Source organism: Thermomonas sp. XSG (assembly GCF_014678725.1).
Taxonomy (GTDB): Bacteria; Pseudomonadota; Gammaproteobacteria; order Xanthomonadales; family Xanthomonadaceae; genus Thermomonas.
On sequence record NZ_CP061497.1, the window covers coordinates 1,242,571 to 1,297,610 of the forward strand.

52 protein-coding genes (2 of these 52 only partly in view) are annotated in these 55,040 nt (G+C 69.7%); 16 read left to right on the plus strand and 36 right to left on the minus strand.

Going from position 1 to position 55,040, the window contains the following annotated elements; translation table 11 throughout:
* A protein-coding gene (locus tag ICG51_RS05870) for a P-II family nitrogen regulator (RefSeq protein WP_190282382.1) crosses the window boundary here: on the minus strand, positions 1-179 show its 5' portion. It extends 160 nt beyond the left edge of the window; 179 of the gene's 339 nt are visible here — the first part of the coding sequence; it begins with the start codon at positions 177-179; the stop codon falls past the left edge of the window.
* A 173-nt stretch (positions 180-352) separates the two neighbouring features.
* Here ICG51_RS05870 and ICG51_RS05875 point away from each other — a divergent pair, with 173 nt between their 5' ends.
* Together ICG51_RS05875 and ICG51_RS05880 are read left to right on the plus strand one after the other, a co-directional pair.
* Positions 353-619, plus strand: a complete 267-nt coding sequence (locus ICG51_RS05875; RefSeq protein WP_190282383.1) for an accessory factor UbiK family protein — start codon at positions 353-355, stop codon at positions 617-619.
* Positions 620-630: 11 nt separating this feature from the next.
* Entirely contained in the window at positions 631-2,148 is a 1,518-nt protein-coding gene (locus ICG51_RS05880; RefSeq protein WP_190282058.1) for a YifB family Mg chelatase-like AAA ATPase, read from the plus strand.
* Between the two features lie 9 nt (positions 2,149-2,157).
* Here the strand turns inward: ICG51_RS05880 and ICG51_RS05885 are convergent, their stop codons facing one another.
* Positions 2,158-3,450 carry a putative peptide maturation dehydrogenase gene (locus ICG51_RS05885; RefSeq protein ID WP_190282059.1) on the minus strand — a complete coding sequence of 431 codons (1,293 nt, stop codon included), beginning with the start codon at positions 3,448-3,450 and terminating at the stop codon, positions 2,158-2,160.
* A 29-nt stretch (positions 3,451-3,479) separates the two neighbouring features.
* Here ICG51_RS05885 and ICG51_RS05890 point away from each other — a divergent pair, with 29 nt between their 5' ends.
* Positions 3,480-3,782 (plus strand): NHLP-related RiPP peptide, encoded by a 303-nt coding sequence (locus tag ICG51_RS05890; protein WP_190282060.1) that lies wholly within the window; start codon positions 3,480-3,482, stop codon positions 3,780-3,782.
* 221 nt (positions 3,783-4,003) lie between these two features.
* Here the strand turns inward: ICG51_RS05890 and ICG51_RS05895 are convergent, their stop codons facing one another.
* The 4 genes from ICG51_RS05895 to aceB form a co-directional block, all read right to left on the minus strand.
* A complete protein-coding gene (locus ICG51_RS05895) occupies positions 4,004-6,505 on the minus strand; it encodes a putative peptide modification system cyclase (protein WP_190282061.1) in 2,502 nt (833 codons plus the stop codon).
* Positions 6,506-6,512: 7 nt separating this feature from the next.
* Positions 6,513-7,502: a GGDEF domain-containing protein gene (locus ICG51_RS14440; RefSeq protein ID WP_304940999.1), complete on the minus strand. Its 990-nt coding sequence runs from the start codon at positions 7,500-7,502 to the stop codon at positions 6,513-6,515.
* A 171-nt stretch (positions 7,503-7,673) separates the two neighbouring features.
* Positions 7,674-8,975, minus strand: coding sequence for an isocitrate lyase (gene aceA, locus ICG51_RS05905; RefSeq protein ID WP_190282063.1), 1,302 nt, complete (start codon positions 8,973-8,975; stop codon positions 7,674-7,676).
* Between the two features lie 49 nt (positions 8,976-9,024).
* Positions 9,025-10,641, minus strand: a complete 1,617-nt coding sequence (gene aceB / locus ICG51_RS05910) for a malate synthase A (RefSeq protein WP_190282064.1) — start codon at positions 10,639-10,641, stop codon at positions 9,025-9,027.
* A 111-nt stretch (positions 10,642-10,752) separates the two neighbouring features.
* Here aceB and ICG51_RS05915 point away from each other — a divergent pair, with 111 nt between their 5' ends.
* Positions 10,753-11,721: a LysR family transcriptional regulator gene (locus ICG51_RS05915; RefSeq protein ID WP_190282065.1), complete on the plus strand. Its 969-nt coding sequence runs from the start codon at positions 10,753-10,755 to the stop codon at positions 11,719-11,721.
* 84 nt (positions 11,722-11,805) lie between these two features.
* Here ICG51_RS05915 and ICG51_RS05920 read toward each other — a convergent pair whose 3' ends face one another.
* Both ICG51_RS05920 and ICG51_RS05925 read right to left on the minus strand, forming a co-directional pair.
* The gene (locus ICG51_RS05920; RefSeq protein ID WP_190282066.1) at positions 11,806-12,558 is read right to left on the minus strand and encodes a hypothetical protein; all 753 of its coding nucleotides are present in this window, start codon (positions 12,556-12,558) and stop codon (positions 11,806-11,808) included.
* A 186-nt stretch (positions 12,559-12,744) separates the two neighbouring features.
* Positions 12,745-14,691 (minus strand): isoaspartyl peptidase/L-asparaginase, encoded by a 1,947-nt coding sequence (locus ICG51_RS05925; RefSeq protein WP_190282067.1) that lies wholly within the window; start codon positions 14,689-14,691, stop codon positions 12,745-12,747.
* A gap of 70 nt (positions 14,692-14,761) precedes the next feature.
* Here ICG51_RS05925 and ICG51_RS05930 point away from each other — a divergent pair, with 70 nt between their 5' ends.
* The 3 genes from ICG51_RS05930 (at position 14,762) to ICG51_RS05940 (ending at position 19,688) form a co-directional block, all read left to right on the plus strand.
* The gene (locus ICG51_RS05930; RefSeq protein WP_223809567.1) at positions 14,762-15,355 is read left to right on the plus strand and encodes a sigma-70 family RNA polymerase sigma factor; all 594 of its coding nucleotides are present in this window, start codon (positions 14,762-14,764) and stop codon (positions 15,353-15,355) included.
* Between the two features lie 3 nt (positions 15,356-15,358).
* Positions 15,359-16,408 carry a FecR domain-containing protein gene (locus ICG51_RS05935; RefSeq protein ID WP_190282069.1) on the plus strand — a complete coding sequence of 350 codons (1,050 nt, stop codon included), beginning with the start codon at positions 15,359-15,361 and terminating at the stop codon, positions 16,406-16,408.
* Positions 16,409-16,604: 196 nt separating this feature from the next.
* Complete coding sequence (locus ICG51_RS05940; RefSeq protein WP_190282070.1) at positions 16,605-19,688, plus strand: TonB-dependent receptor; 3,084 nt, start codon at positions 16,605-16,607, stop codon at positions 19,686-19,688.
* A 61-nt stretch (positions 19,689-19,749) separates the two neighbouring features.
* Here ICG51_RS05940 and ICG51_RS05945 read toward each other — a convergent pair whose 3' ends face one another.
* The 8 genes from ICG51_RS05945 to arfB all read right to left on the minus strand — a co-directional run bounded on the left by ICG51_RS05945 (position 19,750) and on the right by arfB (position 29,295).
* On the minus strand, positions 19,750-20,718 hold the full coding sequence (locus ICG51_RS05945) for a hypothetical protein (protein ID WP_190282071.1): 969 nt from the start codon (positions 20,716-20,718) through the stop codon (positions 19,750-19,752).
* Positions 20,715-23,114 carry an LTA synthase family protein gene (locus ICG51_RS05950; RefSeq protein WP_190282072.1) on the minus strand — a complete coding sequence of 800 codons (2,400 nt, stop codon included), beginning with the start codon at positions 23,112-23,114 and terminating at the stop codon, positions 20,715-20,717. The genes ICG51_RS05945 and ICG51_RS05950 overlap by 4 nt, the downstream gene beginning before the upstream one ends.
* Positions 23,114-24,400 (minus strand): YaiO family outer membrane beta-barrel protein, encoded by a 1,287-nt coding sequence (locus tag ICG51_RS05955; RefSeq protein WP_190282073.1) that lies wholly within the window; start codon positions 24,398-24,400, stop codon positions 23,114-23,116. Before ICG51_RS05955 ends, ICG51_RS05950 begins: the two co-directional genes overlap by 1 nt.
* A gap of 30 nt (positions 24,401-24,430) precedes the next feature.
* Positions 24,431-25,912, minus strand: coding sequence for a glycosyltransferase (locus ICG51_RS05960; protein ID WP_223809536.1), 1,482 nt, complete (start codon positions 25,910-25,912; stop codon positions 24,431-24,433).
* Positions 25,909-26,967: a HEAT repeat domain-containing protein gene (locus ICG51_RS05965; protein WP_190282074.1), complete on the minus strand. Its 1,059-nt coding sequence runs from the start codon at positions 26,965-26,967 to the stop codon at positions 25,909-25,911. Before ICG51_RS05965 ends, ICG51_RS05960 begins: the two co-directional genes overlap by 4 nt.
* A gap of 46 nt (positions 26,968-27,013) precedes the next feature.
* Positions 27,014-27,994 carry a tetratricopeptide repeat protein gene (locus ICG51_RS05970; protein ID WP_190282075.1) on the minus strand — a complete coding sequence of 327 codons (981 nt, stop codon included), beginning with the start codon at positions 27,992-27,994 and terminating at the stop codon, positions 27,014-27,016.
* 243 nt (positions 27,995-28,237) lie between these two features.
* Positions 28,238-28,831, minus strand: coding sequence for a lysophospholipid acyltransferase family protein (locus tag ICG51_RS05975; protein ID WP_190282385.1), 594 nt, complete (start codon positions 28,829-28,831; stop codon positions 28,238-28,240).
* 50 nt (positions 28,832-28,881) lie between these two features.
* Complete coding sequence (gene arfB, locus ICG51_RS05980) at positions 28,882-29,295, minus strand: alternative ribosome rescue aminoacyl-tRNA hydrolase ArfB (RefSeq protein ID WP_190282076.1); 414 nt, start codon at positions 29,293-29,295, stop codon at positions 28,882-28,884.
* Positions 29,296-29,420: 125 nt separating this feature from the next.
* Between arfB and ICG51_RS05985 the strand changes: the two genes are divergently transcribed.
* Positions 29,421-29,930 (plus strand): DUF2059 domain-containing protein, encoded by a 510-nt coding sequence (locus ICG51_RS05985; protein WP_190282077.1) that lies wholly within the window; start codon positions 29,421-29,423, stop codon positions 29,928-29,930.
* A 39-nt stretch (positions 29,931-29,969) separates the two neighbouring features.
* Here ICG51_RS05985 and ICG51_RS05990 read toward each other — a convergent pair whose 3' ends face one another.
* A complete protein-coding gene (locus tag ICG51_RS05990) occupies positions 29,970-30,677 on the minus strand; it encodes a pseudouridine synthase (RefSeq protein ID WP_190282078.1) in 708 nt (235 codons plus the stop codon).
* Positions 30,678-31,068: 391 nt separating this feature from the next.
* Here ICG51_RS05990 and ICG51_RS05995 point away from each other — a divergent pair, with 391 nt between their 5' ends.
* Complete coding sequence (locus ICG51_RS05995; protein ID WP_190282079.1) at positions 31,069-31,278, plus strand: hypothetical protein; 210 nt, start codon at positions 31,069-31,071, stop codon at positions 31,276-31,278.
* A 68-nt stretch (positions 31,279-31,346) separates the two neighbouring features.
* Here ICG51_RS05995 and ICG51_RS06000 read toward each other — a convergent pair whose 3' ends face one another.
* From ICG51_RS06000 to oleC, 7 genes are all read right to left on the minus strand, one after another.
* Entirely contained in the window at positions 31,347-32,681 is a 1,335-nt protein-coding gene (locus ICG51_RS06000) for a ferric reductase-like transmembrane domain-containing protein (protein ID WP_190282080.1), read from the minus strand.
* A gap of 81 nt (positions 32,682-32,762) precedes the next feature.
* The gene (locus tag ICG51_RS06005; protein ID WP_190282081.1) at positions 32,763-33,713 is read right to left on the minus strand and encodes a cation diffusion facilitator family transporter; all 951 of its coding nucleotides are present in this window, start codon (positions 33,711-33,713) and stop codon (positions 32,763-32,765) included.
* A 129-nt stretch (positions 33,714-33,842) separates the two neighbouring features.
* Positions 33,843-35,495 (minus strand): ubiquinone biosynthesis regulatory protein kinase UbiB, encoded by a 1,653-nt coding sequence (gene ubiB / locus ICG51_RS06010; protein ID WP_190282082.1) that lies wholly within the window; start codon positions 35,493-35,495, stop codon positions 33,843-33,845.
* A complete protein-coding gene (locus ICG51_RS06015) occupies positions 35,492-36,130 on the minus strand; it encodes an SCP2 sterol-binding domain-containing protein (protein WP_190282083.1) in 639 nt (212 codons plus the stop codon). Before ICG51_RS06015 ends, ubiB begins: the two co-directional genes overlap by 4 nt.
* A gap of 55 nt (positions 36,131-36,185) precedes the next feature.
* Complete coding sequence (locus ICG51_RS06020; protein ID WP_190282084.1) at positions 36,186-36,341, minus strand: DUF1328 domain-containing protein; 156 nt, start codon at positions 36,339-36,341, stop codon at positions 36,186-36,188.
* Between the two features lie 133 nt (positions 36,342-36,474).
* On the minus strand, positions 36,475-37,470 hold the full coding sequence (gene oleD, locus ICG51_RS06025; RefSeq protein ID WP_190282085.1) for a 2-alkyl-3-oxoalkanoate reductase: 996 nt from the start codon (positions 37,468-37,470) through the stop codon (positions 36,475-36,477).
* A complete protein-coding gene (gene oleC / locus ICG51_RS06030) occupies positions 37,467-39,119 on the minus strand; it encodes an olefin beta-lactone synthetase (protein ID WP_190282086.1) in 1,653 nt (550 codons plus the stop codon). Before oleC ends, oleD begins: the two co-directional genes overlap by 4 nt.
* A 95-nt stretch (positions 39,120-39,214) precedes the next feature.
* Here oleC and ICG51_RS06035 point away from each other — a divergent pair, with 95 nt between their 5' ends.
* Both ICG51_RS06035 and ICG51_RS06040 read left to right on the plus strand, forming a co-directional pair.
* Positions 39,215-39,640, plus strand: coding sequence for a YkgJ family cysteine cluster protein (locus ICG51_RS06035; RefSeq protein WP_190282087.1), 426 nt, complete (start codon positions 39,215-39,217; stop codon positions 39,638-39,640).
* Positions 39,641-39,718: 78 nt separating this feature from the next.
* Positions 39,719-40,456 (plus strand): glucose 1-dehydrogenase, encoded by a 738-nt coding sequence (locus ICG51_RS06040; RefSeq protein WP_190282088.1) that lies wholly within the window; start codon positions 39,719-39,721, stop codon positions 40,454-40,456.
* A 128-nt stretch (positions 40,457-40,584) separates the two neighbouring features.
* Here the strand turns inward: ICG51_RS06040 and ICG51_RS06045 are convergent, their stop codons facing one another.
* The 7 genes from ICG51_RS06045 to ICG51_RS06075 all read right to left on the minus strand — a co-directional run bounded on the left by ICG51_RS06045 (position 40,585) and on the right by ICG51_RS06075 (position 48,176).
* Positions 40,585-41,490 carry an alpha/beta fold hydrolase gene (locus ICG51_RS06045; protein ID WP_190282089.1) on the minus strand — a complete coding sequence of 302 codons (906 nt, stop codon included), beginning with the start codon at positions 41,488-41,490 and terminating at the stop codon, positions 40,585-40,587.
* Between the two features lie 27 nt (positions 41,491-41,517).
* Entirely contained in the window at positions 41,518-42,066 is a 549-nt protein-coding gene (locus ICG51_RS06050) for a class I SAM-dependent methyltransferase (RefSeq protein ID WP_223809537.1), read from the minus strand.
* Positions 42,067-42,233: 167 nt separating this feature from the next.
* Entirely contained in the window at positions 42,234-42,935 is a 702-nt protein-coding gene (locus ICG51_RS06055) for a hypothetical protein (protein WP_190282091.1), read from the minus strand.
* A 159-nt stretch (positions 42,936-43,094) separates the two neighbouring features.
* Positions 43,095-43,517, minus strand: coding sequence for a hypothetical protein (locus ICG51_RS06060; RefSeq protein ID WP_190282092.1), 423 nt, complete (start codon positions 43,515-43,517; stop codon positions 43,095-43,097).
* A gap of 282 nt (positions 43,518-43,799) precedes the next feature.
* Complete coding sequence (locus ICG51_RS06065; protein ID WP_190282093.1) at positions 43,800-44,816, minus strand: 3-oxoacyl-ACP synthase III; 1,017 nt, start codon at positions 44,814-44,816, stop codon at positions 43,800-43,802.
* Between the two features lie 123 nt (positions 44,817-44,939).
* The gene (locus tag ICG51_RS06070) at positions 44,940-45,254 is read right to left on the minus strand and encodes a DUF4156 domain-containing protein (RefSeq protein WP_223809538.1); all 315 of its coding nucleotides are present in this window, start codon (positions 45,252-45,254) and stop codon (positions 44,940-44,942) included.
* Between the two features lie 78 nt (positions 45,255-45,332).
* Complete coding sequence (locus tag ICG51_RS06075; RefSeq protein ID WP_190282094.1) at positions 45,333-48,176, minus strand: pitrilysin family protein; 2,844 nt, start codon at positions 48,174-48,176, stop codon at positions 45,333-45,335.
* A gap of 98 nt (positions 48,177-48,274) precedes the next feature.
* Here ICG51_RS06075 and ICG51_RS06080 point away from each other — a divergent pair, with 98 nt between their 5' ends.
* From ICG51_RS06080 to ICG51_RS06090, 3 genes are all read left to right on the plus strand, one after another.
* Entirely contained in the window at positions 48,275-49,006 is a 732-nt protein-coding gene (locus ICG51_RS06080; RefSeq protein ID WP_190282095.1) for an SDR family oxidoreductase, read from the plus strand.
* Between the two features lie 56 nt (positions 49,007-49,062).
* Positions 49,063-49,539, plus strand: a complete 477-nt coding sequence (locus ICG51_RS06085) for a tRNA (cytidine(34)-2'-O)-methyltransferase (RefSeq protein ID WP_190282096.1) — start codon at positions 49,063-49,065, stop codon at positions 49,537-49,539.
* Between the two features lie 157 nt (positions 49,540-49,696).
* Entirely contained in the window at positions 49,697-50,254 is a 558-nt protein-coding gene (locus tag ICG51_RS06090) for a diffusible signal factor-reguated Ax21 faimly protein (protein ID WP_190282097.1), read from the plus strand.
* 84 nt (positions 50,255-50,338) lie between these two features.
* Here the strand turns inward: ICG51_RS06090 and ICG51_RS06095 are convergent, their stop codons facing one another.
* The 5 genes from ICG51_RS06095 to ICG51_RS06115 form a co-directional block, all read right to left on the minus strand.
* Positions 50,339-51,367 carry an NAD(P)H-dependent glycerol-3-phosphate dehydrogenase gene (locus ICG51_RS06095; protein ID WP_190282098.1) on the minus strand — a complete coding sequence of 343 codons (1,029 nt, stop codon included), beginning with the start codon at positions 51,365-51,367 and terminating at the stop codon, positions 50,339-50,341.
* A gap of 10 nt (positions 51,368-51,377) precedes the next feature.
* A complete protein-coding gene (gene secB, locus ICG51_RS06100; protein WP_190282099.1) occupies positions 51,378-51,902 on the minus strand; it encodes a protein-export chaperone SecB in 525 nt (174 codons plus the stop codon).
* A gap of 115 nt (positions 51,903-52,017) precedes the next feature.
* Positions 52,018-52,452, minus strand: a complete 435-nt coding sequence (locus ICG51_RS06105; protein WP_190282100.1) for a rhodanese-like domain-containing protein — start codon at positions 52,450-52,452, stop codon at positions 52,018-52,020.
* 49 nt (positions 52,453-52,501) lie between these two features.
* The gene (locus ICG51_RS06110; protein ID WP_190282101.1) at positions 52,502-52,918 is read right to left on the minus strand and encodes a hypothetical protein; all 417 of its coding nucleotides are present in this window, start codon (positions 52,916-52,918) and stop codon (positions 52,502-52,504) included.
* Between the two features lie 66 nt (positions 52,919-52,984).
* Complete coding sequence (locus tag ICG51_RS06115) at positions 52,985-53,455, minus strand: YiiD C-terminal domain-containing protein (RefSeq protein WP_190282102.1); 471 nt, start codon at positions 53,453-53,455, stop codon at positions 52,985-52,987.
* Positions 53,456-53,500: 45 nt separating this feature from the next.
* Here ICG51_RS06115 and ICG51_RS06120 point away from each other — a divergent pair, with 45 nt between their 5' ends.
* Complete coding sequence (locus tag ICG51_RS06120) at positions 53,501-54,280, plus strand: uroporphyrinogen-III synthase (RefSeq protein WP_190282103.1); 780 nt, start codon at positions 53,501-53,503, stop codon at positions 54,278-54,280.
* Positions 54,281-54,290: 10 nt separating this feature from the next.
* Positions 54,291-55,040: the 5' portion of a uroporphyrinogen-III C-methyltransferase gene (locus ICG51_RS06125; protein WP_190282104.1), read on the plus strand. Its footprint extends 228 nt past the window's final position; only the first 750 of its 978 coding nucleotides appear in the window; the start codon lies at positions 54,291-54,293; its stop codon lies beyond the right edge, outside the window.

Consider the following 55,040-nt stretch of genomic DNA (forward strand, 5'->3'; position numbering starts at 1 on the left):
TTGATCTTTGGCAGGAAGTCCACCACGTACTCGGCGCCGCGATACAGCTCGGTATGCCCCTTCTGGCGGCCGAAACCCTTCACCTCGGTGGCGGTGATGCCGGCCACGCCGACCTCGGCCAGCGCCTCGCGCACATCGTCCAGCTTGAACGGCTTGATCACCGCCATCACCATTTTCATCATCGACTCTCCTGCATGATGTGGTGAGCATATCGCGGGCGATGCGGGCATACTGCACCGGCAGGATCGGACTTTCCCCACCCTGCGCCGGGTTCCGCGCCGACGGCGCCCGCACCCGCCTCCGCGCATGCTGCAGGCACCCGCAGGAGGCCCTTCCGATGACATCCGCACGCATGATCGACCTGGCCCAACTCGACGAACTCGCCCGCCGCCTCAGCAGCCTGGTACCGCCGGGCCTGCGCGACAGCCGCGAGGAGCTGCAGCAGAACTTCAAGTCGGTGCTGCAGGCCGGTTTGGGCAAGCTGGACCTGGTCACCCGCGAAGAGTTCGACGTGCAGCGCGCGGTGCTGGCGCGCACGCGCGACAAGCTGGAAGCGCTGGAGCGCCAGCTGGCCGAACTGGCCGAAGCTGGCAAGTCCGACGACACCCCGCGCCACTGAGGCCCGCCACCATGAGTCTTGCGATCGTGCACAGCCGTGCGCGGGTGGGCGTGCGTGCGCCGGAGGTCCGGGTGGAGGTGCATCTGGCCGGCGGATTGCCGTCCATGTCCATCGTCGGCCTGCCGGAAGCGGCGGTGCGCGAGGCCAAGGATCGGGTGCGCGCGGCGATCCAGTGCGGGCAGTTCGAGTTCCCCGCCCGCCGCATCACCGTCAACCTCGCCCCCGCAGACCTGCCGAAGGACGGTGGCCGCTATGACCTTGCCATCGCCCTGGGCATCCTGGCCGCCAGCGGCCAATTGTCGGTCGAAGCACTGGATGGCTGGGAATTCATCGCCGAGCTGGCGCTGACCGGCGAGCTGCGGCCCGTGGATGGCGCGCTGGCCGCGGCCCTCGCCACCGGAGCCAGCGGGCGGCGCCTGCTGGTGGCGCCCGGTAACGGCGAGGAAGCCGCGTTGGCGGCAGCCAGCGTGGAGGTCCGCACCGCGCGCACCCTGCTGGAAGTATGCGCGGCGCTGGACGGGCGCAAGACGTTGCCGCTGGCCTGCCCGCGCAGCTGCACGGAAGCACCGATGCCGGACCTGGCCGACGTGCGCGGGCAGGCGCAGGCGCGGCGCGCGCTGGAGATCGCGGCGGCCGGCGCCCACCACCTGTTGCTGGTGGGTCCGCCCGGCAGCGGCAAGACCCTGCTGGCGTCGCGACTGGGCGGCATCCTGCCGGAGCCCGTCGATGCCGAGGCACTCGAAGCCGCCAGCATCGCATCCGCCAGCGGCCGCGGACTGGACCTTGCGCGCTGGCGGCAGCGGCCGTTCCGCGCCCCGCACCACACCGCCAGCGCAGCGGCGCTGGTCGGTGGCGGCAGCGACCCACGGCCCGGAGAAATCTCGCTGGCCCATCACGGCACCCTGTTCCTCGATGAGCTGCCCGAATGGAGCCGGCACGCGCTGGAGGTCCTGCGCGAACCGCTGGAGTCCGGCAGCGTGAGCATTTCGCGCGCCGCCAGGCAGTGCGAATTCCCGGCGCGTTTCCAGCTGGTGGCAGCGATGAATCCGTGTCCGTGCGGCTGGGCCGGCGATCCGTCCGGACGCTGCCTGTGCAGCGACGAGGCGATCCGCCGCTACCGCGGCCGCATTTCCGGGCCGCTGCTGGAGCGCATCGACCTGCATATCGAGGTGCCGCGGATACCGCCCACCGCGCTGCGCACCGACGGTCCGCCAGGCGAAGCCAGCGCCCTGGTGCGCGCGCGCGTGATTGCGGCACGCGCCCGCCAGTACGACCGCTGCGGGCAGGCCAACGCCCGCCTCGACCAGGCCCAGACCAATGCGTTCTGCCGACTGTCGCCGCGCGATACCGCCCTGCTGGAGCGCGCCGTCGACGGTCTGCAATTGTCCGCGCGCTCGCTGCACCGGATCCTGCGCGTGGCCCGCACCATCGCCGACCTGGCCGGCAGCGAGGCCATCGAAACACCGCACCTCTCGGAAGCGATTGGCTACCGCAAGCTGGAGCGCGGGCGTGACCGGGCCGCGGCGTGAGGTCTCTTTCTAGCGTGGCCAGGCACGCCGGTTGGGATCCAACTCGTACGTTTCCATCCGGTCGGCACGGGGTCCGATTCCGCAAACCGCCAACGGACTTTCGGACCAGGGCTCCAAGCCAAACGCGCGCTCGATGTCGACTTCGTTGATCGCGGCGGTCACGAAGCTGCCCAGCCCGGCTTCCGTGGCGCTCAGCAACAACGTCTGCGAGAGATGACCGACGTCGAGAATGCAGACCCGATAGGCCTTCGGGTGGCGGCGGTACTTCCAGAAATTCCGATAAAAGCGCGGCGCGAGCACGCAGAGGGCATGGGCTTCCGCGAAATATTGCTGTCCGCCAACGGCTATCCACGCCAGATAGTCGAGCGCCGTTTTCCCCCGCGCGGCGGGATGCCTCCCCGCATCCGCGAGGATCCGCGCGTCGTCCATCGGCAAGGACTGCAGCGCGTGGCGGGCAGGCAGATAGTGGTAAAGCCCGGGCGCTAGACCATCGACCCGGCGGGCGAGGAGGTAGCATTCGGTGGGATGGAGGGCACCGCCCGAGGGACTGGTGCGCTTGAGGACATCGAAGTCGTCCGCGCCCCGGACGCGCCCGCGCTCCGCGAAGGTCCGCTTAAGGACCTGTGCCAGGCCCGTCAATGGCAGCATCCGCCCGACGTCGAAATTGCGGCAACTGGTACGCGCATCCAAAAGTTCGTCATAGGCAGCGCGAGGGGCGGATGGCAGGACGGTGATCGCGCCGCCGTCGGCGCGCTCATGCAGCATGGGCGGCGGCACACCATAGGCACGACGCAGGCCTTCGGCATTGTGCAGGCCGGCATCTTCAACCTCGCCCGCGGCATCGATGCCGCTCCAGCGCGAGGCATGATGGTAATCCGCGGCAGCCCCATGCCAGTGCAGGGCACGCACGCGCTCGTCTTCCCTGCGCCAGTGCGCCCATGCTGCGGTGCTGCCCACCAGCAGTCCCGCGCGAAGCAGGCGCCGCACGCGCGCCGCGCCGTGGCGCATCCTTAAGGGCGCTGCACTCACCCAATCGCTGGGACTGGTTTCGCCGAGCAGCGCGACTTCCGCTGCGTCCACCTCCACCTCGGCCTGCAGCGCTGGCGCATGCGCAAGCCACCGCATGTGGCTGAGGACCCCGGTATCCCCGGATAACAGCGCCGACAAGTCGAAACGGGTCTCCTCACGGGACTCGAGTCGTAGCAGCGCACATCGCCTGATACGCATGGGTTCATCCAGCAAAAAATCCGATCTTGCCGCTTGCTGCCGGGCAGCGACAAGGGTAGCGTCGCCGACACGCATGTCCGACCACCACAGGGGATACCACCACGATGGCCACCAAGAAGGGCGCCAAGCCCGCGCCGCTCGACCCGAAAGTCACCAGGAAGCTGCTGGACAAGCTCGCCACTGACAACGATTTCCGCCGCCTGTTCAAGAAGGATGCCCATGCGGCCCTGCAGCAGGTCGGATACAAGGTGGAAGCAGGTGCAAATTCCGCGGGCGCGTGCATGCAACTGGCGCCGACCGACCGGATCGCGCCCAAGGCCAAGATCGCCCGCGACCGCGCAAAGCTCGAAAGCGCGCTGAACGTGCCGGTCAGCTTCCTCTGTGCGAAGGAATTCAGCGCGGACTGAGGCGCCTCGCAGCCGATCGACGACGGCCGGGGCGCATGCAAAGCGCCCCGGCTTCGGTCGGATGTCCGACTCCGGATCGCCGGAGGACGGTGCAATACGACTGAAGGCGCTGCGCTTCGACGCTATCCGATGCAGCGCGCCGTGCGGATGCCTGTCAAGGCGCTAACGGCGGTGCGACTGCGGGTCACCGATTCGCCGCGGCTGCGTGCGCGACATCACGTTCAGGGCGTCTTCGTTGCCGCCTGCTGCCGGGACCGTGCGACTTCCGCCGAGATCGACACGTTGAAGAACCGCAGCACGTCGGAGGTGGTGCTTTCGGCGAAGACGCGCCCGCGGTGTGTGGTGAGCCAGTCCGCCTGGGCATTGGCGACATCCTGCTCCCGGGCCGCTCGCGCTGCCCGCATGAGCGCCCAGTGCGTCGCCACCAAGGCGGTGTCCTGGCGCACCAGCGGCTCAAGCCGCGCCATCGCCAGGCGGGGCTGACCGCCCAAGCGCTCATGCTCGGCCTGCAGGACCTCGTGCAACTCCCGGATGGTCGGGTAGTCGCGGACGACGGTGCTGCCCTGGGTGCGACGCAGCGCCTCTTCCACACCCGCCCGATCATCGCGATACGCCGACAGGAGTCCCGCGTACAGCCGCAACTCCGTCGAAACGGGGGGATAGAGATCGTCGCCCATTGCGCCCTTGGCCTCGACCAACGCCAGCAGTGCCTGCCGGGCACGCGCGGCATCCCCCTGCCCGTGCAGCACCGCCATGCTGGCCAGTCCCGCATGGGCACGCAACGACTCCAGCACGTCGCCATCGGCTTCGGCCTTCTGCGCCCATCCGCGCACCGCTGCGGCCGCACGCGTCGGCTCGCCGCGATCGATCCAGATGATGGCCCCCGGCTCGCCGTGCCATCCGTTCCGCCCGGCAGTGCCGGCGAAGTAGGTCTTGTCGGCTTCCGCGTACTGCCCGCGCGCTTCATGGAGCAGCGCATACAGCTCGCCCGCGCCCACGAAACCAGCCTCTCGCGCAAGTCGGAATTCGGTCTGCGCCTCGTCATAGCGCTCCTGGCCCAGCAGCATGATCCCGAGGTTGTAGCGCACCGAACTGAAGCGCTCGTTCTGGGGCTTCAGCGCGCGCCGGCTTAGCGCTTCGGCCGCGCGGAAATCATTGCGCTGGTGCCACTGGTTGCTGGAGAGCCGGCCAATGGTCTGGTAATCGTCCGGATACAGCGCCAGGTACTCGTCGGCCTTGCGGAAGTAGGCCTGCGGGCCGGTGTGCTGCATCAGCATCAGCTCGATCATCTGACGCTCCTGCGGCGACAGCCGCTGGGGCAGCGCCAAGGCCTTGCGCCATTCGTCGCGGGCAGCGCCGGGCTCACCCAGGGTCGCGTGCAGGCGCGCCATGTCTGCATGGGCCAGCGCGAATTGGGGGTCAAGCTGCAGCGCGCGCCGGTACAGGCCCAGCGCCTGCTCGCGATCGCCCGTCGTGTTGCTCACGCGACGGGCCACCGCGAAGGCCTTCAGCGCATCCAGGCTGGGCGTGGCCACGTTCGGCAGGGGGACCGATGTCTTCTGCACATTCTGTAGCGCCTCGCCCAACTTCGCGCGCAGCTGGTCGGTGACCTGGTCGATGGAGGCAAGCGCGGACTCGACGCCCTTGCCGTCGGCCGAGACGGCGTAAACGGTGGTCTGGGTGTGCGGGTCGATGACCTCGGCGCTGACCCGCAGGCGGCCACCGACCTCGGACACCGTTGGCAACAGCACGGCGCGGGCGCCATCGCGCAGGGCGATTTCCGACCCCAAGGCGCGGTCCACCGCCGTGTCCGGCTTGCGCTGCATGCGCTGCAGGGTGTCGCGCACCTTGAGCTCGCCCACCACGTTGACGTAGCGGGACTGCTCCAGGCTGATGCGGAAGGCCTGCTCCAGCGCATCCTCCAGACGGGGATCGCTGGTCAGGTTGCGCAGGTCGCCAACCACCACCCAGTCCCGCTCGTTGAAGGCGATGGCCGGCTTCGGCTGGGCCAGGAACCAGGCGCCGATGGCCATGCCGGCCACCAGCAGCGCTTCGGCGGTCAGGGCCACCGGGCGCCGCCACAGCGGCAGGTCGCGCCAGGCCTTGGGGGTGTGTGAGGGGATGCGCAGCGGGGCCAGCCCCGGCTCACCGACTTCGTGGACCTCCTGCGCCTCGGGAATGCCCTTGAAGCGCCAGCGCCCGTAGGACTTCCAGACCAGCAGTTCGCCGCGCTCGCCCAGCTCGCGCGCGGCGCGGTGGGCCAGCGGCTCGGCGGTGGCCGACAGCAGGATCTGGCCCGGTCGCGCCAGCGCCATCAGGCGGCCGGCCAGCGGCTTGGCCAGGCCCTCCACTTCCAGCGATTTCGCGCCCTGGCGCACGGCTTCCGGGCTGTTTTCCCAGACGAGCACTTCGCCCACGTGCAGGCCGGCGCGTGCCTGCAGCGGCTGGTTGAGCTGCATCTCGCGGCCCAGGTCGCGCAGGCCGCGGGCGTAGTCGAGGGCGAAGGCGAGGCCGTCGATGGGGCGCTCGAACAGCAGCAGCAGGCCGTCGCTGCGGTCGATCAACCGCCCACGCCAGCGCTGCTGCAGCTCCAGCACAAGACGATCATGGGCACGGAACAGCGCGGCGGCGGCGGCATCGCCCAGGCGCTCCACCAGATGGGTGGAGTCCACCAGATCGGTGAGCAGGATCGTGCGGACCTGTGGCGCGCCGGCGTCCTGCATGCGCCCGTCAGTCCAGCCACTCGACACAGTCGCCGCCGTTGCGCTTGGCCCGGTACAGCGCGTCGTCGGCCAGCGCATACCAGTGCTCCCACCCGGCCCGGCTGTCCGGCCCGATCAGGCAGGCGCCGATGCTGAGCGTGGTCATCTGCGGCGGGCTGTTGTGCATGCGCTCGAGCATGCGCGCACTGTCGGTGACGTAGCCGGCGATCCGCTCCGCCCCCTCGCGGGTGTGGCCGCTCAGGATCAGGCAGAACTCGTCGCCGCCCAGCCGACAGACGATGTCGTCCACACCCGCGACGGCGCGCAGCAGGTTGGCCACGCTCTGCAGGACGCGGTCGCCCGCCAGGTGGCCGTAGGTGTCGTTGATCGACTTGAAGCGATCGCAATCCACCAGCACCAGCACGTGCCCACCCAGCCCACCCGCCTGCAGCCGCTGCTCCACGTGGGCGGCGAACCCGCGCCGGTTGGTCAGCCCGGTGAGCTCGTCGGTGCGGGTCAGCGCTTCGGACTCGTCCAGCCGGTTGGTGGCCGACCGCAGCGCGTCCAGCGCTTCCTGCAGGTCCTGGTTGCGTCGGCGCAGGCGCGCGATCAGCGCCTGCTCGTTGAGCACCACGCGCATGATCGCGCGGCGCAGGAACTGCGCCAGCAGCGCAGGGTCGCGCTGGGCCAGCTGTTCGAATTCGTCCCGGCCCAGCTCCAGCAGTTCGCCGGCCTCGGCCACGACCGCGTCGGCGCTGCGGGCGTGGTCGCCGATCAGCAGCCCCAGCTCGCCGAAGAAGGCGCGCGCGCCCAGCCGCTTGCCGACCAGGTCATCGCCGAAGTCCAGTTCCACCGCACCGTTGGCGACCACGTACATGGCGGCGCCGTGATCGCCGCGACGGAACAGCTTCTGTCCGGCTTCCACCGGACAGGAACGCGCCACCTGCGCGAACAGCGCGTACTCGTCAGGGTGCAGCGCGGACGCGCTGGCGTCCACGCCCGTGCGGGCATCGATCATGTGCGCTAGTGCTGCCACGCGTTCCCCTGTGCGGCTCCGGCCCCTCCGATCCAGCCGCAGGATACCATCGCATCCGCCGCCGTATTGCGACAGTGGCACCGGCAGCCGTTCCCCCGGTGGCATCCCGCCCCGTGCCCGCCATCGCCCGGCGCGGGCGATGGCGGGGTGGCCTCAGGCCGCGGCGCGGGTGCCGGCGTGGAACTGCTCTTCCTCGGTGCTGCCCTTCAGCGCCACCGTCGACGACTTGCCGCCCTGGATGGTCTGGGTGATGGCATCGAAATAGCCGGTGCCGACCTCGCGCTGGTGCTTGACCGCGGTGAAGCCACGCTCGGCGGCGGCGAACTCCTTTTCCTGCAGCTCGACGAATGCACTCATCTGCCGGCGGGCATAGCCGTGGGCGAGGTCGAACATGCCGTAGTTGAGCGCGTGGAAGCCGGCCAGGGTGATGAACTGGAACTTGTAGCCGTAGCTGGCGATTTCCTTCTGGAACTTGGCGATGGTGGCGTCGTCCAGGTTCTTCTTCCAGTTGAACGACGGCGAGCAGTTGTAGGCCAGCAGCTTGCCGGGGAACTTGGCATGGATCGCCTCGGCGAATTTGCGCGCGAACTCCAGGTCAGGCTTGCCGGTCTCGCACCAGACCAGGTCGGCATACGGCGCGTAGGCGAGGCCGCGGCTGATGGCCTGGTCCAGGCCGTTCCTGGTCTTGTAGAAGCCTTCGATGGTGCGCTCGCCGGTGCAGAACGGCTTGTCGTTGTCATCCACGTCGGAGGTCAGCAGGTCCGCCGCCTCGGCGTCGGTGCGGGCCACGATCAGGGTCGGCACGCCCATCACGTCGGCGGCCAGGCGCGCCGCGGTCAGCTTCTCCACCGCCTCGCGGGTGGGCACCAGCACCTTGCCGCCCATGTGGCCGCACTTCTTCACGCTGGCCAGCTGGTCTTCGAAGTGCACGCCGGCGGCGCCTGCCTCGATCATGCCCTTCATCAGCTCGAAGGCGTTGAGCACGCCGCCGAAGCCGGCTTCGGCGTCGGCCACGATCGGCTGCAGGAAGTCGATGGAGTCGTCGCCCTCGGCATGGTGCAGCTGGTCGGCGCGCAGCAGGGTGTTGTTGATGCGCTTGACCACCTGCGGCACCGAGTTGGCCGGATACAGCGACTGGTCGGGGTACATCTCGCCGGCCAGGTTGGCATCGGCCGCCACCTGCCAGCCGGACAGGTAGATGGCCTTCAGCCCGGCCTTGACCTGCTGCATGGCCTGGTTGCCGGTCATCGCGCCCAGCGCGTTGACGAACGGCTCGCTGTGCAGCGACTGCCACAGTTTCTCGGCACCCAGCCGGGCCAGCGAGTGCTCGATCTGGACGGTGCCGCGCAGGCGCACAACATCCTCGGCGGAATAGCTGCGGGTGATGCCGGCCCAGCGCGGGTTGTTGGCCCAGTCCAGCTTCAGTTGTTCGGCGGTCGGCAGGTGGTTCTTCATGGGGAAACCTCGTGGGGTTGGCGGCAGCGTAGGAATGTCGGCAGGTGGATCAATCGATGCGTTCGTAAGCGGGAAGCGTGAGGAACTCGGCCAGTTCGTCGGCATGGGTCAGGCGGTCGAGCAGGCCGATCGCTTCGGACACCCGCGCGGCGCCGGGAATGCGGCGGGGATCGCCCAGCCGGCTGGGCAGGCCGATCAGCGCGCGCTCCAGCAGCACGAAGTCGACCGGGGTGCCGTCATCCAGCGACAGCGGGTGGCCGCCGGCGTCGGCGAAGTGCAGCCACTGCCACAGCTGGGCGCGGGCGATCTCGGCGGTGGCGGCGTCCTCCATCAGGTGGTGGATCGGCACGCAGCCGTTGCCCTCCAGCCACGCGGCCAAGTAGCGCACGCACACTTCGACGTTGTTCTCGAAGCCGGCACGGGTGATCGTGCCCAGCGACGGGCGCAGCAGGTCCTCGGCCTCGACGTGCACGTCGTCGCGGGCGACGTGGCGCTGGTGGGGGCCCGGCATGCGCGCGTCGAACACTTCGCGGGCGATCGGGATCAGCGCCGGATGCGCCACCCAGGTACCGTCGTGGCCTGCGCCCACCTCGCGCAGCTTGTCGGTGCGGACGCGCTCCAGCGCGGCGGTATTGGCGGCCTCGTCGCCGCTGATCGGGATCTGCGCCGCCATCCCGCCCATCGCATGGGCGCCACGGCGGTGGCAGGTCTGCACCAGCAGTTCGGCGTAGGCGCGCAGGAACGGCTGCACCATGGTCACCTGGCCACGCTCCGGCAGCACCCGATCGCGGTGCCGGCGCAGGGTCTTGATGTAGCTGAAGATGTAGTCCCAGCGCCCGCAGTTCAGGCCGACGATGCGGTCCTTCAGCGCGAACAGGATCTCGTCCATCTCGAACGCCGCCGGCAGGGTCTCGATCAGCACCGTGACCTTGATCTGGCCGTGGGCCAGCCCCAGCCCTTCCTCGATGGCCGCCAGCGCCCGCTCCCACAAGGCGGCTTCTTCCATCGACTGCAGCTTGGGCAGGTACAGATAGGGGCCGCGGTCGCGCCCGGCCAGCACGTGGGCGTTGTGGAAGGCGAACAAACCGGCATCGAACAGCGATGCCGACATCCGCTGCCCGTCCACCAGCACGTGCTTCTCGTCCAGGTGCCAGCCGCGCGGCCGCATGATCAGCACCGCCTGCTCGGCCTGCGGGCGCAGCTCGTAGCGCTTGCCGTTGGCCTCGTGCACCAGCGCCCCGCTGATCGCCGCGCGCAGCGCCTGCTGGCCAGTCAGCAGGTTGGCCCAGGTCGGCGCGGTGCTGTCCTCGAAATCGGCCATGTAGCAGTTGGCGCCGGAGTTCAGCGCGTTGATGACCATCTTCGGGTCGACCGGGCCGGTGATCTCGACGCGGCGATCCAGCAGCGCGGCCGGGGTCGGCGCCACGGTCCAGTCGCCGCGGCGGATCTGCACGGTGTCGGCACGGAAATCCGGCAGCGCCCCGGCGTCGAAGGCCTGCTGGCGGACGCGGCGGGCGGCCAGCCGGGCCTGGCGCTCCCCCTCGAAGCGGCGGTGCAGGCCGCCGAGGAAGCCGAGCGCGGCGGGAGTCAGCAGGGCGTCCTGCCCGGGCACCCGGCGGGTGGTCTCCACGCCCTCGCCGGGGCGGTCTTGCAGCACTGCGGACATCGGCGGCTCCGTGACACGTGTGGGGAAGCCAACCATCCGCCTGCGTGTTGTATTTGACAAACCAGATTTGTCAATGCTTAGTATTAAATTTCCAAATACTGCAATCGAAACATGCCAAAAAGCCCCGCCCCAGCGCTGCGTTTCGCCTACAAGGGCTCGCGCCTGAAGCCATTGCGGGCGTTCTGCCAGGTGGCGCGGCTGGGCTCGATCTCGCGTGCTGCCGAGGCGCTGTACCTCAGCCAGCCGGCAGTGACCCTGCAGTTGCAGGCGCTGGAGCGCGAACTGGGGGTGCGGCTGCTGGAACGCGTCGGCCGCCGGCTGGTGCCCACCCGCGAGGGCGACCTGCTGTACGAGATGGCGCGCCCGCTGGTGGAGGGGCTGGACAACCTGGCCGCCAGCTTCCGCGAGCAGGTGCGCGGGCTGGACGCCGGCGAGCTGCACGTGGCCGCCGGCAGTTCCACCATCCTGTACCTACTGCCCGGGATCGTCGATGCGTTCCGCCAGCGCCACCCGGACGTGCGCCTGAGCCTGCACAACGTCACCGGCGCCAGCGGCCTGGACCTGCTGCGCAGCGACGGCGTGGACCTGGCCGTGGGCTCGATGCTGGACGTGCCGGCCGACCTGACCTACGCGCCGGTGTACCGCTTCGAGCCGATGCTGATCACCCCGCCCGACCACCCGCTGGCCGGCAAGCGCGAGTTGTCACTGGAGGACCTGTCGCCTTACGGGCTGATCCTGCCACCCAAGCGCCTGACCACCTACCGGCTGGTCGACCTGGTGTTCCAGCAGAACCGGGTGCCGTACACGGTTGCACTGGAAGTGGGCGGCTGGGAGGTCATCAAGCAGTACGTGGCGATGGGCCTGGGCATCAGCATTGTCACCGCGATCTGCCTGACCGAGGCCGACCGCCAGCGGCTGGCGGCACGCTCGCTGGCGCGCTGGTTCCCGTCGCGCAGCTACGGCATCGTGATGCGCAAGGGCAAGTTCCTGTCAGCGCAGGCCCGCGCCTTCGTCGAGCTGATCCAGCCGGAGGTGCTCACGCCGCGCGGCTACGACGAGAGCGGGCATTCGGAGCGCTGATGCGCATGTGCACCATCTGCTTTGCCACCCACGCCGATGGGGCGGGATGCAGCCCGCCCCATTCGGAGTCAGCACGGCATGCGGTTACTTCGAGGGAGCGGCTGTCTCGGGCAGGCTCTGGATGACGTTGCCGCTCTCGTCCATGAAGTTCAGCGTCGGGCTGCCGTCGGGCGCGACCAGCATCATGATCCTCGCCCGCCCCTTCGCATCCGCCAGGATGACGGCCGAGGATTTGCCGCGCGTCTTGCCGACGAACACACGCTTGGTCTGCTGGCCGCCGGCATCCAGCCAACGCTGCTTCAAGCGGGCCTTTTCGTCGCCTTCCGGCGCATTCTGATAGGCGTCGAACAGGGGGCCATATTCTTTCTGGAGCCCGCGGTCGTAGATATTCAGGCCGGTTTCCATCGTGCCATTGCCTTCGTAATGGCCCAGCGCCAGTTGCTGGTCGCCACCGAACCTGTCCATCGAGAAGTGCATGCCGGCTTCCGGCTTGCCGCCCTTGCCCACCTTCCCGTCGAAGATCAGGCCACCGTTCTCGTCGCCCGCCGCGTTGAAGAAAATGATGCCGGGCATGTTGCGACCGGTCTTGACCTCGCGGCCGTCGATGACGGGTTCCGGCAACCGGTTCCGGTTGGCCAGCACCATTTCCTTGCGACCGTCCGGCATCACGATGTTGATGCGCTCCACGTCCAGCTCGGTGAACCTGGCCTTGTCGGCAGGCGATTTGGCGCCCGCCAGCACCACCAGCGCCAACGCAGCGCCGCTGGTGCAAAGCAGCGCCTTGAGCAGCCGGTTCTGCCGCCTGAGTTGAACCACCACGTCCTGCGTTTCGCGCATGCCCGGCCCCGCGTGCTGAGAAGAAGTCCCGAATCCTACCGGAGGCGAAAGCGCGGAAGCGGGTCAGGTCCATTTCCGCACGCCGAAGTGAACCTGACCCCTTTCCACAACCCCTTTCCACACCCCTTTTCCAATCCAGGCAGGCCCACTTCCCCGCAGCGGACGTGAACCGCCACGCCTGCCGCGTCAGTGCGTGCGCGGCGTGGCCAGTGCGTCGGTCTTGTAGATCGCCACGTGCGGCACGCCGTCGGCGCCGATCCAGCCGCGATACATGCCGCCGGTGTTGAACGGGAAGGCGACGCTGCCATCGGCGCCCAGCGCGATCGCGCCTCCGTCGCCGCCGGCCTTGGGGATGTCGCGGTTGATCACGCCGTCGGCCGCGCGGGCCAGCGGCTGGCCATCCAGGCGCACCCGCGCGCAGATCTCGTGGGCGGCGGCGGAACGGATGTAGAACTCGCCCCAGCCGGTGCCGGAGACCGCGCAGCGCGCGTCGGCCCAGGTGCCGGCGCCGATGATCGGCGAATCGCCCACGCGCCCGTAGCGCTTGTTGGTCATGCCGCCGGTGGAGGTGCCGGCGGCGAGGTTGCCGCGCGCATCCAGCGCCAGCGCACCCACGGTGCCGAAGTAGGCCTTGCCAGGCAGCACCAGCGGCGTGCGCGCGTCCAGTGCGGCCTGTTCTTCCTGCAGCGCCTTCTGCAGCGCCTTCCAGCGCTTCTCGGTGCGGAACCAGGACGGATCGACCAGCGCGATGCCCTGCTCCTTCGCGAACATCTCGGCGCCGTCGCCGACCATCATCACGTGCCTGGACTTGTCCATGATCGCGCGCGCCAGGGTGATCGGGTTCTTCACCCGATGCAGGCCAGCCGCGGCGCCGGCCTTGCCGCTGGCGCCGTCCATGATCGAGGTGTCCAGTTCGTTGCGGCCGTCGTGGGTGAATACCGCGCCGCGCCCGGCGTTGAACTGCGGCGCATCCTCCAGCACGGTGATCGCGGCGGTGACCGCGTCCAGCGACGAGGCGCCCGCCTGCAGCTTGGCGTGGCCGGCCCGCAGCGCCGCTTCCAGCGCACGCTTGACCACGGCCTCCTCGTCGGCGGTCAGGTCGCCCGGCTCCACCCCGGCACCGCCATGGATGACCAGCGTCGGCGTGTCCAGAGCCACCAGCACGCCGTCGCGCACCGCGTAACTGCGCTGCGCCAGCGGCCGCTCCACCCGACCCTCGGGCAGGCGCAGCAGCGAATCCGCGCCGGCCACCACGGTGTCGAAGCGATCGAGGTTCATCGCCACGTCTTCCGCCTGCTTCCGGGTGAAGCCGCCGCGTACCACGACGGCACCCGCGCCAGGCGCGGTGGCGTAGATGCGCGCGCTGCCGTCGCCTTCCACCGCCACCGCCGCGTCCTCGTCCACGCCCAGCCCCAGAAGCGGCTTACCGGCCAGGTGCTCGGCCTTGGCGAGGAAGGCGACCAGGCGACCCAGCCGGGCGCGTTCGCTGAAGTGGGTGTCGGTGACGATGCCCTTGAGCTGCGCGATGTGCAGGAAGTCCGTCTCGATGGTGTTGCCGTCGCCCAGCGGGTCGGCCAGCGCGCGCGGGCTGGTCTGGCTGCCGCCGTCCATCGCCCCGTACAGGTATTCGCCGAGCATGGCCAAGCCGGCGCTGGTGCCGCCCAGCGGCTTGCCCGCCTTCACGTGTGCATCCAGCGCAGCGCCCACCGGGGTGCCACGCCAGTAGCGGACGTAGCGGGACTGGTCGCCGCCCGCCAGGAAGATGCCGTCGGCGCGCTTGAGCGCGGCCAGGATCTTCGGGTCGCTGGCGGCCTCGCGGTCCTTGAATACGAAGGTTTCGACCGACTTGATCCCGCCGACCTCGTTGAAGAATTCCTCGCCGATCTCGCCGCCCTGCGATGCGCGCAACACCACGATGTGGCCGTTGCCGGCCTTCTTCATGAACCAGTGCATGGCATCGAAATTGCGGTCGCCGCCGCCCATCAGCAGCAGGCCCGGCTGCACCTTGCCCGGCGTCCTGGCCTGCAGGTCGCCCAGCACGTAATGGCCGAAATCGGCGGCCAGCACCGGCAGGATTGGTGCCGCGGCCAGCACCGCGGCAAGCATCATCGACCAACCGGCGCGTCGCTTCATCGTCCACTTCCCCTTCATTCGCAGATACGTCATTAGACGAACGTACACCGGTTTCCCCCCGCTCGCGGCGCTGCACTTTCGCTATGGTAGGCGGATGCAGACCGAACTCGACCGCTGGTTCGTCCACGAAATCCTCGTCCACGAGGAAGCGCTGATGCGCTTCCTGCACCGGCACTGGCCGCACCGCGACGAGCTGCACGACCTGCGCCAGGAGCTCTACGCGCGCATCTACGAGGCCGGCGCGAAGTCGCGCCCGACCCAGCCGCGGGCGTTCCTGTTCGCCAGCGCGCGCCACCTGATGACCGACCGGCTGCGCCGCGCCAAGGTGGTATCGATCGAGCCGATGGGTGATTTCGAGCCTTCGCTCGTCTTGGTGGATGAGGTCTCGCCGGAACGCTGGTGCGGCGGCCGTCAGGCCCTGCGCCGGCTGGCCGACGCCTTCGACCGGTTGCCCGACCGCTGCCGGGAGGTGGTGTGGCTGCGGCGGGTGGAGGAGTTGTCGCAAAAGGACGTGGCATCGCGCTTGGGCATCAGCGAGAAAACCGTGGAAAAGCACATCGCCAAGGGCATGCGCCTGCTCGCCGACGCGCTGTATACCGGCGAGCTGCAGGCGCGCGCGGAGCCCGGGGCGGCGAACGCCGCGGCACGGCGGCAGGCGGACTGAACGATGCGCGCCGACAGCATGGCGATCGAGCAGGCGGCGGCGGGCTGGCTGGCCCGCCGCGACGGCGGCCGCTGGAATGCGGAGGAGGAAGCCGCGCTGCAGCGCTGGCTGGACGCCGACGTCGGCCACCGGGTGGCATTCCTGCGACTGGAAGCCGCTTGGCAGGAAGGCGGGCGACTGCAGGCGCTGGGGGCCGGCTGGCAGGACAGCGCCGCGCCCGCGCGCGGCCACTGGCAGGTATCGCCCGCCGGTCGCCGCGAACAGATGCTGCAGGCGATGGCGCAACGCCCTGCAGCCGCCCGGCCGGTTCGGCAGCGGCGCTTCGCGCATTTCGCGGCGGCGGCGACCCTGGCCGGCTGCGCGCTGGCGCTGGCCTGGGGCTGGCGCAGCCAGACCCGCGTCGATACCGCCACCTACCGCACCGCCATGGGCGAAGTGCGCACGCTGCCGCTGGCCGACGGTTCGCACGCAACCCTGGCCAGCGCCACCGGCATCGAGGTGCGGCTGTCGGGGCGTGCCCGCGACGTTGCCCTGACCTCGGGCGAGGCGATCTTCGAGGTCGCCAAGGATCCGCGCCGGCCGTTCTCGGTGGCCGCCGAGGGCTACCGCGCAGTGGCGGTGGGCACGCGTTTTTCGGTGCGTCGCGATGTCGCCGCACTGCGCGTGGTGGTGACCGAAGGCACGGTGCGGCTGGATGCGCCCGCCACCGCCGCCGGCGCCATCCCGTCGGTGATGCTGCCGGCCGGCAGCGTTGCGCTGGTGCGCGGCAACGGCCTGCTGGTGCGCAGCCTGCCGCTGGCCGACGCACAGCGGCTGCTGGACTGGCGCGACGGGCTGCTGGCCTTCCGCGACGCGCCGCTGAGCGAAGTGGTGGCGGAGTTCAACCGCTACAACGCACGCAAGCTGGTGCTGGCCGACGCCGAGGCAGGGGCGCTGCGGATCGGCGGCAACTTCCGCTGGGACAACACCGAAGGCTTCGTGCGCCTGCTTGAAGCCGGCTTCCCGGTGCACGCGGAAGCGGACAAGGGCCGCATCGTGCTGCACTCGCGCTGAGCGCGGACGCGGCGGCAGCGCAGGCTCCGAAGCAATCACGCAACGGGCGCGCATTGCGGTGCGGCCGCCGATCACAGCACGGTGGGCGCGGCCAACACGGCAGGGGGTGCCGAAAGGCCCGGGGGGATTTCCCGCCATCGTTCGTCATGAATCCGTAATGGCGTCCAGCCCGGGCGCCCGGGGGAAAACCAACACCATGAAACCGTCTCGCCCGCTCCGCGTCCTGTTGCTGTCACTGGCCTGTTCCGCCGCCCTGGCGGCGCAGGCGCAAACCGCCCGCCTCGACATCCCCGCCGGCGATCTCGCCAGCGCGCTGGACGCCTATGCGCGGCAGACCGGCACCCAGCTGGTGTACCGCGCCGACCAGCTCAAGGGCGCGCGCAGCGCCGGCCTGAGCGGGCAGGCGGCGTCGCCGCAATCGCTCGACGCGCTGCTCAAGGGCAGCGGCTTCCGTGCCCAGCGCGATGCCTCCGGCGCGATGCTGATCGTGCCGAACGGCGCCGCGGCCAAGCCGGCCGCCCCCGCCCGTCCGGCGACGCAGGCGCGGCCCGCGCAGGCGGCCACCGACGCGCCGGTCACCAACCTTGAGGCCATCCAGGTCACCGGCTCGCGCATCCCGCGCGCGCAGGTGGAAGGACCCGCGCCGATCACCGTGGTGTCCTCGGAGCAGATCCAGGCCGCCGGCCTGACCTCGGTGCCGGATCTGCTGCGCTCGCTCAGCCAGAACAGCGGCAGCGTGCAGGGCCAGCAGAACACCACCAGCGCGCAGTCCACGCCCGGCGCGCAGGCGGTCGACCTGCGCGGCCTCGGTCCCAACCACACGCTGGTGCTGGTCAACGGCCGCCGGATCGCCGACTTCCCGCTGCCGCTCAACAGCCGCAGCAACTTCACCGACATCGGCAACCTGCCGCTGGGGATGATCGACCGGGTCGAGATCCTGACCGGCAGCGCCTCGGCGGTGTACGGCTCCGACGCGATGGCCGGCGTGATCAACTTCATCCTGAAGAAGTCCGTCGACGGCACCATCCTCGACTACCGCTACGGCGACACCAGCCGCGGCGGCGGCGAGTCCCACCACCTGACCCTGACCAGCGGCTTCGAGCGCGACGGTTTCACCGGCGTGGTCGGCCTGGAGCTGCTAGACAAGAAGCCGCTGTGGGGCTACCAGCGCGGCATCCAGGACTCCACGCTGGATGCCCCCACCTCGCGCCGGCGGCTGCCGCGCCTGACCGCGCAGCTGTACGACTGGGACGACGACGTCAACATCGCCCCCGCCGACGGCTGCCAGGCCATGGCCGGCCTCAACGAGGGCACCACCGTGCTGGCGGAGGACCGCTACGGCGAACCCTACTGCGGCAGCGAACGCGCGATCGCCTATCGGACCATCCAGAACCAGCGCAAGGGCGCCAATGCCTACGGCGCGTTCGAATACACCATCTCCGACAGCCTGACCTGGTTCGCCGACGTGCAGCTGGGCTGGCAGGAGGTCAAGCTGCTGACCGGCACCAACGGCAACGACGTCGCCAGTGACCACATGGGCTGGGAGTTCCACGATCCGGCCTCGACCAACAACTACCGCAACAAGATGTTCTTCAACGCCAACACCGGCCACTACGAGATCTGGTCGCGGCAGTTCACCCCCGAGGAGATCGGCGGACTCGGCAACCGCATGAACGTCACCACCGAGAAGACCCTGGCGGTGACCACGGGTTTCAACGGCACGTTCGGCGAGAACTGGGACTGGGAAGCGTCCTACAACCATTCCCAGTACAAGGCCGACGTGGGCATGCCGCGCATCCGCGCCGCCGCCGCCAACCGCCTGTTCCTGGGCGAACGTCTGGGTTATGACGACGACGGCTACGCGATCTACGCGCCGGACCCGGCGCGCCTGTTCACCCCGCTGACCGAAGCGGAGTTCGCCTCGATCGCGGCGATGTCGACGTTCCGCCCGAAGTCGGACAACGACAACCTCAGCTTCACCGCCAGCACCCCGTCGCTGTTCACCCTGCCCGCCGGCGACGTCGGCTTTGCCGGCGCGCTGGAATACGGCAGCCAGTCCTACCGCATCAACCCGGACCCGCTGGCGCTGACCGAAGACGCCTATGTCGGCCCGCGCTACGGCGACGGCAGCGGCAGTCGCGACCGCTGGAGCGCCGCCGGCGAACTGCGCATGCCGCTGCTGTCCTCGCTGCAAGCCAGCCTGGCCGGGCGTTATGACCGTTACAGCTACGGTGGCAAGCACCCGGGCAAGTTCACCTGGAGCGCCGGCCTGGAATGGCGGCCGATCGACACCCTGCTGATGCGCGGCTCCTACGGCACCGGCTTCCGCGCCCCGGACATGCACTACCTGTTCGCGGGCCAGGACTATTACCGCACCCGTTACGCCACCGACTACTACCAGTGCCGCACCGACGAACCGGGTTACAGCGACGGTGACTGCTACGACGACGGCAGCTGGGACGTCAGCACCTTCGACGTCTACACCGGCAACCTCGAACTGGACGTCGAAACCAGCCGCTCCATGACCGCCGGCTTCGTGTGGTCGCCGACTTCCGCCTTCGACATCGCGATGGACTTCTACAAGATCCGGGTGATGAACCAGGTGCAGGCGCAGGACCGCGAACTGCTGCGGATGACCGAAGCGGATTGCCGCCTCGGCAAGACCGCCGAGGGCGTGACCGTAGACGCCAACTCACCCACCTGCGCCGATGCACTGGCGCGGGTGATCCGCGACGCCAACGGTGACATCACCAGCGTGCACTTCGCGCCGATCAACATCTCCCAGGAGGAAACCTCCGGCATCGACGTCACCGCCAACTACCGCCTGCAGACTGCGGTGGCCGGCGACTTCCGTTTCACCGCCAGTTACAACTGGGCCCGCCGCCACACCCGGATCCAGTACCCGGGTGATCCGTCCGAGGACATGCTGGACGTCAGCTTCAGCGCCACCACCCTGCCCCGCAGCAAGGGCAACGTCGGCGCGACCTGGGACCGCGGCGCCTGGGGTGCGAGCCTGTTCGGCACCTACCTCGGCCGCGTGGCCAACTACGACAACGACGCTTGGACGCAGGCCACCTGGCGCTTCAACGCCGGCGCGCGCTACGACGTGAACGACCACTTCCGCGTGTCGCTGACCGTCAACAACCTGCTCGACAAGATGCCGCCGAAGGACCCGACCTGGGCGAACTACCCGTACTACGACACCTCGTGGTTCGACAGCTTCGGCCGCAGCTTCTTCGTCCAGCTCACCTACAAGTTCGGCGGCAAGCCGCTGGACTGAGCAGGCCCTGCACGCACATGGCACCCCCTGCCCCGGCCCAGCCGGGGCTTTTTTTACGCGATCAGTTCGCGCCGGGCAGCGCCTCGCCGACGAAGCGGCGGTAACCCAGGTAATGGTGGAACACGAAGCCATCGAAGGCCGGGCGGTCGCGGTAGGCATCTTCGACCTTGCCGGCCTCGCGCTCGAACGCCGCCTCGCTCATGCCATGAAAGCTCAGCTTGGCCGGTTCACCGGGGTTGAACTCCAGGCCGATGACCACGCGTTTGCCTGTGCGGCTGGCATAGTCCATCTCGTCCTGCGCATGCGACAGGATGGAGTCGCGGCCCTCGGCGCGGTTGCGATAGTCCATCAGCGCGATGTAATCGGTGAGGTCGGCGACGTGTTCGCTGACCGGCTTGCGCACGCCTCGCCATTCCAGCGCAATGCCGTCCCACCAGAACGGCATCGCCGGCCCGATCGCCAGCGTCTGCCCGGACTTGCGCCGGGCCTCGATCATCGCAGCGGTCATGTCGAGGAAGCCGTGCAGCAACCGCGGGCGGGTGGCGTCTTCCCATTCATCCAGCAAATGCGGCTCGATGTCGTAGTTGACCCCGTCGAAGCGCTCGGCCGGCGCCGCCGCCGCGTTGTAGTCCAGCACCCGTTGCAGCATCGCCACCGCCTTGCGCTGGTGGCGCGGCAGCACGTAGCGCTCGGTGCTCAGGTACCAGGATCCGAGCAGCGCGTACACGCGGATGCCGCGGGCGTGCGCGTTGCGAATGAACGCGCGGTACAGCTGCGGCTGCTGCTCGATCAGATTGCGCCGCTGGAACGCATCGGCATACAGATAGACGACATTGACCCGCTTGCGCTGCAGGAACGCCAGCGCCTCGTCCGCCACCGCCGGCGATTCCAGCATCGCGAACGAGGGCCCTTCCCAGGTCCACACCGCGCGGGGCGCCGGGGCCATGGCCGGCTCCTGCGCACAGGCATTGGTGGCCAGCGCCAGCAGCGCGCACAAGGCCAGTTTCGTTGCCAGCCTGACCGGACTCATGGCGCGTTACCGGCGATGTCCAGCGGCAGCCGGTAGCGGCCGCGCCCCAGCGGCTTGCCGGTTTCGGGATCCGAAGGCAACACCGAGATGAAGTAATGGCCCGGCCCCAGCTTGGCCGGCAACGCCAGCATCACTTCGCGGCGCTCGTGCGGTTGCAGGCGGATCGCGCTGCCGTAGCCTTCGCCGATTTCCTGTCCGTCCTCCGCGGCCAGTACCGCCAGCGGCGCGAACACCCGCGAATCGTGGGCATCGCCATTGACGAATGTCGCCGCCACCCGCACGCCATTGGCGTCGTTCTCCAGCCGCACCGCATCCAAACCCAATCCTGCCGGCAGCGCCACCACCGCCGCCACCGGCTGCACGGCTGCGGCCGGGGCTTCGCGATACGCCACCAGCGCGGGCATGCCGCCTTCCGGGGAAAGCGCGAGCTTGCCCACGAACGTGGCGTTGGCGGCCTGGTAGGCCTGCAACCGCGCGGTCACCTGCGCGCGCAGGCCGGCATCGTCGACCTCGGAGGCACGGATGCCGTCCTGCAGTTCGAACAGCCGGCCGTCGTGCAGGAACCAGCGACCGCTCACGAAGTCGGGCACGCTGGTCTTGGTCTGCTTGAGCGCGATCTCGTGCTGGCTGCGGAACGCATCCGCCATGTCCAGGCCGCGGCCGGTCCAGGTGGCCTGCGCCGGCCGCTGCAGGCCGTAGGTATGCGACAGCAGCGCCAGCAGCGAGGGGGTGACGTCGAGGTGCGAAGACACCGCGCGCACCCGCGCCGGCCTGCGCAACAGCGGCGAGTGGATCAGCAGCGGTACGTGGTAGCGCTCGATGTGGGTGTCCTGCGGGATCTCCGCCAGCCGGTGGTCACCGGTAACCACGAAGATCGTGTCGGCATACCACGGCGCCTTGCTCACGGACTCGAAGTAGCGCCGCAGCTGGTCGTCGGTGTACAGGATGGCGCTGTAGATGTCGGCCTGCGCGCGGTACTGCGCGCGCCGCGCCTCCTGCACGCCCAGCGCCTGCAGGTGCTGCTCCAGCCGCGCCTTGTAGGTCTCCTGGCCGGGGAACCGGTAGCTGGTGTGCATGCTGATGGTCTGGATGCCGATCACGAACGGCGACCGCAGACGGGCGCCGTCCGCCAGCACCCGCGACACCAGCTCGCGGTCCGGGTAGCCCCATTCGCTGTAGGGGTTGCGCCGGTAGCCGGGACCGAAATTGCGCAGGTCGATGATGTCGTCCACACCCTGCAGCTGCAGGTAGCCGCGCTCGTTGTCGAAGTCGCTGTCGGTCCCGTTGTAGAACGCGCTCCGGTAACCCTGGCGGTGCAGCACGTTGAACAGGCCGGCGTGCGCAGGCATCTTCGGGCCCAGCGCGGCGAAGCCCTGTTCGGCCAGCGGCAGCGAACCGAACAGCGCCGGCAGCACGCCGAAAGTGCGGCCCTGGTTGGCCAGGAAGTTGTCGAAGTACAGGCTGCGGCCCGCCAGCTCGTCCAGGAACGGGGTGAAGCTGCCGAGCGGCGCGTCCGGCCCGGAGAACGAGCGCCCCAGGCCTTCCACCACGATCACCACCAGGTTCGGCGGGCGGCCGTCGCGGGTCGGGCCGAAGTACGGCCCCAGCGCGTCGGGCGTGGCCTCCGGATGCAGGAACGGCCAGGCCGGATCGGTTACCGGCTCGACTGCCGACGCCTCTGCAGGTGGCATGCCGATCGATGCCGCGACCGCCGTGGCAGGTACCGTCGAAGTGGCGCGCCACCAGCGCAGGCTGTCGGCGACGAAATATGCGCCCTTGCTGGTGGCCACGGCGCGCGCGTCCTCGCTGTCCAGCCCGCGCGCGCCCGGCGCCAGCGGGAGCAGCCATGCCAACACACCGACGGCCACCACGCCGGCGAACAGGCCGGACCTGGCCCGCGCCGGCTGCCGGCTGCGCCAGACCAGTCCGGCCCAGAACAGCAGCAACGGCAACAGCAACCCGGCCCAGCCGGGCGCGCCGATCCCCGCGCCCGCGCCACCTACGGTCGTGCGGATCTCGGCCAGGCCATATCCGAACAGATCCGCACCCAGCGGCACCCGCGCCGCCAGGTAGTACTGCTCCAATCCCGCCTGGAGCAGCAGGAACAGCGACCACAACCCACCCACCGCCAGCAGCGCCGCGCGTCGGCCCGGCAGGCTCGCCAACGGCCAGGCAAGCAACAACAGCAAAGGCAGCGCGCGCAGCAGGAACAGCAGTTGATTGCCCACCGCCAGCACCACCAGCGCCGGTGCGCCAGCGGCGTCGGGCGCGGCCCGCAATGCTGCCCACAGTGCCAGCACCAGCTGGGCCAGCAACAGCGCCGGCAGCCAGGTCCACAGGCGCGATGCCGCCGGGTGCCTGCCCGGGGAGGCGTCGGTCGAGGCAGTGCGGGGCATTACCAGCGCCGGTACAGCGAGAGCGAAAGCTGGCGCTCGTCGAAGCCATCGGCATCATCGGACGTGCCGACGCCGACCTTGAACCCCCAGTCCGGGCGGAAGTAGTGCGTCCACGAAACGCCCAGCGAAGCGTTGCTGTTCCGGACCAGCGCGCCGCTGCGGTCCAGGTCGCTGCTGCGGCCGCTGCTGCCGCTGACTTCGAAGTAGTCGTCGGCGTTGCCGCGGTAGTAATTGCGCGCCACCACGCGGTGGCTCCAGCTGCCCGAGCTCACGCCCGGCACGTGCTGCAATTTGTAGCGCAGGTACCAGTTGCCGACGTAGCGGCCCACGCCGACGCCGTAGAACTCGGTGTCGGAACTGAAGCGCAGGTGGTCGACGCTGGCAGACAGCTCCCAGCCGCTGCCCACGCCCTGGAACAGCTCGGTGCGCCAGGAATGGCGCGGCAGGATGCCGCTGGACGGGCCGTGCTGGTAGCGGACGTTGGCATAGGCACGCGCCCACAGCGAAACGTAACCGTCCAGCGCCCAGGCGCTGTCGCGGCGGCCGAAGTGGTCGGCCTGCAGGACTTCCAGCCCCAGCGAGCCGCGTTCGAACTTGCGCCGCAGGGTCAGGCTGGCATCGTTCCAGCCTTCGCGGCCACCGCTGAACAGGGTGCGGTCGACGCCCGCCCGCAGCGACCAGGTGTAGCCGTCGGCCAGCAGCGCGTCCGGCACCGCCATCCGCGGTGCCGTGCTGTCGTTCAGGCTGGCGACCTGCGCCGGGTCCGCGCCCCGCGCGCCGGCAGCGGTGAAGTCCGCGCGCGCCTCGGCCATCCGGCCGGCAGCGCGATAGGCACGGCCGCGCGCGAGCAGCGGCTCCGGTGCGCTGGTCGGCGCCAGCGCGACCCAGTGCCCGTAGGCCTCGGCGGCCTCCAGCGGGCGGTCGCTCCACAAGTACAGATCCCCGAGGGCGGACCAGGCGTCGGCATAGCCGGGCTTGGCGCCGGTCACCGCCAGCAGGTCCGCCTCGGCCTCGGGATAACGTCCCGCCCACGCCAGGGTGCGGCCGCGCGCCAGCAGCACGTCGCTGTTGCCGGGCGACTCCCGCAACATCTCGCCGTAGATCGCGACTGCCTGCTCACGCTGCGTGGAATCGCCGGACGTCGCCAGCGCGCGTGCGCGCTGCAGGCGCGCTTCGTAGTTCTCGGCCGGCGCATCCTGCGGCGCGGCGGCATCCTGCAACAGGGCCGGATCGGCGCCACCGGCCAGCAGCGCGGCATGGAGGACGGCGGGGTACAGCAGGCTCATGGACATATCCTTTGCGGTATCGGCTTGCGGTCAGGAAACAGCGGGACCGGGGACGGTCCGACCGGAGGTGGGTTGGGGTTCGTGCTCCTGCCATTCGGCGCTGCGGCGCATGTGGCCCCAGCGCGAGCGGCGGCGCAGCTTGACCACCCAGCGCACCAGCCCGATCACCCGGAACAGCGAGGTCAGCTGCCGGTAGCCGAAGTTCTCCAGCACGGCCACCAGGAACAGCTTGAGCTGCTGGCGCGGACGCGGGTACAGGTGGAAGGAAATCTCCTCCAGCATCATCGCGTTGACCGACAGCAGCACGCCGAGGCCGATGGAGGCGAACAGGAAGGCGAAAAACGCCTGCGGCGACAGCAATCCCAGCAGCCCCAGCACGATCACCGAGAGATAGCCGAGGATCTCGATCACCGGCCCGAGGCATTCGAACAGCAGCATGAACGGGTAAGCCACCCAGCCCACGGTGCCGCCGTTGCGGCGGAACATCAGCCGCCAGTTCCCGAACAGGCTCTCGGCCAGGCCCTGCTGCCAGCGCACGCGCTGGTTGTAGAGCGAGCGCAGGTCCGACGGCACCTCGGTCCAGCAGATCGGGTCCGGCACGAAGGCGATCTTGTAGGGCCGCTTCTCCTCGCGCATGCGGTTGTGCAGGCGCACCACCATTTCCATGTCCTCGCCCACCAGGTCGCCCTTGTAACCACCCGCGGCGATCACGCGTTCCTTGTAGAACACCCCGAACGCACCGGAAATGATCAGCAACGCATTGATCGGCGACCAGCCCAGCCGGCCGAACAGGAACGCGCGCAGGTATTCCACCGTCTGCACCAGCGGCAGCACCTTATCCGGCAGCTCCACCTTCGACAACAGGCCATCCTTCACCTTGCAGCCGTTGACGATGCGGATGACGCCGCCGGTGGCGATCATGCGGGAGTCTTCGAGGAACGGCTGCACCACCCGTGCCAGGCTGTCCTGCTGCAGGATGCAGTCGGCGTCTACCACGCAGAACAGCGGATAGCGGGCGGTGTTGATGCCGGCGTTCAGTGCATCCGCCTTGCCGCCGTTGTCCTTGTCCACCACCCGCACCCGCCCGCCCTGCGGCGAGGCGAAGATGCGCTTCACCGGCTCGGTCTTGAGCCGGCTGCGGTACGCCTCGGGGAACTCCACCAGCCCGAAGGCGTCCACCACCGTCTGCAGGGTGGCGTCGGTGGAGCCGTCGTTGACCACCACGATCTCGAAGTTCGGGTAGCTCAGGCGCAGCAGCGACCGCACCGTGCTGACGATAGTCCGCTCCTCGTTGTGGGCGGGGACGAGGATGCTGACCGGCGGCTGGTAGTCGGCGAAGTTCTTCACCCGGAACGCCGCGCCATGCTCGCGGGCGTAGCGCAGGATGGCGAACATGGCGATGAAATTCAGCGCCAGGTAGACCACGTTGATGCAGATGAAATAGGCGAGGAAGCCCCACTGCATGCCCACCAGGGCGTTGGAGACTTCCGGGGTGATCCAGGTCGGGTTCATTGCGTTTCTCCCAGCGCGCGCTCGGCCATCACCTGGGTGAGGATGTCGCGTGCATAACGGTCCTGCTGCGCGTCGCGCACCTGCGTCAGCCGCTCTGCCGCCAGCAGGTGCTGCAGCGCCTGCGCGGTGCGGTAGCGCACCCACCACTGCGGGTCCGCCAGCAGCGGCAGCAGCGCCTCGGCATCGTCGGCGCCGCCCAACCGGCCGATCGCGGCGGAAGCGTGCATGCGCACGTGCCAGCGATCGTGGGTCAGCAGCGGGCGCGCCTTGTCGAGATCACGCACGTCGGCCAGCACCTGCAGGCAGGTGGAGACCAGGTGCTCGTCGTGCGGCTCGGCCAGGATCCTGGCGATCACCGGCGCCGCCGCTTCCGGACTGACGCCCGCGAGGAAGCGCACCAGCCGGGAGGCCACCTCGTCGTTGGCGCGCAGCGCAGCCGCGCCCAGCTCGTCCTTCACCGCCTCGGGGCCGGCCTCGTTGAGCATCTGCGCAATGCCGCCGTCCACCCAGTCATGGCGCGACACGATCTGCGGCACCACTTGCTGGACCGCACGCTGCGGATCGATCCGCATCAGCGCACGCGCGGCGCTGATCGACACGATCGGACTGGCATCGTCGATCAGGGCCGCCAGCCGGTCGAAGCTCGATGCGCTGCGCAGGTAGCCGATCGCGATGATGGCCATCACCCGGTCGTGGAAGCGGCCGTGCTCGACCATGCGCTCCAGCTTCGGCGCCAGGTCGACCTGTTCGGCCACCGCCAGCATGCCGGGGGAATCGGCGCCACCGGGCGCATCGTGCAGTTCGTTCCAGGCTTCCACGAAACCGGTCATGTCACTGGCCGGCAGCACCGGGACGCGGCTTGGCGCCGCCTGCATCGCGTCCACCAGCACGCCACGCCAGAACGTCGCAGCGCGCAGGTGATTGCGCTCCCGCCGCTGGGCGAGCTGGCGGATCACCAGCACCGCCACCAGCAGCAGCACCGACGCCACGGTCACCGCCAGACCGACCCAGATCGCGAAGGCGATCTGCGAGTCGACACGCATCAGGGTATCCATTTCTTGCTCCCGTCCGCAGCCGCGGACTGTTCATTCCCGCCCGCGCTCATGCACCCGCCGGGGCCATGAAGCGCCGCACCCGCTCCAGCATCTCGCGCGCGTCGCCGTTGTCCGGCTTGCGTCGCAGCAACTCCTGGAACGCCAGTTCGGCGTCCTTCCAGCGCGCCTGCCGGTAGTAGACGTTGCCGATGCCCTCCAGCACCGACACGTCATCCGGCCGCAGCCGCCGCAGGTCGGCGAAGCCCGCCTCGGCTTCCGCCAGCCGGCCACCGGCCAGATCGGCGTAGGCCAGACCCACCCGCGCGTCGTGGTCGCCGGGGGCCAGTTCCAGCGCGCGGGCGAAGGCGGTGCGGGCTTCGTCCGCGCGCTGCATGCGGTAGAGGTTCCAGCCTTCCACCCGCAGCACCCGCGCCGTTTTCCTGGTGATCGAGGCCAGCAGCTTCAGGCTTTCGTCGTACTGACCCGCGCGGAACAGGTCCTTTGCCTTGCGCTCCGTCTCCAGATCCGCATCGCTGGTCGCATTGGCCGTGGCATAGGTCTGGGCCTGCACCTGCGCGTGCTCGGCCAGGTAACGCTGCACGTTCTTGGCCCGGTGCAGGCCGAGGTAGCAGTGGATGTAGGCCACGCCGTCCGCAGCCAACGCCGCCTCCGCGGCCGCCTTCGAATTGACCGAATAATGCTCGCCGAACTTCTGCCCGAGAATGCTGCCCATCGGGAAGTTCTTCACCGTCATCCCGTGCCGCTCGGCCAACGCGCGCTCGCGCTCCAGCAGCACCTTCTCGTAAGGCACGTTGGGCTCGAGCAGGCTGATGATGGTGGTGACGCCGCGCTTCTTGAGGTCGGCGAAGTCCTCCTCGACCGGGTACGGCCCGAGCAGCACGCCCTTTACCGGCGCCTCGGCCCGCACTGCCCGCCACGGCTGCACGAAGATGCTCGCCGGATTCAGCAGTACCCACACGCCGAAGGCGAAGCCGGCGAGACCGAGCGCGAGGACCGCGATGACGATGCGTTTACTTGGCTTGTACATGGTTCCCGACCCATTGACTGGAATGCGGGATGCACGCCGCCGCCGGCCCCGCATGCGGGATCCGTGGTCGACGCCATGCGCCCCCCCTGCTCGTGCCACCGGCGCGGACCGTTCACGTGACTGGCACTGGAACGGCCGCGCAATGCGGCTGTAGGAAATGTGACGCAATTCGCATGCCAGACCGGACACCACCGGCACACCACGCATCGGACAGCGCGGGTCAACGTCAGCTGGCGCTGTGCGTCAGTTTTCGACGCGCTGCGACGGCGCGTGCTCCGCAGGCTGCAGCACGTCGTGGTTGCGACCGCGGAAGGGCGCGTACCAGCGCTGGATCTGGGCGATGTCGGCCTGTATATCGCCAGTCAGCGCGAAGGCCGGGCCGATGGTGATGGTGCGGCTGGGATAGTCGAACGCGGCGACGATCACCGGCACCCCGGCGCCATGGGCGATGCGCCAGAAGCCCGGCTTCCATTGCTCCACCTGGCGGCGGGTGCCTTCGGGGGCGATCGCGTACCACATGCACGGCGATGCGCGCAGCGCGTCGACCGCCTGCCCCACCACCCCGTGCGGCGCGGCCCGGTCCACCGGGATGACTCCCTGCCAGCGCAGCAGCGGCCCCAGCAACGGGATACGGAACAGGCTGTGCTTGCCCAGAATGGACAGGCGGACGCCCATCGCCAGTTTGGCGGCGATCCCCCAGACCCCGTCCCAGTTGGAAGAATGCGGCGCGGCGATCAGCACCGCACGCGGCACGTCCGGGAACACGCCGACCATGCGCCAGCCGCCCAGCCGCAGCACACTCCGCCCCAGCCACTCCATGCCGCGGTTGCGCGGCATCCGTGGCGCGTGCTCCGGCAGTGCCAGCACGATGTCCCCCCGATCCCCGCTCAATCCCAACCCCGTCCGCTGCGCCCCTGCTTGATGCTCGCACGCCCGCGCTTCTCGCCCAAGCGACGCTCCTTGGCGCCACGGGTCGGCTTGGTGGCGATGCGCGGGGTGGGCGCATGCAGGCCGCTTTCGATGAAGGCCGCAAGCCGCGCACGCGCATCCTCGCGATTGCGGTCCTGGGTGCGGAAACGTTGCGCCGACAGCACCAGCACGCCGTCGCCGGTCACCCGCCGGTCGCGCTTGGCCAGCAGCCGCGCCCGCACCGGTTCCGGCAGCGAAGGCGAACGCGCGACATCGAAGCGCAGCTCGACCGCGGTGGCGACCTTGTTGACGTTCTGGCCACCCGGCCCCGACGCGCGCACGAAGCGCTCGATCAGTTCATCGTCGTCGATGGCAAGCCGGCCGATCTGCATGCGGCGATTCTACTGGCAGCGCCATCCCGCCCCGCAACACGTGCACGCCCCGGGATCATTGCCGTTGCCGGGCCCGACCCCGGCTGCGAAGATGCCGCCTCCTTTTACATTCCCGGAGTCGTTCCATGCGCCGCATCGGCCTGTCGCTTGCCCTGCTGTTCGCCTTCTCGCCTGCGGTCCTCGCCCAGACCGCCGCGCATGCCCCGGTCGCCGAAAGCGCCAGCGCCGCCGACGTGGACCGCCTGCTGCAGGCGATGGACATGAAGACGATGATGGCCGGGATGATGCAGCAGATGCAGGGCGCGCAGGAAAAGATGCTGGCCGACGCGTTCGGTGCCGATCTCGACGAGGCCAAGCGCGCGCGGATGCAGGAAGCGATGGCGACCAGCAGCACCATCATCCAGAAGCACCTGTCGTGGGAGGCACTGGAGCCGGTGGTGCGCAAGGTCTACATGCAGGTCTTCAGCAAGCGCGAAGTGCAGGCGATGACTGCGTTCTACGCCAGCCCGGAAGGCGCCTCGATCCTGAAGAAGTCGCCGCAGGCGATGGGCCTGACCATGCAGGAGATCCAGCCGGCGATGCAGGCGGCAATGCAGGAAGTGAAGACCGCCATCGAACAGAAGGCGGCGAAGTAAGCCACGGGGCCATGCCGGCCGGCCCCGCCAACGCGGGGATCAGGCCGTCGGCACCCCGAACAGCGCCAGCGCCCTGGTGAACTCCGCATCCGGCGGCGCCAGCGCTTCGATGCGCGCGCCGGTATGCGGATGGGTGAAGGCCAGCCGGCGCGCGTGCAGCAGCATGCGATGGATGCCGAGGCCGCGGAAGCTGCGGTTGTGGCGGCCGTCACCGTGGCTGGAATCGCCGATCAGGTGATGCGACAGATGCTTGAGGTGGCGGCGGATCTGGCGGAACCGGCCGGTCTTCGGCGAGGCCCGCAACCATGCGTAGCGCGAGGTGGGAAAGCCCGACGAAGGCAATGCCAGCTCGCAGGTGGCAAGCACCTCGAAGGCGGTCTGCGCGGGCTTCTTCAGCGGCTTGCCGGGGCCGCCGTCCAGGTCGTGGTCGACCACGAACGCCCGCTCGGCCGGCCAGCCGCGGCAGATCGCCCAGTAGTCCTTCTCCACCTCGTGCGACATCAGCGTCTTGCCCAGCGCGGAAGCGGTATCGCGGTCGAACGCCAGCAGCAGGCAGCCGCTGGTGGCGCGATCCAGCCGATGCACCAGGAAGATCGGCCGGCCGAACTGTTCGCGCAGGCGGTCGGCCGCGAAGTCGGTTTCGCCGCGCGCCAGCGCGCTGTCGTGGACCATCAGCCCGGCCGGCTTGCAGACCACGGCCAGCGTGTCGTCGCGGTAGAGGACGGGCAACGCGGGGGCATCGGACATCGGCGGTGGTCATCGGCGGGAAGGCGCACATTGTCCCGGCAATCGCCCGGCGCCGCATGCCCGATGCACGCCGGTGCCTTCCCGCCGACCGACCGCTGGCGCTAGAGTCGCGTGGTGCGCCGCGCAGCCCGGTCTGGCGCCCGACGAGGCAGGCCATGGCGCCCGAGACACCCGCAGGCTCGTTTCCTCCCGCCAGCGCGGAACCGGTCTTCCGGGCGCGCGGGCTGGGCAAGGTCTACCGCATGGGCGACGTGCAGGTCACCGCGCTGCGCGATGTCGACCTCGACATCCGCCGCGGCGAGTTCGTGGTCCTGCTGGGCCCGCGGTCCTGCGGGTGCCGGTCAGCGCGGTGTTCCCGGCGCCGGGCGCGGCCGGGGACGGCGGCGGGCAGATGGCCGTATTCGTGGTGGAAGGCGGGCGCGCGCGCCTGCGCAGGATCACGGTGGCCGACCGCAACGGCGAGGAAGCCTGGATCACGGCGGGCCTGCACGCGGGCGAACGGGTGATCCAGTACCCGGGCGATGCCGTGTCGGACGGCATCCGCGTGCGCGCGCGCGGTGCCGACCGCCCGCTGATGCGCGGCGCCCACGCCGGCAGGTGACGCGGCAGCGCGCGGGCAGCGGCGAAGCGGCATGCGCATGCCCGCCGTATCGCCACCCGCTGTCGCCCTCAACGCATCCGGAACAGTTCCTGGTGGAAGGCGTGCGGCGCCAGCCCGCTCGCCACCAGGTCGGCGCGCACCGCCGCGCCGAACCCGGCAGGTCCGCAGAACCATACGCCGGCGTCGCGCCACTGCGGCACCGCTGCGCGGATCGCAGCGCCATCGAGGAAGCCGTCGCGCGGACTGATCCGCACGTGCAGGCGCACGTCCACCGAACGCGCCAGCGCGGCCAGCCGCTGCAGGGTCGGGCCATCGTCCACGTCGGTGGCGTAGAACAGGTCCACCTCGGCGTGGCCGGGCTCGTGCTCCAGCTGCTGCATCCGCGCCAGGAACGGGGTGATGCCGATGCCGCCGGCAATCCAGACCTGGCGCGGCTTGCCATCGGCGAAATCGAAGCAGCCGTAGGGGCCTTCGACGGTGACCGCATCGCCCACGTGCAGCGCCTGCGGCAGGGTGCGGGTGTGGTCGCCCAGCGCCTTGGTCACGAACCGGATCATGCCGGTCTCCGGATGCCAGTCGGAGGCGATGGTGTAGGGGTGCGCGCCCTCGTGCCGGCGCGAGGCGACGAACGCGAACTGGCCGGCCCGGTGCCCGGCCCAGCCCGGCTGCATGCCGATCTCCACCTTCAGCATGTCCAGCGGCGGCGGAAACACTTCCATCGCCTGCACGGTGCCGCGCAGCCTGCGGCCCGCACCGATCCGCCCGGTCAGCGACACCAGCGCGGCCCAGCTGCCGGCCAGCAGCGACACCGCCACCAGCCAGCCGACCGGCTGCCGCCAGTACGCGCCGTCCAGCAGCACCACGGTATGGAAGGCCAATGCCAGCCATGCCAGCGGGACCAGCCGGTGGGTGCGCGCGAACCAGTGGTAGGGAATGCGCCGCCACAGCGCGACCACCAGCAGGACCAGCAGGCCGTAGAAGGCGAATTCGCCGATCTCGTCGGCCAGTCCGCGCTGGCCGCGCAGCCACGCCTCCAGCGCGTCGGCAGGCGCCGCCCGCGGCCCGCGCGGCGGCCGCACCAGCCAGCCCCAGCCGACCATCCACTTGCTGCCCAGCGCCCACCACCAGTGCAGCACCGCCGCCACCAGCACGCCGATGCCCAGCCACTTGTGCAGGCGGTACATCTTGTCCAGGCCGTCCAACCGCGTTTCCAGCCAGCGTCCGCGCAGCGCCAGCACCATCGCCGCGGCCATCCCCACGATCGCCACCACGCCGGTGTACTGCACCACCAGCCCGCGCCAGGCGAACCAGCCCCAGCCCGAGGGCCATGCGGCCACGGCCAGCGCGAACAGCAGGCTGGTCCCGGCCAGTAGCCCCCACAGCGTCCAGCGGATCGGTTTCATGGCATTCCCTCCTGGCCCAAGCATGCCACCCAAGACTTTCGCCACGCTTTGGCCGCGATGGCGCCCGCAGCCCCGCCGGCGTCAGCGATGCTCGCCCCCGCCGCAGTGGCGTGCTTCCATCTGCAGGGTCACATGGTCGATGCCGAACCGCGCGCCCAGCATGCCGGCCAGTTCGCCACGCAGCGCGTCGACATCGGCTGCATCGTCCGCCAGCAGGACGTGCGCGGTGAGGATCGGTTCGCGCGAGCCCAGCGCCCACACGTGCAGGTCGTGTACCGCGGCCACGCCGGGCAGCGCCTGCATGGCATCGCGCACCTCGTCGATGTCCAGCCCCGCCGGCACGCCCTGCATCAGCACCTGCGCGGCCGCGCGCAGCAGCAGCCAGGTGCGCGGCAGCACCCACAGGCCGATCAGCACGGCGATCACCGGATCGACCACGGTCCAGCCAGTGAAGCGGATCAGCAGCGCGCCCGCGATCACGCCCAGCGAACCGAGCATGTCGCTCCACACTTCCATGTAGGCGCCCCGGACGTTGAGGCTTTCGCCCGCGCCGGCCGCCAGCAGGCGCATCGACACCAGGTTGACCAGCAACCCGAGCGAGGCCACCACCAGCATGGCGTTCGATGCCACCGCCTGCGGCTCGCGGAAACGACCCAGCGCCTCCCACAGGATGAAGCCGGCCACCACGAACAGCAGCCCGCCGTTGGCCAGCGCACCGATCGCCTCCATCCGTGCATAGCCATAGGTGCGCCTGGCATCGGGCGGGCGGCGGCTCATGCGCACCGCGAACAGGGCGATGCCCAGCGCCAGCACGTCGGTCATCATGTGCGCGGCGTCGGACAGCAGCGCCAGGCTGTTGCTGAGCAGGCCGCCCACGACCTCCACCAGCAGGAACAGCAGGGTCAGCCCGAAGGCGATCCACAGCGGCCGCTCGTGGCGGATCCGCGCGGGCACGTGGCTATGGCCGTGGTCGTGGTCTTGCCCGGGGCCGTGCCCGTGTTCGTGCGGATGATCGGAGTGGCCTGCGCCCATCGCCGTGGATGCCCGGGAAATGCCTGCGAAGATGTCCGGCACCCTAGCGACAGGCGCGCGGGTTACACAATTCCAGCGCCCCGGTAAGGCTGCGGAATGTGGCCTGCGGACGGCACCGCGCACGCATCGCTATCGTCGCGGCCACGCCGCCAGCAGCGCCCACAACCCACCGACGCCGGCGATCCAGGTGGACACCGGCAGCGACAGCAGCTGCGGCCCGCCAGCCTCCAGCGCATACAGGACCGCGGCCACGATCAGCAGGCCGACGCCGAGGATCGACGCCACTACCCGCCGCTGCATGGCCGCAAGCGTCTGCGCGATCTCGCGCAGGTCGGTCGAACGCATGCTCAGCTCGTGCCCGCCCTGCACCTGCTGCTGCAGCCAGGCGTGCAGCAGCCGCGGCATTTCCGGCGCGCGGGTGACCAGCTCCGGCATCCGCTTGCGCAGCTCGCCGGCCAGCCGCTTCGGGCTGTAGCGTTCGGCCAGGATGTCTTCCAGCACCGGCCGCGCCACCGCCCAGATATCGATCTTCGGGTCCAGCTGGCGGCCCACGCCCTCGATGTTCAGCAGGGTCTTCTGCAGCAGGATCAGCTGCGGCTGCAGGGTCAGTTCGTAGCGTTGCGCGGTGCGGAACAGTTTCACCAGCACCTCCGCCAGCGAGATCTCGCTGAGCGGGCGGGTGAAGTACGGCTCGCAGACCGCACGCGCGGCGGCTTCCAGCTCGTCGATGCGGATGTGCGGCGGCATCCAGCCGGCCTGCACGTGCAGCTCGGCGATGCGCCGGTAATCACGGTTGAAGATCGCCATGAAGTTCTCGGCGAGCCAGTACTGGTCGTCGCTGGAGAGCTGCCCCATGATCCCGAAATCCAGCGCGATGAAGCGCGGGTCCGCCTTGCGCTCCGAGTCCACCCAGATGTTGCCGGCGTGGGCATCGGCGTGGAAGAAGTTGTCGCGGAACACCTGCTGGTAGAACACCCGCACGCCCTTGGCGGCCAGCGCGCGGCGGTCGATGCCGGCGGCATCCAGCGCGGCGATGTCGTCGGACGGAATGCCGCGCACGCGCTCCATGGTCATCGCGCGCTCGGCGGTGTGGCTCCAGATCACCTCCGGCACGTACAGGTCGGGCGAGTTCAGCCAGTTGCGCCGCAGCAGGCTGGCGTTGCCGGCCTCGCGCTGCAGGTCGAGTTCGGCGGCCAGCGTGTTCTCGATCTCGGCGACGATCTCCCGCGGGCGGATCTTGTCGGCACTGGGATGGGTACGCTCGACAATGCCCGCCACGTTCTTCAGCAGCGCGATATCGGCGGCGATCAGCCTGGCGATGTCCGGGCGCAGCACCTTAACCACCACCTCGCGACCATCGTGCAGGGTGGCCGCATGCACCTGCGCGATGCTGGCGGAGGCCAGCGGGGTGGTATCGAACGCCGCATAGGCATCGGTGATGCCGCGACCCAACGCCGCTTCCACCAGTGCGCGGGCCTGCACGCCGTCGAACGGCGCGACCCGGTCCTGCAGCAGGGTCAGCTCCTCGGCGATGTCGGGTGGCACCAGGTCGCGACGGGTCGAGAGGATCTGTCCGAACTTGACGAAAATCGGCCCGAGCTCCTGCAGCGCCAGCCGCAGCCGCGCGCCGCGCGGCTGAGTGGCCACTTCGCGGGAGGCGCGCGGCACGAACGGCCGCATCAGCCTGAGCCAGCGCTCGGCCGGCGTGTCGTCCAGCAGGTCGTCCAACCGGTAGCGCAGCAGCACTCGACCGATCTTCCATGCACGCAGCGCCGACTTCATGCGGCCAGGCCCTGCTCGCGACGCAGCCGGGCGATCTTCGCGGCAATGCGCTCCACGCCGTCGCGCAGCGCATCCACGTCATCGTGGAAGGCATCCAGCTCGGCGCGCGGCACCACGTCGCGGCTTTCCTCGGTGACATATTCCGCCGCCATCCCCGCGAGGTTGCGGCCGGCGACCTGTGCCTGCTGCAGCGCCGCGCGCACGGCCCTGGCGATCTGCACGCCCAGCACCTCGCCGAACACGCGCACGAACGGCAGCTGCCAGTCGGGATCGAAACCCTGCGCCAGCTTCTGCAGGCGACGCGCGAGTTCGGCATCCCCCTCGATGCGCAGCTTGCCCACCGGCGGCGCGTTGCTGCTGCGGAAGATGGGCAACTGCTGGATCAGCCCGCCCAGGGTGGCGCGCACGCCGAGATCCGGTTCGGCATCTCCATCCAGCGGTCCCACCCGCAGCGCTTCACCCTCCACCCGTACCTGCAGGGCCAGCGGGGGTGACGCAAGCGTCAGCGCCACCCTCTGGCCCTCCAGCGCGCGCAGGCCGCCGCGGGTGTCCTCGTCCAGCGCCAGCGCCTGATTGAGCGCCAGCTCCAGCGCGCGGCCAGCGGGTTGTTTCCAGTTGAAGGCGGGCTCGGTCATGCGCGCATTGTAGGGCCGGTCGCGCGCCGGCACCGCGCGCCCGCGCCCGCCCGGATCAGACCCGTTTACGCAGGAACGCAACCACGGCGAGGATCAGGAAGACGACGAACAGCACCTTGGCGATGGTGGCCGCCATGCCGGCAAGCCCGCTGAAGCCGAGGAAGGCGGCGATCAGCGCGATGATCAGGAAGACGAGGGCGTAATGCAGCATCGGACGACTCCGTTCGGCCGCGCCGGATTGGCGCCGCGCCAGACTGGACGCGGCCCGATCACGCCGGGGTGAAGGCGCGCACCCATCGCCGACGCCTGCACCTTCGGGGCCGCAAGCGGCGGGTCTCGGCCCGTCAGCGCCCCAGCGAGGCCTGCAGCCGCGCCAGCCCTTCGGCCATGGACACCTTCGGCACGTAGCCGAAATCGCGCGTGGCCGGCGCCATCGAATACCAGTGCGCAGTGCTGAGCTGTTCGGCCAGGAAGCGCGTCATCGGCGGGTCGCCGCGCAGCGGCAGCGCGGTCCACAGCACTTCGCAAACGGCGCCGATCGCATAGGCAGCACGGAACGGCAGTGTTGCCTGCACTTCCGGCGCGCCCGCCGCGCGCAGCAGCCCGTTCAATACCTCGCGCAGCGGCCATGGTTCGCCGTTGCTGATGAAATAAGCGCGACCAGCGCAGGCTGCGCCGGCATGCAGATGCTCCAGCGCATCCACGTGCGCCTGCGCGGCGTTGTCGATGTAGGTGGTGTCGACCAGGTTGTCGCCGCTGCCGACCAGCCGCAGGCGCCCGGCCCGCGCGCGCTCCACCAGCCGCGGCAGGATCTGGGTATCACCCGGCCCCCAGATCAGCCGCGGCCGCAGCGCCACCGTGGCCAGCGCCGCGTCATTGGCGGCCAGCACCTCGCGCTCGGCGATGATTTTCGTCGTCGCGTAATGCGCCTTCACGCCTTCGCCATAAGGCACCTCGTCGGCGCTGGCGCCTTCCACCGGATGGGTCGCGCGATGCGCGACGCTGGGCGTGGAGGTGTGCACCAGCCGGCCGATCCCGTGCGCGCGGCAGGCCGCGATCACGTTGCGGGTGCCGGTCACGTTGGCATCGAAATAGCTCTGGTAACTGCCCCAGGTGCCGGCCTTGGCGGCGTTGTGCAGCACCGCGTCGAAGCCTTCCGCGAACGCCGCCAGCACCGCTTCGCGGTCGGCCAGGTCGCCCTGCAGCTGGCGCACGCCCAGTGCGTCCAGCGCCGCGTGGCGGCTGCGGCTGAAGCTGGCGACCTCTTGTCCCCGCGCCAGCAGCGCGCGGCACAGCGCCTGGCCGAGGAAACCGCCGCCACCGGTGACGAGCAGCTTCATGCCCTGCCCCCCGCGGGTTGCGCCGCCGCCCATGCCGCCAGCTTCTCGCGGCCGATCTTGGCGTTGTGGCGGATGTCCACCGGAAAGGGTTTGGGATGGTGCAGGAAGCGCTCGATCTTCGCGGTGTGGACGAAACCCTGCGCGAGGTGGCGCAGCTCGTCGGCGACTTCCGCCACGTCGGCCTGCGCGCCCGGCTTCAGTTCGAACACCAGGACCGGCGTTTGCGTGTTCCTGGGACCGACACCGACCAGTGCAGTGCGCAGCACCTGCGGATGGGTGTTGAACACCGGCTCGACCTGCTCGGTGCACAGCGTGGTCTGCGCATCCACGACCACCCGCTGCGACTTGCGCCCGCAGAACCACAGCCGGCCCGCGTCGTCGAACCAGCCAAGGTCGCCCATGCGGTGGACGATGCGGCTGCCGCCGTCGGGCAGGGTTTCGCGGATCTTCGCCAGCGCGGTCTGCACGTCGCGGTTGAAGTAGGCATCGGTGGCGCTGGGACCGGCGACGGTGATTTCGCCGACCTGCCCGGGCGCGACCTGCATCCCATCGCGCCACTCCGGGATCGCGCCATCGTCGATGCCGATGATGCGCACAGTGTTGCCCGCCACGGGCCGGCCCACGCAGGTGCCGGCGCCGGCTTCGGTGCGGGCGCGCAGGGTCAGCAGTTCGCGGCCTTCGATCACCGCCACCGGCAGGCATTCGGTGGCGCCATAGGGCGTCCACAGCTGCGCATCGGCCGGCAGCAGCTCCAGCATCCGCCGCACCACGTCGGGCGGTACCGGCGCACCGGCGCTGGTGACGCGCTTCAGGGTGGGCAGCTTTTCGCCGTGCGCGGCCAGCACGCCCATCAGCGCCGGCGAACCGAACAGCTGGGTCACGCCGAAGCGTTCGATGGCCGCATGCAACTTGCGCGGATCGGCCTTGGCCGGGCGCGTGGGGTCCATGTCGGGAATGATGCTGGTCAGTCCCAGCGCGGGGTCGAACAGGGCGAACGGCGGGAAGGTGGGGAAATCGATGCCGCCCGCGCCGATCCCGAACGCGTCGCCCAGCATCGCGATCTGCGCGACGAAATGCCGGTGCCGGTACACCACGCCCTTGGGTACGCCGGTGCTGCCGCTGGTGAACAGGATCGCGGCCACGTCCTCTCCGTCGGTGTCGGCCAGCTGCGGACCGGCGCCGGCGCCTTCGGTCTCGATCCGCGCCAGCGTGGCGTCGGCCAGCAGCGGCCAGCGTCCGGTGGTGATGCGCACCGATGCCGATTTCGCCCAGCCCAGCAGCGCCTTGGCCAGCATCGCCAGGGGAATGCCGACGAACGCTTCCGGCCGCGCCTCGCCAAGGCACTGCTTGAGCGCGCGCCGGTCGATGCCGGGGTCGACCAGCACCGGCACCGCGCCGGCCTTGAACAGCGCGAACATCAGCAGGAAGAACTCCGGCGTCGGCCGCACCATCACCACCGTGCGGGTGCCGCGACGGATGCCGCGCCCGGCCAGGCCGGCGGCGATGGCGTCGCTGCGCGCATCCAGCTGCGCATAGGTCAGCGCCACCTCGTAGCGGCCGCCCGCGCCGGGGCAGCGCATCGCCACCTGGTCGGGGTGCTCGCGGGCAAGCCGCGGCAGCGCCACGGCGATGTTGCAGGGGTCGGTCATCCGCGCATTATCGCCCGCCCCCCTTGCGCGCCGGCCCGGCGCGGAAAAAAATCGCGTCCCCGTTCCGTACTTTCGCCGCGCAAGGCCCGGCCCCCATGCACCCCTGCCTGACCTGCGGCGCCTGCTGCACCCAGTACCGCGTCGCCTTCCACTGGATGGAATCGGACGAGGTCACGCCCGGCGGCGTGCCGGCCGCACTCACCGAGCGGCTGGACGCCCATCGCCTGTGCATGCAGGGCACCTTCGCCCCGCCGATCCGCTGCGTGGCGCTGGATGCCGACATCGGCAAGTACTCGCGCTGCAGCATCCATCCCAACCGGCCGTCGGTCTGCCGCGAGGTCGAAGCCTCGTTCGAGTTCGGCCGCCCCAGCGCGCAGTGCGACAAGGCACGGATCGCCTTCGACCTGCCGGTGCTGACCGCCGCCGACTGGCGCTGGCGCGACGGCGCCGACAACGACGACCACCCGGACGATAGCGGCAACAGCCCGTCGCCGCCGGCGATGCCGCCGGTCGCCGCGTGAGCGGCGGGTTGATCCCGATCAAAACGCCCGCCGGCACCAGCGTGCAGGCTGGATGTCCACCCATCGGAGAGGCATGACATGAACGGCAAGCTCGAAGGCAAGGTCGCCCTGGTCACCGGCGGCGCGCGCGGCATCGGCGCAGCCATCGTCCGCCGGCTGCATGCCGACGGCGCCAGCGTTGCGATCACCGACGTGCTGGACGACGCCGGCCGCGCGCTGGCGGCGGAGCTCGGCGAACGCACCGCGTATTTCCACCACGACGTCAGCGACGAAGCCGCGTGGGTGGAGACGCTGGCGGCGGCCACCGCCCGCTTCGGCGGCCTGCACGTGCTGGTCAACAATGCCGGCATCTTCCACCCCGGCCAGATCGCCGACACCCCGGTGCGTGATATCGAGCAGCAGTTCCGGGTCAACCAGCTGGGTCCATTCCTCGGCATGAAGCACGGCCAGGTGCCGCTGCGCGCGGCCGGCGGCGGCTGCATCGTCAACATCAGTTCGATCGCCGGCCAGCTGGGATTCCCCAATGCGGCCGCCTACGTGGGCACCAAGTGGGCGGTGCGCGGGATGACCAAGACCGCCGCACTGGAACTGGCGCCGGCGCAGATCCGGGTGAACTCGGTGCATCCGGGCTTCATCGACACGCCGATGCTGGACAGCAACCCGCCTGAGGCCAATCAGGCCGGCATCGAAGCCACGCCGCTGAAGCGCATCGGCAAGCCCGAGGAAATCGCCGCCGCGGTGTCCTTCCTGGCCAGTGCGGACGCTGGTTTCGTCACCGGCGCGGAGCTGACGGTGGACGGCGGCTGGATTCTCTGAGCCACCCAAAGGCGCCACCGTAGGTACAACCACCGTAGGAGCGCACCGCAGGGGCGCGATGCTCTTTGCGTGATCCCGCAAAAGCGTTCGCGCCCCTGCGGTGCGCTCCTACGGAAGATCCAAGGCATTCAATCCGGCGGATTGCGATCCAGGAACGCCCGGATCAGCGGCACCAGCACCTCGTGCTTGTCTTCCAGCGCGTAGTGGCCGGCATCGGCATACGCATGGACTTCCGCGTTCGGCAGCGCCTTGCGGAAGCCGTCGAGGAAGTGCCTGTCGAAGACGAAATCGCGCAGACCCCAGCCGATGAACGCCGGCCGGTCGGCGTACCCGGGCAGCGCCTTTGCGCTGGCCTGCACCAGCGGCATCGCGCGGTCGCCATCGTGCAGCGGGATGTCCTGCATGAAGCGCAGGGTGGAGATCGCCTGGTCCCAGCCGTCGTACACGCCAGCATAGGCCGCGCGCACGTCCCTCGGCAGCGAACGCTTGGTGCCCATCCACGCCGCGCCGCGCGCGAACAGGTTGAAACGGCGGATCAACCAGCCACCCAGGCGCGAATCTCGGCCCATCGCCAGCCGCGCCGGGAAGCGCTTGGCCGATGGCAGCGGGAACGCGGCGGTATTGGTGATGACCAGGCGCTTGACGCGCGCGGGATCGCGCAGCGCCCAGCCGAAGCCGATCATCCCGCCCCAGTCGTGCACGGCCAGCGTCACCGGGCCATCGATGCCGAGGTGCTTCAGCAGCGCGTCCATGTCGTCGATGCGCGACTGCAGAGTGTAGTCGTAGGTCGGTCGCGCCGAAGGCGCATCGTCCGGGCGGTCGCTCAGGCCCATGCCAACGTGGTCCGGCACGATGCAGCGATACCTGTCGCGCAGGCCCAGCACCAGGTGCCGCCAGTAATAGCTCCACGACGGGTTGCCGTGCAGCATCACGATCACCTCGCCGTCGCGCGGGCCTTCGTCGAGGAAGGACATGGCGATGCCGGGGCGGACTTCGAAGCGTTGCGGGGTGAACGGATAGTCGGGGAAGCGCATCCGCCCATTGTAGGCGGTGCGCCGGCCTCAGCCCTGCTTGCGAAGCAGGAAGGCCTGGCTTTCCACCTGCTCCAACGCGAAGCCGAACCGCGCCGCCAGCCACTGCAGCGTGGCGAGCCGGTGGAAGCTGACATGGGTGCGGTCATCGCGGTAGCGCCAGCGCAGGAAGTTCGCCGGCACCTCCGGCGCCAGCTGGGTCATCACCCCCAGCCAGCCGCCCGGCCGCACCAGAGACGCCAGCTGCGTCCAAGCTGCCAGCGGGTCGCGGAAGTGCTCCACCACCTCGGTGCAGGTGACGAAGTCGTACTGCGCCGCCAGCAGCGTTGCATCGGGCGCGTAGCACGGGTCGTAATCGGCCATCGCCATGCCCGCCTCGCGCAGCATGATCGACAGCGCCGGTCCCGGCCCGCAGCCGAAGTCCAGCCCGCGCATGCTGGGGACTAGCTTGGCGACCAGCGGATCGGCCATCCGCGACAGGAAGCGGCGGTAACCAGCATCGGCGGGGTCGTTCTGGTGCAGGTCGTAGATCGCGCGTTCGTCTTCCGGCGACAGGTGCGATGCCGGGTCGGCCGACACCAGCCCGCAGCCCGGGCACTCGAAGTAGCGCCGTACCCGGTCCTCGCAGAAGGCGCGGGTCGCATTCCCGCACAGCGAGCAGATGGCCGGGGCCGGCCCGTCCCTGTGCCCGGCATGGTCGCACCCGGCCCGCCCGGCCGAATGTGGCCCTGCACCCGCTGCCCCCATCAACCGCAGCTCGTCTTGAACGACGCCGACTCGCCACCGGACACGGACAGCAGGCTGACCCGGCATTCACGGCCAGCGGCGCTGCGATAGGTGATGGACTCGCCGCTCTCCAGGAACTTGCGCTGGTCGCCGGCGCCCGCGGCGCTCACGGTCACATACGCCCCACCGCTGGAAACACCTCTGACGCCCAGCACCGATGAGGCATCCAGTGCCAGTCCGGTGTTCTGGGAAAGGATGATGTCGTAGCCGCCACTCACCCCCGCCTGCTGCCCGGCTACCTGCGACAGCCGGTCGTTCTCCTGCTTGGCCAGCGCCAGCTGCGCCATCAGCCCGGCGTTGGCGGACTTCATCTCGCTGACCGCGCTCCTGACCTGCGACAGCGCCTGCCGTCCGTTGCCCTCCACCGAGCTGCCCAGCGCGTCCAGGCTGCCCTGCAGCTTCTTGAACGCGGCGTCCTGGTCCTGCTTCATCTGCACCAGGTAGGCGTCGGGGTCGCGGAACTTGTCGCGCACGTAGCCATAGGCCTCGCTGCCGCCCACACCCAGCGCCAGCAGCACCAACGCGACCAGCGTGCGCTTGACCGGCTCGCCCCGCTCGGCGCTGTCGCGCTGGCCCCAGTACCACTGCAGCGCGTGTCGCAGCATGCCCGGCCGTGCGGCTTCCGCCGGCGCCATCGCCGGGCTGTTCTCGTGGTCTGCCATTGCGTCCCCCTGGTTGCGTGATGGTGTCAGGCGGCGCACACCCCGGCCGCCACCCGAGGATAGCCAGCGGGCCGGGGATTCTCCAAGCCATCCAACTTCATCAACTGCAGATGGCGTCCGCCGCCCCACCGTCGTGGCAGCCGCGAGAATTCCGGGCGGCTAGACCAGCCAGCCCTGCACTCTCGCCTTGCGCGCCAGCAACAGCAGCGCGATGCCCACCAGCAGCACCACGGCCTGCATCACCACCGCCACCGGGCCGGCCAGGCTGGCGCCATCCACCAGCACGAACAGCCCGAAGTCCTGTACCACGATGCCCAACAGCGAAAGCGCCAGCACCACCACCGCCCACTTCCGGCGCAGCAGCAGGCCCAAGCAGCCCAGCACGCCGCCAAACACCGCAAGCCCGGTGGCAGCCACCGCCCACGCCGGTCGCGCGGCGTACAGCGCCTGCTGCGCCTCGGGCAGTTGCGCCAGCTCCGCGGGCGACAGGCGCAGATCCGCGAAAAACGCCACGCAGCCCAGCACGTTCCACAACAGCGCCAGCACTGCCACCACCTTGAACCAAGCGGGTACTGCGTTCATCCGGACTCCCCCAGGGCGTGATCGGTACCGGCAGTGGGCCAGATGTCGGCCGGGCGATCAACACGGTTCGCACACAACTTCCCGGGCGTCGTTCTGCAGTTCCCGCCACCGCTCTACCCCAGCCCCGCTCTGCACAAGGCCTACACGCCGACCTTCAGCCCCGGTCTGGTGACGATGCCAAGGCGTGCCGGCTGGCTTTCCTTGCGCGCCAGCGGCGGCGTCGCAAGGAAAATTTCGCATCCACTTCTTACTTGAAAGAACCCAGGCCCGGGCCTCGGGAAATCACCACTCCACTTCCGCCATCGAGCAGTTCAGCCCGGAGCCGATGCCGAGCAGGGCCACGCGGCTGCCCTTCTTCAGGCGGCCCATCTCGCGCAGCTTGCTCAGCACGATCGGCACGCTGGCCGGGCCGATGTTGCCGTGCTCGGCGAAGATGGTCATGACCTTCTTGGGGTCGATGCCCATCGCCTTGGTGAAGGCGGCGGTGTGGACCTTGCTGACCTGGTGGATGACGAACTCGTCCAGCTCGCCGGCGACCCAGCCGAGCTTGAGCTTGGCGACTTCAAAGGTCTTGGTGGCCAGCTTGATGCCCTCGATCAGCAGCATGCGGGTATCGGTGATCATGCCGTCCAGGTTGCCGCGGCAGAGCTTGTTCCATTCGGTGGCCGCGCGGGTCACGCCCCCCTTGTAGCGCGGCGCGCCCGGCGCCAGTTCGCTGCGGGCCAGCACCATGGCCGCGGCGCCGGAACCCAGCGTGAGGGTGGCCATCTCGCTGCGGAAGTCCTCTTCGGTGACGTCAGCGCGGGTCATGCGCTCGAGCGTCTTCTCGTAGGCCATGTTGGCGGTTTCGCCGTCCACCACCAGCGCGTAGTCGATCTCGCCGCGCTCGATCATGCGGCTGGCGATGTCCATGCCGTTGATGAAGGCGAGGCAGGCGTTGGCGATGTCGAAGTTCTGGCAGGTATCGGGCAGGCCCAGGTTGCCGCTGACGATGGAGGCGGTGGACGGCTCCAGGTAGTCGCGGCTGACCGAAGTATTCACCAGCAGGCCGACCTTGTCGGGGTCGATGCCGGCATCGGCCAGCGCCTTGACGCCCGCCAGGGTGGCAGCATCCGAGGCCTGCACGTTGTCATCCCACAGGCGGCGGGCGTGCACACCGGCGATGTCGCCGAGCACGTCGACGCGGATGCCCAGCCGGTCCAGCGTGGGCCGCAGGCGCGCGTTGATCTCGTCCGACGACAACCGGCGCGGCGCGTCGATGTGGGCCAGACCGGCAATGGAGACGTGTTGGAACAGCATGGCGGGACACTCGCACGTGCGCCAAGGCGGCGCTGGAACCGCATAGGATAGCGCCTTGTCAAACCATGCGGTGGCGTACTGACGAAACTGCGGGCGGAATCACACCCGCGGCTTTCCCCGCATTCAGTTGCAGCGCCACATCGCCCAGCGCTGGCTGCCGTCCTCCGGCGGGCCCAGCGGGCTGATCCGGTTTGCGTTCAATCCAGGGGCCTCGTTGCGGGCCAGCAGCTCCAGTTCGTCGCGCACGCGGGTGTCGTCACGCTCGTAGAAGCCCACCCGGTGGGTGATGGAAACCGCCACGTCGCCGCGGCGCTCGCAACCGGCGGGAGCCGCCGACAGCACTTTCACCTGCTGCGCGCCGGGCGCCAGCTTCACGAAGGTGCAGGCCGGCAGTGCCAGCACCGTGCAGGACAGCAGGATCGCTCGCATCGCGGGCATCGGATCTCCTTGCATCGACCAGAAAAGAAAGCTCGCCAAGTGTGGCGGGCTTTCCGTGTTGCAGGATGAACGAAGCGCTTACTTCTTCGCCACCGGCTTGCCTTCGGCGTCGACCACCGTCACCTCGCCGAGGTTCAGCGCGCGCACCGCGGCTTCGGTCTTGGACAGGTCACCCACCACCACCCAGGTCAGGCCGGCCGGATCCAGCATCTTGGCGGCGGCGTTGACCTGCTCGGGGGTCATCGCCTCGATCTCGGCCTTGCGCTGGAACACGTAGTCGTCCGGACGGTTGTACAGCACGTTGCTGGCGATGGTGCTCATCACCGACGCGGCTGTCTCGTACGCACCCGGCAGGGTCAGGGTGAGCACCTTCTCCATGCCCTCCACTTCGTCCTTGCTGGCCGGGGCCTTGCCGCTGGCATAGTCGGCGATCTCGCGCTGCATTTCCGCCATCGCTTCGCCGGTCTTGTCGATCTGCACCGGTGCCGAAGCGCTCCACAGGCGCTGACCCACCGACCCGCCGGCCCCGCTGCGGGCGCCATACGACCAGTGCTTGTCCTCGCGCAGGTTCATGTTCAGGCGGGCGGTGAAGTCGCCGCCGATGATCATGTTGGCCATGTCGTACTGCACGGTCTTGGCATCGCTGCTGGGCGGCAGGGTCTGCGCCGCGACGATGTTGGCCTGCACCGCGCCCGGCTGGTCCACCAGGAACACGCGCGCCTTCTTCTGCGCGGCCACCTGCGGGATGGCGGCGGCGGCACCGGCCTGGCCTGCGGCCTTCCAGCCGCCGAAGTGCTTCTCCAGCACCGGCACGATCTCGCCGAGGGTGGTATCGCCCACCACCACCAGGGTGGCGTCCTGCGGGCGCAGGGCGCTGGCGTGCCAGCCCTGCAGGTCGGTGCGGGTCAGCCCGCCGATGGACGCCTCGGTGCCACTGCCGGTACGCGGCGCGGCGTAGGGATGGCCTTCGCCGAACACCAGGCCGGGCAGCACGCGCTGGATGATGCCGTTCGGGTTGGCCTTCTCCTGCTTGATGCCGGCGATCCACTGCCCGCGCACTCGCTCGATGTCGGCCTGCTCGAACCGCGGCTTGCGCAGCATGTCGGCGAACAGGGCCACCGACGCTTCCAGGTTCTGCTTCAGCGCCGACAGGTAGGCGCTGCTGCTGTCGAGGCCGGCGCTGGCGCCCAGGTTGGCACCCAGCGACTGCGCGCGGTCGGCGAAGGCCAGCGCATTGAGGTCGCCGGCGCCTTCGTCCAGCAGGCTCATGGTGAAGCTGGCCATGCCCGGCTTGCCGTTCGGGTCGGCCGCCTGGCCGCCGCGGAACTCGTAGCTCATCTGCACCACCGGGATGTCATGGCGCTCGGCCAGCACCACCTTGGTGCCGTTGCTGAGGGTGGCGTGCTGCTGCTGCGGGAACTTCAGGTCGGGGAAGCTGGCCGGCATCGGCACGCCGGTCTTGCGATCGACGGAGGAGGCGACGGTCTTGTACTTCGCATCCGCCTTCGGGGTCTGGAACGGGGTCGGGGTGGCCGCGGGCTCTTCCTGCAGCGCGACGCGCTTGCCCGGGTTCACCACCAGCGTGTGGCTGCCCTTGCCGGCGCCCAGCCAGGCATTGCCGGTGGCGCGCAGCGCCTCCGGCGTGGCCTCGGCCAGGGTCTTCAGGCTTTCGCGGAAGCAGCCGGGATCACCCATGAACACGGCGCATTCGGCCAGCGCATCGGCCTTGCCGCCGAAGCCGCCGATACGCTCGACGCCGCGGATCCAGCCGGCCTCGATGGCGGTGCGGTTGCGCGTCACTTCCTCGGCAGTGGGGCCTTCGGCCAGCAGCTTCTCCAGCTCCTCGTCGATGGCCGCTTCCACCTTCGCCACGTCCACGCCCTGCTTGACCGCGGCGGTGATCATGAAGGTACTGCTGAGCTGCGAGCCGTAGGCACCGGCGCTGATGTTGTCGACCAGCTTGTCCTGGTGCACCAGCCGCTTGTCCAGGCGCGACGACTTGGCGCCGCCCAGGATCTGCGCGAACAGCTGCAGGCGGTCGAGGTCCGGCGCGCCGTACTCGGCCACGTTCCACACCCGGTAGATGCGCGACTGCGGCACCTGGTCGGTCATTTCCGCGCGCGAATCGGCGCTGTGCGCGGCCACGTCCACCTTCGGCTGGGCCATCGACGGGCCGGCCGGGATGTCGCCGAAGAACTTCGTCACCTTTTCCCTGGCGGTGGCGACATCGATATCGCCGGCCAGCACCAGCACCGCGTTGTTGGGGCCGTACCAGGTCTTGAACCAGGTCTTCACGTCTTCCAGCGAAGCCGCGTTGAGATCGTTCATCGAACCAATGGTGCTGTGGTGGTACGGATGGCCCTTGGGATACATCGCCGCGCCCAGCACATCCCACACCTGGCCGTAGGGCTGGTTCTCGCCCTGCCGCTTCTCGTTCTGGACCACGCCGCGCTGCTCGTCCAGGGTCTTCTGGTCGATCGCGCCCAGCAGGTGGCCCATGCGGTCGGACTCCATCCACAGCGCGGTATCGAGCGCGGTGGTGGGCACGTTCTCGAAGTAGTTGGTGCGGTCGGAGTTGGTGGTGCCGTTCTGGTTGGTGGCGCCGATGGCCTTGAACGGGGTGAAGAACTCGCCCGGCGCGTTCTCGCTGCCGTTGAACATCAGATGCTCGAACAGGTGGGCGAAGCCGGTGCGACCCGCCGGTTCGTCCTTGCTGCCCACGTGGTACCAGACGTTGACCGCCACCACCGGCGCCTTGCGGTCGGTGTGGACCACCACGCGCAGGCCGTTGGGCAGGGTGAAGGTCTCGTAGGGAATGTCGACGGCCGGGGCGCTGGCGGCCCGTGCAGCGGGGGCGTAACCGCCGGTGGTCAAGGCAGTGGCGAGCGCAAGCGCCAGCGCGGCGGGACGAAGCACGGACATGGGCAACTCCTGTGGGTACGACGGGACGGAAACCCGTCGATCATAGACCGCACGCATCGCCGATACACTAGGCAGGAAGCCACGCCCGGGAGTTCCGCATGAACCGCACCGTCCTCGTCACCGGCGCCAACCGCGGCATCGGGCTGGCGTTCACGGGCCAGCTGCTGGCGCGCGGCGACCACGTGGTTGCCACCTGCCGCCATCCGGGCAAAGCGGCCGCGCTGAGCGCCCTGGGCGGCGAGCATCCCGGCCGCCTGCACGTGCTGCCGTTGGACGCGGCCAGCGAGAAGTCGCGCGCCGAGCTGGCCCGCGAGCTGCCGTTGGTGCTGGGGGAAGACGGACACCTGGACCTGCTCATCAACAACGCCGGCGTGCTGCATTCGGGCGAACGTTTCGGTCAGCTGCGGCAGGAGACCCTGGAAGACAGCCTGCGCATTAACGCCATCGGGCCGCTGCTGCTGGCACAGGCGGTGGCGCCGTTGCTGCAGGATGGCGACAGCGCGCCCGGCAACCACCAGCGGACGGTCATCGCCAACCTCACCTCACAGCTCGGCTCCATTGCCGGCGTGACCCGGTTCGGTGCGCCCAGCTACGCCATCAGCAAGGCCGCGCAGAACATGGCCAGCGCGCAGCTGGCGCAGGCGCTGGCCGCGCGCGGCATCGTGGTGCTGTCGCTGCACCCGGGCTGGGTACAGACCGACATGGGCGGCGGGAAGGCACCCGATGCGCCGGCCGACGTGGTCGCGGGCATGCTGCGGCTGATCGACGCAGCCACGCCCGCGCAGTCCGGCCAATTCTTCGACTGGCGCGGCGAAGTACTGCCGTGGTGAACGCCGGCAGCAACGACTCCATCCCTCGCTGCGCGAAAGGAAGCGCGTAGAACCCCATGCACGTCATCCTGCATCGCCCGGAAATCCCGCCCAACACCGGCAACGTGATCCGCCTGTGCGCCAATACCGGCGCGCAGTTGCACCTGGTGCGCCCGCTCGGTTTCGAGATCGACGACCGCCAGCTGAAACGCGCCGGCCTCGACTACCACGAGTACGCGCGTATGCAGGTGCACGACGACCTCGACGCCGCACTGGCCGCGATCACCGCCCAGGCGGGCACGCCGCCACGGATGTTCGCGCTGTCCACGCGTGGGCGCGTGCGCTTCGATGCGCCGGACTATCGCGAGCACGATGCCTTCCTGTTCGGCAGCGAAACCGCGGGGCTGCCGCCGGAGGTGCTGGCCCGCGTCCCCGAGGCGCAGCGCCTGCGCCTGCCGATGCGGCCGGACAACCGCAGCCTCAACCTGTCCAACGCAGTGGCGGTGATGGTGTTCGAGGCCTGGCGGCAGGCGGGTTTCGCGGGCGGCGAATAACGCCTGCGGCAGGCGCGCGCGAAGTACAACACCCAACCCGAATGACGGCTGTACCGTGCCGGGCGGGATTCAGTCCATGTTGTGACCGGGCGCAAAGAATGCCCGCAAGTCCCGCCGATCCGGCTGGACGGACAACAACAACATGGAGGTCCACCTCATGAAGCGTCACATCCTTGCCTTCGCCCTCGTCGCCGCCATGCCCTTCGCCGCGTCCGCGGCCGACGGCATCAAGTACAACTACGTGCAGGGCGGCTACGTCGCCACCAATACCGACGCCGGCGACGCCGACGGCTGGGGCGTGCGTGGCTCGGTGGCCGTGCATCCGAACTTCCACCTGTTCGCCGACTACGCCAACCAGAAGATCGACAACACCAGCGTCGATTTCGACCAGTGGCGCGTGGGTGGCGGCTACAACCGCAGCATCTCCGACCGCACCGACTTCGTCGGCCAGCTGGCCTACGAGAAGCTGGATGCCGGCGCCGGGATCAAGGCCGAGGGCTACAGCGCCGAAGCCGGCGTGCGCAGCATGATGACCCCGAACATCGAGGGTTACGCGATGCTGGGCTACCAGGACGGCGACGACTTCGACGGCGACGCCTATGGCCGCCTGGGTGCCGCGGTCAAGTTCAACCAGAACTGGGGCGCCACCGCCGAGGTCAAGCTGGTCAACGGCGGCGACACCCAGTGGTTCGTGGGTCCGCGCTTCACCTGGTAAGGCATCCGCCAAGCCACACGAAAACGCCCGGCACTGCCGGGCGTTTTCTTTTGCGCGCGGCGCGATCCGCGCAGCTTCAGCGGGTCAGCTGAACAGCGACTGCGGATATTCCGCCTTGCGCTCGCGCGCCATCAACCGCGCCAAGCCTTCGGCCGGCGTGACCGTGCCGTGCAGCACGTCGCGTACCCCTTCGGCGATCGGCAGTTCGATGCCGTGCGCATCGGCCAGCCGCATCACCTCGTCGGCGGTCTGCAGGGATTCGACCACCTGGCCGATCTCGCGCACCGCATCGGCGATCGTGGCGCCGCGCCCCAGCGCCAGGCCCAGCCGGCGGTTGCGCGACAGGTCGCCGGTGCAGGTCAGCACCAGGTCGCCCAGGCCGGCAAGGCCCATCAGGGTTTCCGGGCGGCCGCCCAACGCGATGTTGAGCCGCAGCATCTCGTTGAGGCCGCGGGTGATCAGGCCGGCGCGGGCGTTCAGCCCCAGCCCCATGCCGTCAGCCACGCCGGTGGCCACCGCCAGCACGTTCTTCATCGCCCCGCCCAGCTCGGCGCCGCGCATGTCGTTGCCGGTGTAGGCGCGGAACGCCGGGCCATGCAGCGCGTCGGCGACCTGCCGGCAGAACGCGGCATCGTCGGAATGCACGGTCAGCGCGGTGGGCAGGCCCTCGGCCACCTCCTTGGCGAACGACGGGCCGGTGACCACCGCCAGCGGCACTTCGTGGCCCAGCACCTCGCCGGCGACCTCATGCAGGAAACGCCCGCTGCCCGGTTCGAAGCCCTTGGTGGCCCAGGCCACCCCGGCCTGCGGCGGGCGCAACGGCGCCAGCGCACGCAGGGTCTCGGCGAACGCATGCGAGGGCACCACCACCAGCACCAGGTCGGCATCGGCCAACGCCTCGTGCAGCGAGGTGGTGGCGCGCAGCCCGCCCGGCAGGGCGATGCCCGGCAGGTAGCGCGGATTCTCGCCACCATCCTCGATGGCCGCCACGGTGGCGACATCCCGGCCCCACAGCACGGTGGGATGTTCGTGGCGGGCGATCAGCGCCGCCAGCGCGGTCCCCCAAGAGCCCGCGCCGAGGACGGCGACCTTCGGTTTTGCAGACGCCGTCATGCGTCGCGGATCAGGCGTTGCCGGCGGTTTCGGCGTCGGCCAGCGAGTCGCCCTGCTGCGACATCTGCGCAACGCGCTGGCGCAGGGTCTCGGCGTACAGCGCCTCGAAGTTGATCGGCTGCATCAGGAACGGCGGGAAGCCGCCCGAGGTGATCAGCTGGCCGATGATGGCCGAAGCGTAGGGGTAAAGGATGTTCGGGCACTGGATGCCCAGCATGGCGTCCAGCATCTGGTCGTCCATGCCGCCCAGGCCGAACACGCCGGCCTGCTCGACTTCGGCCAGGTAAGCGGTCTTGTCGTTCAGGGTGCAGGTCAGGGTGATGCCCAGGCTGACTTCGAACGCGGTATCGGCCAGGCGCTGCACCTTCTGGTTCAGCTTCATCTGCAGGTCGGGCTGGCCCGGTTCGTTGAACACCTGCGGCGCGTTCGGGGCCTCGAAGGAGACGTCCTTCACATACAGCTTTTCGACGGTGAAGGTCGGGCCCTGCTGGGCGTCGGCGGCCGGCGCGATGCCGTTCAGGTTTTCATCGGACATGGGAATTCTCGAGTGCAGCGAAGGAAATGGAAACGTCGATTATCGCACCGAACGCGGTGCGGCCTTTCCGACGTGGGGCAGGCGGACGCCGAACACAAGTCCGGCGCAGGGCGGATCAGCGGCCCTTGATTAGCGGCAAGTCGGCGGCTTGCCACGCCTGGATGCCGCCTTCCAGCACGCTGACGTGGGCGAAACCGGCTTTGCGCAGGCGCTTGGCGGCGCCGCTGGCGGTCTGCCCGACCCGGCATACCAGCACCACCGGCAGCGCCTTGGCGGCGGCCAGCTGCTTGTGCTCGGGGTCGAACTGGCTGGGCTGGACGTTCTTCGAGCCGGCGATATGGCCCTTTTCGAACTCGCCGGGCGCGCGCAGGTCCACCACCAGCGCGTTGTCACGGTTGATCAGGCCGGTCAGCTGGGCCGGCCCGATCCGGCGTACGCCACCCAGCAGGTTGGCGACCTCGTTGGCGACCAGGGCGATGGTGATACCGGCCAGGGCCAGCGAGAGCATGGGATGGCGGCCGGCAAAAGCGGCGAGTTCGGCGAAGGTCACGGGATCGACCGGTGATTGCGGGGCGGCAATTGTAGCCGCAGCGCCGGGCTCATTCCCCCCACAGGTCCGGCAGGCCGCTGACCAGCCACCAGCTGCGGGAAGGCTCGTCGTAACGCCAGCGCTCGCGATAGCGGACGGTACGTTCGGCCAGGGTGTTGCGGTTGATGACGCCGATCTCGATGTCGCGCACCACCTCGCCGCTGCCCAGGGTGGTGCCGCCGCTGTCGCGGTAGGAGGAGATCTGCACCTGCTTGTAGCGCGAGAAGTCGATATCGGTGAGCGGGTGTTCCTTGCGCACCTTGGGATCGACGAGGTTCCAGGCCCCTTCGAAGTCGCCCCAGCGGATCGCCGCCGAATAGCTGTACTGCGCCTCGTCCAGCGCACTGCCCTTGCTCGCGGACTTGGGGCAGCCGGCCAGCAGGGCCAGGCAGCACAGCAACAGGCAGCGCAGCAGCCATCGGGACATCGGGATTCTCCGGCGGGGGACGACGCATCCTAACCGCTTGCGGGCGGGTTGCCCGCCGCGACGCGGTCAGGCCTTGCCGATCGCCACGTAGCGGCCGGTGAAGGTCGCCGCCACGCCCCCGTCGGCAAGCAGCGTCCGGGCCTGCAGGCGGATGCCGGCGCGGCCCTGCCGACCCAGCGTGTCCACCAGCGCGGCGTGCTCCAGCGCATCGTCGAACGCGGCTTCGACCACGATGTCCTCGAACACCGGCTTGAGATAGCGCACCCGGCTGTCAGCCACGAACACGTCCGCATGCAGGCCGGCGGTTTCCAGCTCCAACGACACCAGCCCCCACGCGGCGATGGTCATCAGCGAGGACAGGCTGCCGCCGAACGCGCAGTGCTTGTCGTTGACGTTGGCGGCCAGCGGCGCGCGCACGCGCAGCACGCCATCGCGCCACTCCAGTACCTGCGGCTGCATGGCGGCCACCGGCGGCATGCCGGCGAAATGCCGGGCCAGCGCGTCCAGCGCGGAAAGGGGTGTATCGATTGCATCCATGTGCGAAGCCTGACGCAATCCTCGGTGCCATGCCAAGCTGTAGCCATGCCGCGCCTTGCCGATCAAGCACTTCCGCTTCAACACTGGACCGTACTGTCGCTGCGACCGCGCGGACAGCATGCCGGTCTGCGCGCGGCGGCAACGCGATCCGGGGCGCGCTTGCTGGCGCTGTCGCCGATCGCCATCGACACCCCCGACGACAGCGACGCGCGGCAATCCCTGGCCGCCGCGCTGGCTGCAGATATCGTCCTGTTCACCAGCCCGAACGCAGTGCGCGCGGCAGCGGCACTGGCCCCGCTGCAGGCACGTCGCGGCCAGCACTGGCTGGCGGTCGGCGCCGGCACCCGCCGCGCACTGGCGCGCTGCGGAGTCGACGCGCTCGCGCCGGCGCGGATGGACAGCGAAGGTTTGCTGGGCATGCCGCAACTTGTGGAAGCCCAGGGCAAGCGCATCGGCCTGGTCACCGCGCCCGGCGGTCGCGGCGTGCTGGCACCGTCACTGACCGCACGCGGTGCGACCGTGCTGCGCGCGAACGTATACGCGCGCCACGCCGCGGCCCTGTCGCCGGCCCGGCGCGCGGCGCTGGAAGCGGTGCTGCGCGACCCCGAACGCGTGCTGCTGGCACTGAGCAGCGGCGAAGCGCTGGACGCGCTGCTGGCGCAGGCGCCGCCACACGCGCTGCGGGATGTGGCGGTGGTCGCGGCCAGCGCCCGTCTGGCCGAGGCGGCGCGGGCGGCGGGCTTCACCCGCGTCACGCAGGCGAGCGACGCACGCCCGTCCGCGCTGCTGCGTGCAGCTGCCGACGCCTTCGCCCGGCCCGATTAACATCGCCGTCATGGATACCCCCGACATTCCGGACCCGGCAACGCCCCTGCGCCGCTCCCGCGCCGGTGGCCTGCTGTTGCTGGCGCTGCTGCTGATCGCGCTGGCGACCGCCGGCGTGCTGGGCTGGCGCCAGTGGCAGGCGCGGCAGGCGCAGGAACAGGCCCGCAGCGAACAACAGCGCAACGCGCTGGAAGCACGCATCGACAGCCTGCGGCAGGCACAGCGCGCGCAGGCACAGCGGTTGCAGCAGGCCGAAGCCACCAACCGCGTGTTGCGCGACGAACTGCTGGGCCTCGGCCAACGCGCGGCGGCGATCGAGGAAAGCGTGTCGCAGCTGGCCGATCCCGCCCGCCACGGCGCGCTGGCACTGAAGTTGGACCAGGTCGAATTGCTGCTGGCGATCGGCCAGCAACGCCTGCAGCTGGACGGCGACCTCGACGGCGCGCGGCGTGCGCTGGCATTGGCGGCCCCGCTGCTGGCCGCGGTGGATGATCCCGCCTGGCTCAATCTCAAGCAGACACTGGCGCAGGAACAGGCCGCGCTGGCAGCACTGGGCCCGGACTCTCGCACCACTGCGGAATCACTGCTCGAACGGCTGGTTGCGGATATCCCGCTGGAACAAGCCGCCATCACCGACGCCAAGCCATCGCAAGCCGCGCCGTGGTATACGCGCCTGCTGGACCGCATCGTGCGCGTGCAGCCCACCGCCAGCGCCGGACTGCGCGACCACGCCGATCGCCAAGCCGCACTGGCCGCGCTG

What these genes read in the sequence shown, in the direction of transcription:
- ICG51_RS06060 (WP_190282092.1), bottom strand. Translation starts at nt 43,517, where the DNA reads ATGAACGCAGTACCCGCTTGGTTCAAGGTGGTGGCAGTGCTGGCGCTG.
- ubiB (WP_190282082.1), bottom strand. Translation starts at nt 35,495, where the DNA reads ATGAAGTCGGCGCTGCGTGCATGGAAGATCGGTCGAGTGCTGCTGCGC.
- ICG51_RS05995 (WP_190282079.1), top strand. Translation starts at nt 31,069, where the DNA reads ATGGCCGTATTCGTGGTGGAAGGCGGGCGCGCGCGCCTGCGCAGGATC.
- ICG51_RS05895 (WP_190282061.1), bottom strand. Translation starts at nt 6,505, where the DNA reads ATGCAGGACGCCGGCGCGCCACAGGTCCGCACGATCCTGCTCACCGAT.
- ICG51_RS06055 (WP_190282091.1), bottom strand. Translation starts at nt 42,935, where the DNA reads ATGGCAGACCACGAGAACAGCCCGGCGATGGCGCCGGCGGAAGCCGCA.
- secB (WP_190282099.1), bottom strand. Translation starts at nt 51,902, where the DNA reads ATGTCCGATGAAAACCTGAACGGCATCGCGCCGGCCGCCGACGCCCAG.
- ICG51_RS05915 (WP_190282065.1), top strand. Translation starts at nt 10,753, where the DNA reads ATGCCAAAAAGCCCCGCCCCAGCGCTGCGTTTCGCCTACAAGGGCTCG.
- ICG51_RS05990 (WP_190282078.1), bottom strand. Translation starts at nt 30,677, where the DNA reads ATGTCCGATGCCCCCGCGTTGCCCGTCCTCTACCGCGACGACACGCTG.
- ICG51_RS05985 (WP_190282077.1), top strand. Translation starts at nt 29,421, where the DNA reads ATGCGCCGCATCGGCCTGTCGCTTGCCCTGCTGTTCGCCTTCTCGCCT.
- aceA (WP_190282063.1), bottom strand. Translation starts at nt 8,975, where the DNA reads ATGAAGAACCACCTGCCGACCGCCGAACAACTGAAGCTGGACTGGGCC.
- ICG51_RS06095 (WP_190282098.1), bottom strand. Translation starts at nt 51,367, where the DNA reads ATGACGGCGTCTGCAAAACCGAAGGTCGCCGTCCTCGGCGCGGGCTCT.
- ICG51_RS05965 (WP_190282074.1), bottom strand. Translation starts at nt 26,967, where the DNA reads ATGGATACCCTGATGCGTGTCGACTCGCAGATCGCCTTCGCGATCTGG.
- ICG51_RS05920 (WP_190282066.1), bottom strand. Translation starts at nt 12,558, where the DNA reads ATGCGCGAAACGCAGGACGTGGTGGTTCAACTCAGGCGGCAGAACCGG.
- ICG51_RS05975 (WP_190282385.1), bottom strand. Translation starts at nt 28,831, where the DNA reads ATGCCGCGCAACCGCGGCATGGAGTGGCTGGGGCGGAGTGTGCTGCGG.
- ICG51_RS06020 (WP_190282084.1), bottom strand. Translation starts at nt 36,341, where the DNA reads ATGCTGCATTACGCCCTCGTCTTCCTGATCATCGCGCTGATCGCCGCC.
- ICG51_RS05970 (WP_190282075.1), bottom strand. Translation starts at nt 27,994, where the DNA reads ATGTACAAGCCAAGTAAACGCATCGTCATCGCGGTCCTCGCGCTCGGT.
- aceB (WP_190282064.1), bottom strand. Translation starts at nt 10,641, where the DNA reads ATGTCCGCAGTGCTGCAAGACCGCCCCGGCGAGGGCGTGGAGACCACC.
- ICG51_RS06110 (WP_190282101.1), bottom strand. Translation starts at nt 52,918, where the DNA reads ATGTCCCGATGGCTGCTGCGCTGCCTGTTGCTGTGCTGCCTGGCCCTG.
- ICG51_RS06075 (WP_190282094.1), bottom strand. Translation starts at nt 48,176, where the DNA reads ATGTCCGTGCTTCGTCCCGCCGCGCTGGCGCTTGCGCTCGCCACTGCC.
- ICG51_RS05925 (WP_190282067.1), bottom strand. Translation starts at nt 14,691, where the DNA reads ATGAAGCGACGCGCCGGTTGGTCGATGATGCTTGCCGCGGTGCTGGCC.
- ICG51_RS06000 (WP_190282080.1), bottom strand. Translation starts at nt 32,681, where the DNA reads ATGAAACCGATCCGCTGGACGCTGTGGGGGCTACTGGCCGGGACCAGC.
- ICG51_RS05890 (WP_190282060.1), top strand. Translation starts at nt 3,480, where the DNA reads ATGGCCACCAAGAAGGGCGCCAAGCCCGCGCCGCTCGACCCGAAAGTC.
- oleD (WP_190282085.1), bottom strand. Translation starts at nt 37,470, where the DNA reads ATGAAGCTGCTCGTCACCGGTGGCGGCGGTTTCCTCGGCCAGGCGCTG.
- ICG51_RS06070 (WP_223809538.1), bottom strand. Translation starts at nt 45,254, where the DNA reads ATGCCCGCGATGCGAGCGATCCTGCTGTCCTGCACGGTGCTGGCACTG.
- ICG51_RS06080 (WP_190282095.1), top strand. Translation starts at nt 48,275, where the DNA reads ATGAACCGCACCGTCCTCGTCACCGGCGCCAACCGCGGCATCGGGCTG.
- ICG51_RS06035 (WP_190282087.1), top strand. Translation starts at nt 39,215, where the DNA reads ATGCACCCCTGCCTGACCTGCGGCGCCTGCTGCACCCAGTACCGCGTC.
- ICG51_RS05960 (WP_223809536.1), bottom strand. Translation starts at nt 25,912, where the DNA reads ATGAACCCGACCTGGATCACCCCGGAAGTCTCCAACGCCCTGGTGGGC.
- ICG51_RS06090 (WP_190282097.1), top strand. Translation starts at nt 49,697, where the DNA reads ATGAAGCGTCACATCCTTGCCTTCGCCCTCGTCGCCGCCATGCCCTTC.
- arfB (WP_190282076.1), bottom strand. Translation starts at nt 29,295, where the DNA reads ATGCAGATCGGCCGGCTTGCCATCGACGACGATGAACTGATCGAGCGC.
- oleC (WP_190282086.1), bottom strand. Translation starts at nt 39,119, where the DNA reads ATGACCGACCCCTGCAACATCGCCGTGGCGCTGCCGCGGCTTGCCCGC.
- ICG51_RS05935 (WP_190282069.1), top strand. Translation starts at nt 15,359, where the DNA reads ATGCGCGCCGACAGCATGGCGATCGAGCAGGCGGCGGCGGGCTGGCTG.
- ICG51_RS06120 (WP_190282103.1), top strand. Translation starts at nt 53,501, where the DNA reads ATGCCGCGCCTTGCCGATCAAGCACTTCCGCTTCAACACTGGACCGTA.
- ICG51_RS05885 (WP_190282059.1), bottom strand. Translation starts at nt 3,450, where the DNA reads ATGCGTGTCGGCGACGCTACCCTTGTCGCTGCCCGGCAGCAAGCGGCA.
- ICG51_RS06040 (WP_190282088.1), top strand. Translation starts at nt 39,719, where the DNA reads ATGAACGGCAAGCTCGAAGGCAAGGTCGCCCTGGTCACCGGCGGCGCG.
- ICG51_RS05940 (WP_190282070.1), top strand. Translation starts at nt 16,605, where the DNA reads ATGAAACCGTCTCGCCCGCTCCGCGTCCTGTTGCTGTCACTGGCCTGT.
- ICG51_RS05955 (WP_190282073.1), bottom strand. Translation starts at nt 24,400, where the DNA reads ATGAGCCTGCTGTACCCCGCCGTCCTCCATGCCGCGCTGCTGGCCGGT.
- ICG51_RS06045 (WP_190282089.1), bottom strand. Translation starts at nt 41,490, where the DNA reads ATGCGCTTCCCCGACTATCCGTTCACCCCGCAACGCTTCGAAGTCCGC.
- ICG51_RS14440 (WP_304940999.1), bottom strand. Translation starts at nt 7,502, where the DNA reads ATGATCGATGCCCGCACGGGCGTGGACGCCAGCGCGTCCGCGCTGCAC.
- ICG51_RS05875 (WP_190282383.1), top strand. Translation starts at nt 353, where the DNA reads ATGATCGACCTGGCCCAACTCGACGAACTCGCCCGCCGCCTCAGCAGC.
- ICG51_RS06005 (WP_190282081.1), bottom strand. Translation starts at nt 33,713, where the DNA reads ATGGGCGCAGGCCACTCCGATCATCCGCACGAACACGGGCACGGCCCC.
- ICG51_RS05950 (WP_190282072.1), bottom strand. Translation starts at nt 23,114, where the DNA reads ATGCCCCGCACTGCCTCGACCGACGCCTCCCCGGGCAGGCACCCGGCG.
- ICG51_RS06115 (WP_190282102.1), bottom strand. Translation starts at nt 53,455, where the DNA reads ATGGATGCAATCGATACACCCCTTTCCGCGCTGGACGCGCTGGCCCGG.
- ICG51_RS06065 (WP_190282093.1), bottom strand. Translation starts at nt 44,816, where the DNA reads ATGCTGTTCCAACACGTCTCCATTGCCGGTCTGGCCCACATCGACGCG.
- ICG51_RS05880 (WP_190282058.1), top strand. Translation starts at nt 631, where the DNA reads ATGAGTCTTGCGATCGTGCACAGCCGTGCGCGGGTGGGCGTGCGTGCG.
- ICG51_RS06015 (WP_190282083.1), bottom strand. Translation starts at nt 36,130, where the DNA reads ATGACCGAGCCCGCCTTCAACTGGAAACAACCCGCTGGCCGCGCGCTG.
- ICG51_RS06085 (WP_190282096.1), top strand. Translation starts at nt 49,063, where the DNA reads ATGCACGTCATCCTGCATCGCCCGGAAATCCCGCCCAACACCGGCAAC.
- ICG51_RS05945 (WP_190282071.1), bottom strand. Translation starts at nt 20,718, where the DNA reads ATGAGTCCGGTCAGGCTGGCAACGAAACTGGCCTTGTGCGCGCTGCTG.